This window comes from Pseudonocardia kunmingensis (assembly GCF_006716445.1).
In the GTDB taxonomy this organism is placed as follows: domain Bacteria; phylum Actinomycetota; class Actinomycetes; order Mycobacteriales; family Pseudonocardiaceae; genus Pseudonocardia; species Pseudonocardia kunmingensis.
Genome location: NZ_VFPA01000007.1, coordinates 111,578 through 167,724 on the forward strand (window position 1 = coordinate 111,578; position 56,147 = coordinate 167,724).

The window sequence follows — 56,147 nt, forward strand, 5'->3', positions numbered from 1 at the left end:
AGGTTGATGCCGGCGCCGACGGCCGCGCCGCGGACGGCGGCGATCGTCGGCACCGCGAGGGTCCCGACCCGCATGAAGGCCCCGTAGACCGCGCCCGCCTCCTGGTAGGTCGCGTCCTCGGCCTGGTCGGCGCCCGGGCGCCACCGCCGCCGGTCCGCCCCGGAGCAGAAGGTGCCACCGGCCCCGCGCACCACGGCCGCGCCGAGCGACGCGTCGGCGTCGACCTCGTCGCACAGCGCGGCGAGCTGCCGGCCCATCTCCGGCGTGAGACCGTTCTTGACCTCCACCGAGTCGACGGTGAGGACGGCGACGCCGTCGCGCCGCTCCAGGTGAACCTGTCCCATCCGGCCTGCCTCCCTTTCTCCGCTGCCTGCCTGTCCGCTCACTCGCCCACGGGATCGCCACCGCCGGTGACCCGGACGAGGACGTCGACCGCGGTCGCTCCCTCGCCCGGCAGCCCGACGACCAGCGGGTTGACCTCGAACTCCGCCAGCCGGGGGCCGGCCGCCGCGGCCGCGTGGCCGACCCGGACCACGGCGTCCACCACCGCGCGCACGTCCCGGGCCGGCGCCCCGCGGAAACCCGCCAGCAGCGGCCAGGCGCGCAGTCGGCGCAGCATCGCCCAGGCCTCCTCCGGCGACACGGGCGCGAGGCCGGAGGCGACGTCGGCGTAGAGCTCGGTGGTGATCCCGCCGAACCCGACGGTGACGACCGGCGGGAACCCGTCGCGGCCGCCGGTTGCCGCGACCACCAGCTCCGTCCCGGCCGGGACCATCGCCTGCACCAGTACGCCGTCGACGCGGTCGACGTGGTGGGCGCGCGCAGCGGCGAGGAGCTCGTCGAAGGCCTCCGCGGCGCCGGTCGCGTCGACGTCCAGCCGCACGCCCCCGACGTCCGACTTGTGCGCCAGCGCGCCGGAGTTCAGCTTCAGCGCCGCCGTGCTGCCCAGCCCGGCCACGGCGTCGACGGCCTCCTGCGGGGTGCGCACCACCACCGAGGCGGGCCGCGCGATGCCCATCGCGTCGAGCAGCCCGGGACCGTCGGGCGTGCCGATCAGGCCCCGGATCCGGCCCGGGTCCGGCGCCGGTACCCGGGGAAGCGTGACCCCCGGCGCGGCGGGCGGCCGCGGCGGGGCGACGAGCCCCGCGGCGCGGGCCAGGTCGCCGACGGCCGAGAAGACGGGGATGCCGGCGGCCCGGAAGACGGCCCGCCCCTCCGCCGTCTGGTCCTGCCCGGCGAGCCAGGCCACCATCAGCGGTTTCGCCAGCCTGGCCGAGGTGGCCACCAGGTCCTCGGCGAGAGCGGCGCCCGCCGGGCCGACCACCATGGTCAGCACCACCGCGACGGTGTCGACGCCCGGGTCGTCGGCCACGATCCGGCACACGTCGCCGAAGGCGTCGGCGCCGCGGGTGAACAGCTGCGCGGTGACGTCCACGGGGTTGGCGAGCGCGCCGAACGCCGGGATGAGCGGCCGGAGCCGGTCCTGCGTGCCGGTTCGCAGCTCGGGCAGGTCGAGGTCGGCGTCGCTGCAGCGGTCCGCGGCGAGGCTGCCGGCACCACCCGACGTCGTCACCACCGCCACCCGGCGCCCCTCGGGGCGCGGCATCGCGGAGAGCATGGCCGCGACGGCGAGCAGCTCGTCCACGTCGTCGACCAGCACCACGCCGTAGCGGGCCGAGGCCAGGACGAACGCGGTGTCGTCGCCGAGCATCGATCCCGTGTGGGACACCGCGGCGCGCCGCCCCGCGCTGGAGCGGCCGGACCGCAGCACCACCAGGTGCTTGCCCGCGTCCCGCGCCTGGCGGGCGAGCCGCAGGTAGCTGCCGCCGTCCCCGACGGACTCGACGTAGAGCAGGAGCACCCGCACGTCGGGGTCGTCCAGCAGCGCGGACGCGACCTCGACGAGGCCGAGGTCGGCCTGGTTGCCGGTGCTGGCCCACGCGGTGAGGCCGAGGCCCATCTCCGCGGACAGGTCGAGGATCGAGCCGCCGACCGCGCCGCTCTGCCCGACGTACGCGACGCCCCCCGCAGGGAGCAGCTGCCGGTCGGCGGCCGCGGTGAAAGTGGCGACCATCCCGGTCGGGGCGTGCAGCAGGCCCTGGCAGTTGGGGCCGAGCACGCGCACGCCCGCCTCCCGGCCGGCCGCGGCCAGCTCCTCCTGCAGCCGGGCGCCCGCGGGACCGGTCTCGGCGAAGCCGGAGGCGAAGACGACGACACCCGCGGCACCGACCGCGCCCGCCTCCCGCACCACGCCGGCGGCGGCGGCCGCGGGGACGAGCGCGAGGACGAGGTCGACCGGGCCCGGCACCTCGGCGAGCGAGGGGTGGCAGGGCAGCCCCTCCAGCTCGCGGTGGCCGGGGTTGACGGGGTGGATCCCCCCGGCGAACCCGTGTTCGCGCAGGTAGCGCAAGGGGCGCGCCATCGGGTTGCCCGGGCGGCCCGACACCCCGACCAGCGCCACCCCGCGCGGCCGCAGCATCCGCTCGAGCGCCGTGCGCCCCGCGCCGTCGACGACGCGGAGCGCGGGTCGGGTGAGGGCTTCGGTGCCCGGTGAGGGATGGCTCACCCGTCCGAGCTAAGTTGACACCGATGTCGAAGTCAATACTTGCTCGACGTCGATGTCGAATCGGTAGGCTCCGGCGCTCCGAGCGCGGGAACCCCGCGCACGAGACCGATGAGGGACGGGGATCGATGAGCGCGACTGCGACCGGCGAGGGCGGCACGGGGAGCCTCCGCCGCGCCTCCGTGGGGTCCCTCCCGAACTCCGAGCGCGGCCGCCGCACCCGCCGCCAGCTCCTGGTGGCGGCCCGCGAGGTCTTCGAGCGCGACGGCTTCCTGGACGCGCGGGTCACCGACATCTCGGCCGCCGCCGGGGCGTCGCACGGCAGCTTCTACACCTACTTCGAGTCCAAGACCGACATCTTCCGCACGCTCTGCGCCCAGGAGATGGACGCGCTCTACGTCGGCACCGGGGGCAGCGACCCCGACGGCGACGAGCCCGACCCGGTCGCCCGCATCGAGCGGTCGAACCGCCGCTTCGTGGACATCTACAAGCGCAACGCCGCCCTGCTGGGGCTCTTCGAGCAGGTCACGGCCTACGACGAGGAGGTGCGCAAGCTGCGGATGACGGTCCGGGACCGCGCCGTCTCCCGCGTCCAGCGCAGCATCGTCCAGCTCCAGGAGGCCGGCCTGGCCGACCGCGACCTCGACCCCTTCCACAGCGCGAGCGCACTGGTGACCATGGTCAACAGCACCGTGCACTTCTGGCTCGTGCTCGGTGAGCAGTTCGACGAGGAGACGCTCGTGCGCACCCTGACCCAGCTCTGGGCACGCGCGCTGGGCCTCGACCCCGCCCGGGCAGGCCGGCCTACCGCACCCTGACCTCCGTGGCGGTGATGCTGCCGTCGGGGTTCCGGCTCCCGAGCACCGCCACCGGCGTGCCCACGGCCAGGCCGTGCAGGCCCTTCGTCGTGACGGCGGCGCTGTCGGGCACCGTCACGGTGACGGGCGCGCCCGCGTCGTCGGCGAGCGTGAGAGACGTGCCCTCGACCGCGCGGACGGTCCCGGTTGCGGCGGGCGCGGCCGCCCCGGCGGACGGCCCGGCCGGACCGCCGCGTCGCACGCCGCCGCCAGGCACCCCCTGCCCGCCGGTCACCACGGCGGGCGCGTCCGGGGCGAGGGCCCGCTGGGTGAGCGCGCCACCCGCGAACCCGAGCACGACCAGCAGCGCCGCCACCAACAGCAGGGTGAGCCCGCTGGTCCGCCGTCGACGGCCCCACCCCGGGTCGAACAGGTCGTCGGCGAGGTCATCGGCGAGATCGTCGTCGTGCGCGTTCTCCATCAGCGGCTCCGGTCACTCGTAGCGCAGGGCGTGGATCGGGCGCAGCTTCGCCGCCTTGTTCGCCGGGTAGAAGCCGAAGAACAGGCCGATCGCGACGGACACCAGGAAGGCGAGCAGCACCGAGAACGGGGCCACGACGAGCTGGAACCCGCCGAACGACAGCGAGCCCACCCCGACCCCGACACCGACGCCGAGCACACCGCCCGCCATCGAGAGGATCGTCGCCTCGAGCAGGAACTGGCCGACGATGTCGGAGCGCTGGGCGCCGACCGCCTTGCGGATGCCGATCTCCCGGGTCCGCTCGGTGACCGTGACGAGCATGATGTTCATGACGCCGATCCCGCCGACCAGCAGCGAGATGCCCGCCACCGCGCCCAGCAGCAGGGTGAAGGTCTCGGTCACCGCCGACACCGCCTCCAGCAGGGACGTCGGGCTGGAGACCGAGAAGTCCTCGCTGCCGGTGCCCGTGCCGTGGCGGGCGTTCAGGATCGCCGTGACCTCCGCCGTCGCCGCGGGGACGGCCTCGGCCGACACGGCCTTCACCGAGATGCTGCTCAGCGCGCCGTAACCGGTGAGGGTGTCCTGCACCGCGGTCATCGGGGCGATGATGCGGTCGTCCTGGTCCTGCGGGCCGCTGCTGCCCTTGGCGGTGAGCACGCCCGCCACCTGGAACGTCACGCCGTTCAGCTGCACCGGCTGCCCGAGGAGCGCCAGACCGTCGCCGCCGACCAGCGCCGTGGCGACCGTGACGCCGACCAGTGCCACCCGGTTGCGCGCGACGTAGTCGGTGTCGGTGAGGGACGCACCGGCCTGCACGGTGTCGTCGGTGTTGGTGAGGTAGCTCGGGGTCGTCCCGGTCAGCGTGGCGACCTCGTGCGAGGCACCCGCGTAGGTCGCCGTCACCGACTGCGCGGTGACGACCGGGGCCACCGACGCCACGGACGGGGCGAGCTCGGGGTCCACGAGCGCCTCCGCGTCGTCGAGCGTCAGCTCCGCCTCGCGGACGTCGGTACCGCCGTCGGCCTCCGGGGCCCCGCCCGCGGCGCCCGGCGGGCCGGCGATGCGGGCCCCGCCGCCCATGAGCACCCCGCCGCCCCCGACGCGGACGCCGCCGCGGCCCGGGCCCTGCCCGGACTCCGGGCTGATCGTCAGCGTGTTGCTGCCCAGCGCGCTGATGGACGCCGTGGTGGCCGCGCCCGCCCCGGTACCGGCGGCGACGAGGATGATGACCGCGGCGACACCGATGACGATCCCGGACATCGTCAGCGCCGACCGCATCTTGTTCGCCAGCACCCCCGCCACGGCGAACTGGAGGCTCTGCCGCACGTTCACCGCCGCACCACCCCGCCGGCCCGCATCGGTGGTGGTCCCGCGACCGCGCTCACGCGCTCGTCGGAGACGATCCGGCCGTCCCGCATGTGCAGCACGCGCTTCGCGTGCCGGGCGACCTGCTCCTCGTGGGTGATCACCACGAGCGTCCGGCCCGCCGCGTTCAGCTCGTCGAACAGGGCCAGCACCTCCGCGGTGCTGTGGCTGTCCAGCGCCCCGGTCGGTTCGTCGGCCAGCAGCAGGACGGGGTCGGTCGCGATCGCGCGGGCGACGGCCACGCGCTGCTGCTGCCCGCCGGACAGCTCCGAGGGCCGGTGGTGCACCCGCTCGGCCAGCCCGACCTGCGCCAGCGCGTGCAGCGCGCGCCGTCGCCGCTCCGCGCCGGGGACGCGCGCGTAGGCCATCGGCAGCTCCACGTTGCGCACCGCGCTCGTGCGCGGGATGAGGTTGAACGACTGGAAGACGAACCCGATCTTCCGGTTGCGGATCAGCGCCTGCTGCCGCTCGTCGAGCCTGCGGGTGTCCACGCCGTCCAGGGCGTAGCGACCGCGGGTCGGGGTGTCGAGGCAGCCGATGATGTTCATCAACGTCGACTTGCCCGAACCGGACGCGCCCATCACCGCCACGTGGTCGCCGCGCTCGACGACGAGGTCGACGCCGTCGACCGCCCGCACGACGGTGTCCTCGCTGCCGTAGGTCTTCGTGACCGCGCGCAGCTCGATGACCGGGCGCATCAGCGGCCACCCGCCCCGGGGAAGCCCGCCCCCGACCCGCCGGTCGTGACGCCCGGCGACGGCAGCACCAGCACGTCGCCCTCGGCCACCCCGCCGGTGATCTCCGTCTCCGCGGGCCCCGCCACCCCGATCGTCACGGGCACGACGGCGTCGGTCCCGCCGCGGCGGACGGTGACGGTGTGCCGGTCGCCCGTCGTGGTGATCGCCTGCGTCGGGACCTTCAGCACGTCCTGCGCCGTGCCGGTGGTGACCGACAGGTTCGCGGTGGACCCGACGCCGACCCCGTCCGGGGCCGCGTCCAGCGAGATCGTGACGGGGTAGAGCACGACGTCGTTCGACACGGTGCTCTGCGGCGTGATGCGGGTGACCGACCCCGTCGCCGTCGCGTCGGTCCCGGGGAACGTGATCGCGGCGCGCTGGCCCAGCTCGAGCTCCGCCGCATCCGCCTCCGGGATGTCGGCGGTCACCGCGAGCTCGCTGAGGTTGGCGATGACGACGAACCCGTCGCCCGCGGAGGCCGCCGCCTCCGACCCGGCCGAGTCCCCGTTCTCGCCGTCCCCACCGGACGAGGCATCGCCGCTGCCCGCGTTCGGCCCCTCGGTGAACGCCCCCACCTCGCCGTTGACGGCCAGCACCACCCCGGCCTGCGGCGCCGTCAGCACCGTCTGCTCCACCCCGCGGCGCGCGGTGTCCACCTCCACCTGCGCGCCGTCCACCGTGGCCTGGACCTGCGCGATCTCCTCCGGCGTCCGCGGGTGTCGGTTCGCCTCGGCGGCGAGCCGGGCAGCCGTGAGCTCACCCTCGGCCCTGGTCACCGCCTGCGCGTTGGTCTCGACCGTCGTCTCCCCCGCCAGGAGCGTCTCCGCCCGCGCCTGCTCGGCCTCCGTCACGGCCTGCGCGGCCTCGTCGAGCGTCGCCTCCCGGGTCTGCTTCGCCACGGTGACCGCCTGCCGGTCGGCCTGCAGCACCGAGTCGCGCGTGTTCTCCGCGTTCTCGGTGGCGAGCTTCGCGGAGGCGCAGCTGGAGGAGCCGCTGTCGGAGTCGCCCTCCGCACCGGCGCTGTCGGAGTCGGGGCTGTCGGAGTCGGCATTCCCGCACGCCGCCCGCTCGCTCGCCGCGGCCTGCTCGACGAGGGTCTCCTGGGCGGCTGTGTCGGTCTCCAGCTTCTCCTCCGCGTTCTCGACCGCGGTGGCGGTCGACTCCTCCTCGTTCGCCAGGCGGGCCTTCGCGTTCTCGATCGCGGTCGCGGTCGCCACCCGGTCGAGCTCGCGCTGCTTCTCCGCCGCTGTGACGGCGGCACGCGCGTCCGCGACGGCCTGCTCGGCCTGGGTGATCGCGAGCTGGTCCTGCTGCGCCTGCACGTCGGTCGGCCCGGCCTGCGCCTGCGCGAGTTCGGCCCGGGCCCCGGCGAGCTTCGCCTCGGCGGTGCGCAGCTCCGCCTGCGCGGTGGCGTCGTCGATCGTGGCCAGGGGCTGCCCGAGGGTGACCGCGTCGCCGGGGGCGACGTCCACGGAGGTGACCGTGCCGCTCGACGGGAAGCTCACCGGCGTGCTCAGCGAGGACTCGGCGTTGCCGCTGCCCGTGACGAGCGCCGTGACGTCGCCGCGCGTCACGGTGGCGGTGCGGGCCACCGGCACCGGCGTGCCCGGATCGCCGATCACCAGGACCGTCGCCACGATCGCCGCGACCAGCAGCAGGAGCAGCCCGAGGTTCAGCCGGCGCGTGCGCGCCGGCATGGCGGTGAACCTCGTGCGCACCCGTGCCCACGCCGCCGCCAGGTGCCGGTTGCCCGCTGTCGCCATGGTGTCCTTCCCCGTCCCCCGCGCACACCCACCGAAATGCGGCCACATTCATGGGAATGCACTTGGAGAGACCTGTGAGATTGCTATGAATTGCGTTCTGCCACTATCGTGGAATGCGGACGATAGCGGTTCGGGAAACGGCTTATCGCAAGGGGTGGTTCGCTTCTCGGGAAAGCGGAACGTCGGGAACGGCGCCATCCCCCTGCGGGTTCGCCCTGCACGGCGACGCCCCTCGCGCGTCGCGGGCACGACCCGCGGGGTCACCGACGAGGCGGGGCCGTTCTCGCCGTCCACCGCTCGAGGACGTCGGCCCGGCCGGGACGGTCGAGGAGGCGGTAGGCGCGCAGCCACACCGCCGGGTCGCCCAGGGGAAGGCCCCGCCAGTGGCCCGTCACCCGGGCCGGGAACTGCTCGACCCCGTCGGGGCCCCGCAGCGCGAACCGCACCAGGAGGTCGACGTCGTGGTCACCGCCGTCGATGACGTAGCGCCACGCGGTCGCGTACACCCCGGACCGATCCGTCGCGTCGCGGTAGGCGAGCCCGGCCTCGTCCAGAGCCGCCCGAACCGCGTCGTCCGGCGCGTCGACAGCGACGTCCCAGTCGTTCGCGCGATCGGTGAGCCCGAGCGCGACCAGCAGCCCCGAGCCGCCGAGCGCGGGGACCATGCCGTGCCGCTGCAACACCTCGACCACCCGGGTGACCGTGGCGAGTGGCGGGGTGACCGGTGCCGGCCGGACCGCGGTCACGGCGAAGATGCACGCCGGAACCCGTCCGGGAAGGCGCGCGTGCACCGCCCGGACCCACGGTTCGACCGGATCGGTGACGAGGAGGTCGTACGCCGCGTAGAAGGGCCTGGTGGTGCTCACGTGCGCGGAACCCGCCGTCACCCCTGCGAGCCTCGCGCGCCGGTGGTCGAACGGCAACCGGCGCTCGCCGAGCGGGACGGGCTCCCTGACGGGAGGTCAGACGCTGCGCAGCACCGAGACGATGACGCCCAGCACGACGGCCTCGTCGCCGTCGATGACGTCGTAGGCGGGGTTGCGCGGCTCGAGCAGCACGTGGCCGTTGCGCCGGCGGTACACCTTCACCGTGGCCTCTCCGTCGATCATCGCGGCGACGATCTGGCCGGAGTGCGCCTCGGACTGCTGGCGCACCACCACGGTGTCGCCGTCGCAGATCGCGGCGTCGATCATCGAGTCGCCCCGCACCCGCAGGGCGAAGACGGTGCCGCGCCCGGCGAGCTCGCGGGGCAGCGTCAGGACGTCGTCGACGTGCTCCTCGGCCAGGATCGGCGTGCCCGCCGCGATGTCACCGACGACCGGCACGGACACCGCATCCTCGCTCGCCCCCTGCGCCTGCGGCTCCTGCAGGAAGACCCGCACGTCGATGGGCCGCGACATCGCCGTACCGCGCCGCAGGAACCCCTTCTCCTCCAGGCTCGCCAGGTGCTTCGACACCGACGACGGCGACCGCAGCCCGACGGCGTCACCGATCTCCCGCGTGCTCGGCGCGTACCCGCACCGGACCACCCAGTCCCGGATCGCGACCAGGATCCGCTGCTGGCGCGGCGGCAGCGTCGAGGTGTCCAGGTGGCCGAACGCATCCAGGTCATCGAAGACGGGCACCCGCGGATGCTAGAGCCCGCCACCGACACCCCGATCCGGTACACCGGCAAGATCGCCGGTTGAGTGCGCTCACGGCTGGCGAGACAGCAGTGAGCGCACTCAACCGGCGATCACACCGACGGTGCGCGGGTCTCCTCGACCACCCACCGCAGGTACTCGGGATGGCCGCCGGAGAGGGGCATCGCGATCACGCAGGGAACGTCGTCGGCGTGGTCCCGGTCCGCGCGGGCGACGATCTCCGGCACCAGCTCGGCACGGGTGTGCAGGGCGACTCGCGCCTGCGGGTCATCGTGGACCCGGCCGTCCCACCGGTAGATCGCCCGCATCGACGTGAGGTTGTGGCCGCACGCCACGAGCCGGTCCTCGACCAGCGAGCGCGTCCAGTCGGCCAGCCACTGGGCGTCCTCCGCGGTCACGACGACCTCGACGCAGTCCGTCACTCGTCTCCCCCTCGTAGCCCGTCGATCAGCGTGATTGCTTCGTCCTCGGTACGTGCGAGTGCCGCCCAACCGCTCACGATCGGGCCGTCGTAGCTCAGACCGACCCACCGCCCGGTGGCGTGCAGGCCGTGGGGGTGGAGCGAGAAGTAGAGCGAGCCCTTCGAGCGCACTGCGCTCTCGTCCGCGACGTACCAGCCGATCAAGGCTTCGTTGTCGACGATCTTCACCTCACCACGCCACAGGTATCCGCCGCCTTCGAGCGGAGCGCCTCGGGAGGCGGCGACGAGCTCCACCGTGTCGCCGCGCTGCGTCATCCGAACTTGCTGCGGACGGATCGACTCGACCCCGTCCTTCCACGACTGCCAGCAAGCCGACCAGTCGCCCGACAGGTCGATGCGATGAGTCTCGTCGCCGGCCAGCTCGTCCAGGGTGATGCCGAGCGCACTGGCGATGCTCTTCGCGGCAGGCAATGTCGGGTGGGTCTCGCCGGCCTCGTACCGGCGGATCTGACGGCGATCGACACCGACGCGCGCCGCCAGGTCCGCCTGGGACAACCCCAGCTCGCCGCGTCGCTGCCGGATGACCTCGTGCATCTCCATCGCATGGCCAATCGGTCTGACTGCAACTCCGAGCAGGACTCTATCGTCCCACAGAGAGGGCGTGGATGTCCTTGACGTAGGACTTATTAGTCGCAACAGTAGGACATACTTGTCCGCTTGCCCTCTCTCTGGAGACGCCGTCGTGTCCTCCGATCCTGCAGCCGCCCTCGCGCCGATGCCTGCCGTCTGGCGTGCACTGCTCGTGTCACACCTCGCAGACGACGCAGGCCGGTGTCGGGTCTGCCGCTGGCAGACCCGCTCCGCCGACCGCTGGCCGTGCAACGTCTACCTGCTCGCCGCCTCGGCCGCGCGACATGCGAGCCAGCACGACGCACCGCCGCGTCGCTCTCACCTCCCAGCCACGACCGCCTCGCCCCACACGTCGAGCAACCGCCCCGCGGAACCGCCGATCGGCCCGACGGCGGCGGTCAGCGCGTCCGGGGCCAGCGGGCGGGCCGAGTCGACGGCGGCCACCGCGGCGGCGGCGTCGTCGATCACCGCGGAGCAGACGGCGCGCAGGTAGTCCGGGACCTCCAGCGCCGGGTCGACGCACCCGACCAACGGGGTGCCGACCGCCGCGACCAGCGGGAACACCGTGCCGGGGATCCCGATCGCGACCTCGGCCGCCGCCGACGCCCGCACCGAGGGCACCGGGCTGATCTCGTACTCCGACCACAGCGCCCGGTCCTCGCGCGGGTGGAGGCCGACGACGACGCGCCTGCCGGCCGCGGCGAGGTGGCGCGCGGAGTCGAGCAGCAACTGCGCGCCGGGGGCCGCCGCACCCGTCGCGTCCTCCCGGGTGACGCTGGTCAGGACGAGCACGGTGCCCGGCTCGGCGGCCCGCGCCGGAAGCCCGTCGGTCTGGGCGGAGCCGACGACCCGCACCTCCCCGGTGAGCCCGAGGTGGGCCCGGAACGAGGCGGCCTCGGCGGACGAGGACGCCGTCGCCGTCCGCGTCCGGGAGCGCACCTCGCCCGCCCGCGGCGCCTCCTGCGGCAGCAGGTACGCCAGGGACGACGCGACGACGGGCAGGGCGGGCAGCTGCGCGAGGCAGTCGGCGGGCCAGTCCCCCGCCCCTGTCACGACGAGCAGGTCGGCCTCGGGGAACGCACCCGGCACGGCGACCGGCACCTGCTCGTCCGCGTCGATCTCGCTGAGGTCGGGCACGAGCTGCGTGAGCGTCCACCCCCTGCGCTGGGCCTCGGCCAGCAGCGGCTCCGCGTGGTAGGTGCCCCACGGTTCGTTGGTGGCGATCAGCACCCGCAACGCCTGCGGTGCGGCGGGCGGGGCGGGCGGAGCGGACGCGGCGGGCGCCGCGCACGCGCCGAGCGTCATCGCGCCACCCGCGACGAGCGCGGTCCGGAGCAGGCGGCGGCGCGACAGCCGCCCGCACGGGTCACCGGGTTCGATCACGGGCGAACGGTAGGCAGCGCGGTCGACCGGCGGGTGAACGCCGGCCGGCGCCGAGGAGACCACGTCGAGGGCATCGCACGCACCTCCCGAGCCCCGCACAGACCGTGCAACGTGTGTGCGGCGGCTCGCAGGTGTGTGCGGGCCGCGCCCCGGCCGGGACGCGTCGGCGAACTGGCACTCGCGCTCGCCGCGCCACTGCGCTAGGAACGACCTGCACCCCGGCTCTCATCGAGGAGGCTTGGACGTGAACGTCTCGTTCCTCGTCGGGAGTGCGATCGTCGTGATGGGGCTCGCGATGGCGTTCTACGGCGTCGTGGTCGGTGGGGGACGGGAGCGTGCCGCGCTGACGGCGGTGCGGACAGCGCTGGACCGGTGGAGCGCCGCGCACGGCCTCGGTTCCCCGTCCCCGCTCGCGGATCCGGCCGGCGCTGCGCCGGACGACCTGCCGCACCGGATGGAACGGGTGCTGCTGGCCCGTTCCGGCCGGTGGAGCGGTGGCGCACTGACCGTCGTGGCGTTCGTCGAGAGCGACGAGCAGGCCGAGCACCACTTCCTGCTGGTCATGTGGGAGATCCCGGGCGCCGCGGCGGGGCTGCCGGAGTGCTCCAACGGCTTCCGGCGGGGCCGGCGACGGTGGGCACGCGGCTGCGCCTCCGCCCTCGGCCTCGACGAGGCAGCCACGCTCGCCGTGGAGCAGGCCGCGGGGGAGGTGGACGGCTCGCTGCACGCGTCCGACGACCGGCTGGCCGTCCTGCACTACGGACTCCCGGGCTCGGCGCTCCGCCACGGCCGGCCGGACACCGGGCGGCTCACCGCCCTGCTCGACTCCGGCGAACGCCTGGCGCTCGAACTGGTCCGGCACGCGCGCGCCTGACGCGGCCACGACGACGGCGGGCCGTCGCGGAACGCGCTCACCCCGTCTGCAGCCGTCCGGCCCGCTTCAGCGTCGCGACGGCACCGACGGTCGCGTAACCGCGCCATTCCAGGGCCGCGGCGGGCGAGTAGCTGGCGAAGTCGACGGTCCAGCCGCCGTCGTCCTGCTGCTGCCCGGCCAACGCGTCCAGTTCCGCCTCCAGCACGCCGGGGCGCAGCAGCGAACCCGCCGGGCTGTCCGGACGTGACGCGAAGTGGAGCGCGCGCATCGTCTCGCCGACGCTGCCGCCCTCGACCGGGACCAGCCCGGTGTCCGGCACGAACCGGGCGAGCCGCGCCAGGAGCGGCGGAGCCTCCGGGAACCGCTCGTACGCGGCGTCCAGGAAGCGGACCGCGAACGACAGTGCGATCGCGTGCGGCGCCGAGCCCAGCGCGTCGATGGCGTCGAAGCAGTACCTGCTGGCGCGTTCGAGCCACGGGTGCGCCGCGACGTCGGGATCGTGGGTGGCCACCCGCAGTGCGGCGCCCGCGGCGAAGGCGGTGCTCTGCAACGTCGAGACGCCTGCGTCGGCCTGGGCCCAGAACGGCGCGCAGGCACTGGCGTCGGCCACCGGCAGGGCGAACGGCAGCCCGCCGTCGGGCAGCGTCTTCGACTCCAACCAGTCGCACAACCGGACCGCGCGCGGGCTGGTCGCCGGCGCGATGTCCTCGAACACCTCGAAGGCGTGCAGCGCGCCCGCCGGCTGGCTCTCCGGCGCGCGCAGGTCGGGTTCGAGGCCCCAGCCGTAGCCGCCGTCGCCGTTGCCGTAGCCCTCCAGCGCGGCGAGCACGGCGTCCGGTTCCGCCTCTCCCAGGAGCAGCTGGAAGCGTCGCCGGTCGAGCAGCCGGCCGTGACCGGCGAGGAACGATGCGGCACGCGCGAGGTCGACGCTCATGGGCGTCGAGGATGGCGGATCCCGTGAACGGTGTCGTGAACGGATCGGACGTGCGGTGACCTGCACCACGCGGACGTGGTCGCCGGCTTGACCGTGCCGCGACGGCACGGTGTCGACTGCGCAGCGCCGGAACCCGTCCGGAACCCGAACCGAGGTGTCGCACGTGGCCTGGAGTACCCGTGAGATCGCCGAGCTCGCCGGCACCAGCGTGCGTGCGGTACGGCACTACCACGATGTCGGGCTCCTCGAGGAGCCCGAACGGCGGGTCAACGGCTACAAGCAGTACGGCGTCACCCACCTGGTCCGCGTGCTGCGCATCAAGCGCCTGTCCGACCTCGGCTTCTCGCTGTCCCAGATCGCTGCCATGGGCGACGCCGACAACCACCCGGAGGAAGCCTTGCGCACCCTCGACGCCGAGCTCGCCGCCACCATCGAACGGCTGCAACGGGTCCGGATCGAGCTCGGCCTGATCCTGCGCCAGGCCGTTCCCACCGACCTGCCGCCCGAGTTCGCCCCGGCCACCGCCGACCCCGAGCTGTCCGACGCCGACCGGTCCCTCATCGTCGTCCTGACCCGGGTACTGGGCTCCCGGGCACTGCAGGCCTACGCGGACATGCTGCAGAACGCCCCGACCGACCCGGTGACGGCGGAGTTCGACGACCTCCCCGCGGACGCCGACGAACACACGCGTCAGGACCTGGCCGAGCGCTCCGCCCCCTACGTCCGCTCGCTGTACGCCGAGCACCCGGGGCTGGCCATCCCCTCCGACGCCCCGCACGGCGCGCACTTCGTCCGCAAGACGGTCGGCACGGCCGTGAACGACCTCTACAACCCCGCGCAGATCGACGTCATGCGGCGGATCGACGGCCTGCTCCGCGAGCACTGAGACCGCGGGCCCCCCGATCCGTGGACCCGTGGACGAAGATGGGCGTCGACGCCGAGGGGGGATCATGATCGCCGAACTGAAGACGGTGGCGTTCGACGCGCCGGACATCGCCGCGGAGGCCGACTTCTACGCCGCGCTCGCCGGCTGGTCGCGGGTGTGGACCGAGGACTACTGGATCACGATGTCGACGCCGGACGGCTGGCGCATCGCGTTCCAGCTCGCGCCCGACCACGTTCCGCCGCGCTGGCCGGACCCGGCGCACCCGCAGCAGGCGCACCTCGACCTGCGCGTACCCGACATCGACGCGGCCGCCGAGCAGGCGGTGGCGCTCGGCGCCACGCTGATGCGCCGCAACGAGCAGTGGCACACCCTCGCCGACCCGGCCGGACACCCGTTCGACCTGTGCGTCCACGAGGGCCCGGGCACCTCGGTGATGGGTGTGATGCTCGACTGCCCCGACGCGGAGGCGCTCAGCACCTTCTACGCCGAGCTGACCGGAAAGCCGGTCACCTACGAGGCCCCCGGCGTCGCGATGATCGGCGAGGACGGCCGGATGCCCATCCTGTTCCAGCAGGTCGAGGACTATCGCGCGCCGCGGTGGCCGGACCCCGCGCACCCCCAGCAGGTCCACCTCGACATGCTCGTCGCGCACGACGACCTGGAGTCGGCGGAGCGGGCGGTGCTCGCGATCGGTGCCACGAAGCTGCCCGGCAGCGGGGACGACTGGCAGGTGTACGCCGACCCCGCGGGCAAGCCGTTCTGCTTCACCTGGGAGGACGGCGGCTGAGGCGGCACGGCCGCCGACGCACCGGCGTCCTCCCGGCCGGGACGGCCGAGCGCCCGGAGTCGAACCGGAGGACGATCCCACCATGGACGAGGATGACGTCAGGCGCTGGTTCGACTCCTACCTCGCGGAGTTCTCCGCATTGGGTCGGGGCACCACCGACGACGTACGCCGAATCCTCGCCTACTACGCGGTGCCGCTGCTGTTCAGCACCGACGCCGGGAGCGTGGTCCTTCCCGACGACGTGCAGGTACTCGCGGCCACGCAGCAGCAGATCGACGGCATGCGGGCGGCCGGATACGACCGCAGCGACGAGCTCGCAGCGGGCATCGACGTCCTGAACGCGTCCGGCGCCGTGCAGCGTGGACGGTTCGCGCGACTCCGGGCCGACGGAACCGAGATCTCCCGGCTCGAGGTCACCTACCTCATCGCGGACCTACCGGTGGGACGCCGGATCTCGGCGATCATCGTGCACTCGGCGACGTGATCGGTCCGGAGCCGAGCCGCGAACTCGCCGACGGAACCCAGACTCCCGCCGCGGTGCCCCGCGCGACGTGCTCCGCGTAGGCCCCGACCTTGCCGGAGATCACCTCGAGCGCGCCCGCCAGCGCGGCCATCCGCGCCCGCACGCGCTCCTCGTGGCGGCGCAGGAGCTCCAGGCGCTCGGCCTCGTTGCCGGGGCCCTGCCGCACGAGCGCCGCGAACCGGCGGATCTCGGCGAGCGGCATGTCCGACTCGCGCAGGCGCCGGCAGATCTCCAACCATGCGACGTCGGCCTCGCCGTAGGCGCGGCGACCGCCGCGGCGCCGCACCGGCGAGACCATGAGGCCCTCGCGCTCGTAGAACCGCAGCGTGTCGATGCTCAGCCCGGTGAGCGCGGCCACGTCGCCGATCGTGAGGTCGTCGTCCACTCCCGCGAGGGTAGATCGCGGGTTGACCTGGACCGCTCTCCAGCTCCTAGCGTCGACCCCATGAAGTCGATCACGACGCCGCAACGGCCGATCCACTCCGGTTTCGGCCCGTCGAGCACCGCCACCGACGTGCTGGGCGGCATCGACCTGTCCGGGAAGCTCGCGCTCGTCACCGGCGGCTACTCCGGCATCGGCATGGAGACCACCCGCGCCCTGACGGCCGCGGGCGCGCACGTGGTGGTGCCGGCTCGCCGACCGGAAGCGGCAGAGGCTGCGCTCGCCGACCTCGCCGGCACCGAGATCGACGAGCTGGACCTCGCCGATCTCGAGAGCGTCGCCCGTTTCGCGGAACGGTTCCTCGCCTCGGGACGCGGCCTCGACATCGCGGTGCTCGGCGCCGGGGTCATGGCGAGCCCCGAGACCCGTGTCGGGCCGGGGTGGGAAGCGCAGTTCGCCGTCAACCACCTCGGCCACTTCGCCCTGGTCAACCGCCTGTGGCCGGCGCTGCGGCCGGGAGCACGGGTGGTCGGCGTCTCCTCGACGGGACACCACCTCTCCGGGATCCGCTGGGAGGACGTCCACTTCACGCGGGGCTACGACAAGTGGCTCGCCTACGCCCAGGCGAAGACGGCGGTGGCACTCACCGCAGTGCACCTGGACCGGCTGGCCGGCACCACCGGGGTGCGGGCGTTCGCCGTGCACCCGGGCGCGATCCTCACGCCGCTGCAACGGCACCTCGAGAGCCGGGAGATGGTCGAGGCCGGTTGGGTGGACGAGAACGGCGCCGTGGTCGCGACGCACTTCAAGACACCCGAGCAGGGCGCGGCCACCCAGGTCTGGGCGGCGACCTCGCCCGCGCTCGCCGATCGCGGTGGCGTGTTCTGCCAGGACTGCGACATCGCTGCGATGACCGACCGCATCGACATGGATGCCGGAGGCGTGATGGCCCACGCGGTCGACCCGGACGAGGCCGCGCGGCTGTGGGCCCTGTCCGCGGAGCTGACCGGGGTCACGTGGCCGGGCGCGGACCCGGCGCGGTAGGAGCTCGGGCCGATGGGAGTTCGGCCCTCGCAGATGAGTTGCCGAGCACCACGAGGTCTGCAGTCCATGCGCAAGCTCGTCTTCCATCTCCAGACCACGCTCGACAACCGCATCTCCCGCGCCGATGGGAACCTGTGGGAGCCCTTCCCGTGGGGACCTCCCGAGACGGAGTACCTGACCTCGCTGTTCCGCGAGTGCGACACGTGGGTGCTCGGGCGGAGGATGTACGAGGAGATCGTCCCCTGGTGGGACGCCGTCGCCGCCGACGGCAGGCCACCCGACGGCTCGGCCGTCACCGCAGCCGATCTCGAGTTCGCCGCGGTGCAGCACGGGCTGAGGAAGGTCGTCATCTCCCGCTCGCTGCCGGCCTCGGGCGATCGCGAGGTACTGGCCGGGGACGTCGCCGCCACGCTGTCCGCGATGAAACGAACAGCCGGTAAGGACATCCTCCTCTCGTGCGGCCCCGCGACGCTGGCTCGGCTGGCCGACACCGAGGGCCTGATCGACGAGTACCTGCTGTCCGTCAGCCCCGTCGTGCTGAGCGACGGGCCGCGGCTCTTCGACGCCCTGTCCGCCGACCTGGCGCTGGAGCTCGTGGCAGCCCGGGTCTTCGAGGCCGGCTGCATCCTGGCGCGCTACCGGGTCACGCCCGCACCGGTCGAGGTGTCGCGGCCGGGCGATGGGTGAGGTGCCACCGACCGGGCGATGCAGCCACGGCCGCGGTCAGAGGACCGGGCCCCGGCCGTCGACGACCGGGCGCCCGTCCAGCAGCACCTCCCCGCCGGCCCGCAGGTCCTTCACGATGTCCCAGTGGATGGCCGACCGGTTGTCGCCACCGCACTCCGGGTAGGCGCGGCCGAGTGCGACGTGGACCGTGCCGTTGATCTTCTCGTCGATCAGGATGTCGTCGCAGACGAGATCGATGAACGGGTTGGTGCCGATCCCGAACTCGCCGATGCGGGTGGCCCCTTCGTCGGTGGCGAGCACCGAGCGCAGGTAGTCCTCGTTGGTGGACGCGGTGGCCTCGACGAGCACCCCCTTCTCCCAGCGCAGCCGCAGGTCGTGCATCCGCCGGCCCCCGAGCACCGCGGGGTTCTCGAACGCGATCCAGCCGTCGACGGTGTCGGTGACCGGAGCGGTCATGAGCTCGCCGTCGGGCATGTTCGTCCGGCCGTCGGCCACGACCCAGGTACGGCCCTCGATCGAGAACCGCAGGTCCGCCCCCGGTCCCCGGATCTCGACCGTCCGGCCCCCTGCCGCGCGGTTCGCCCATTCGCGCCACCGCGTCGCCGCCTCGTCCCAGTCGAGCAGGCAGCCGGCGAAGAACATCTCGGTGACCCGCTCCAGCGACACGCCCGCCTGGTCGGCGAACGCCTGGTTCGGGACGCGGGCCAGCGCCCAGCGCGTGTGCTGCCACCGCAGGGTGGAGATCCGGCCCTGGGCGGCCTGGTTGACGGCGAGCCGCTCGGACGGGATGTCCGCGTGGACATCGAGGTCGAACCCCCCGCGCAGGGCGATGTGGACGTCCGCCCAACTCATGCCGTGCGCCTCGATCTCGGGCACCCACGCGAGCTGGTCGGCATCGCCGTGCCGGAGGATCGCGTGCCGCAGCTCCTCGGAGAGGAACTGCACCTGGGGGTAGCCACCGGCCTCGACGACCGCCTGGAACACCGCCCGCGCGAGCGGGTACGACCCCACCTCGCCCATCGCGATCATCACCCGCTCGCCGGGCCGGACCCGCGTGGAGTGCTCGACGAGGACCCGCCCGACGGCACCCCAACGCGGGTCCGTGTCGAGACGACTCACGGCTCGGCTCACGGCAGGGCCCCAGCCGGCTCCCCGAGCGTCCGCGCCGCCGTCATGAGCGCGGCGACCCTGGCCTCGTCCACCTCGTTCCAGATGTAGCCGTCGCGCTTGAACGCGGTGCCGACGATCGCGCCGTCGGCCACCTCCAGCTGGGCGGCAACGGTCTCGACGCGCACGCCGGTGTTCGCGAAGACTGGGGTGCCCGGCACCGCGGCCTTCACCGCGCGCAGCGTGTCGGCCGAGGTGTCCGCACCGGCGGTCAGGCCGGACACGCACAGGCCGTCCGGTTGGCAGTTGAAGACCGTGGATGTAGCGACGGATGCCACGTCCCGGTCGTTGAGGTAGACCGCGGCCTCGGGAACGATGTTGTAGAGCAGCCGCACGTCCCGGCCGTCCACGCTCCTGCGGTGCCGGACGGTCCGGCCCGCGTTCGTGTTCCACACGCCGAAGTCGCTGGCGTACGCGCCGCTGAACACCTCCCGCACGAACCGGGCTCCGGTGGCGACGGCGAGGTCGACGGTGGCCGTGGGGTCCCAGAGGACGTTCACGCCGAACGGCACGGTGATCTGCGAGTGCAGCTCCCCGATGACGCGGGCCATGGTGGCGGTCGTGATCGGCTCGACCTGCGTCAGGTACGGCAGGCTCGCCTCGTTCGAGAACATGACGCCGTCCACGCCGCCGTCCTGCAGCGCCCGCAGGTCGCGCCGCGCCGCGTCGAGAACGCCTTCCACCCCGGCGTCGGCGTCGTAGTCCGGATCGCCCGGGAGGGGCTTGAGGTGGCACATCGCCACGATCGGCTTCTCCGCCGTGAAGACGTCGCGCATCCAGTTCATCCGGGTTCTCTCATCTCCTCTTTCACGACCCCGCTCGGTGCGGGGTCCTCCGGGCGGGGCGGAGGGGCCGCCCGCCCTCGTCGTCGCCTGTGCACCGCGTCCAGCACCATGACCGCGACGAGGATCAGACCCTGCGCGATCGTGTACTCGAACGGGCTCAGACGCATGATGTTGAAACCGCTGGAGACCATCTCGAGGGTCACCGCGGCGAGCACGACGCCCAGCACCGTGCCGAACCCGCCGTACGGGTTCGTTCCGCCCAGCACCGCCACGACGATCGCGAGCAGCAGGTAGGACGCGCCGTAGTCGGGGCTCGCGCTGGCCGCGCGCGAGGCGATGAGCACGCCGGCGATCCCGGCGAGCAGGCCGGTCACCACGTAGGTGGTGAGCAGCACGCGGCGGTTGCGGATTCCGGAGAACCGGGCGGCGGTCGGGTTGGCCCCGACCAGCCGCAGCTTCGTGCCGAGGGGCGAGCGGTCGAGCAGCACGGCGAGGGCCACGGCGACGAGCACGAACGTGACGAACGAGATCGGGATCAGCGCCACCGTGTTGATGCCGATCGCGAGGAACGCGTCCGGCATCCCGTACAGCGCCTCCCCGCCCGTCCAGGCGACCGCGATGCCGTTGTAGAGCTGCATGGTGCCGAGCGTCGCGAGGATGGGCGTCACCCCGACGACCGCGACGAGGAACCCGTTGAACAGGCCCGCGAGCAGGGCCACCAGGAGTCCCGCCGCGACGAACAGCACGGTCAGCAGCACCGCGTGCCCGCCGGTGGCCTCGGCGCCGCCCGCGGCCACGAAGAGCGTGGCGGTGGTGAGCGCCGTCAGGTTCGCGATCGAGACGATCGACAGGTCGATGCCGCCGGTCAGCATCGCCACCATGATCGCCAGGCTGAGCAGCCCGATCTCCGGGACGGTGAACGCGATCGTCTGGAAATTGATCACCGAGGAGAAGACGCCGGGGCTCAGCACCGAGAAGCCGATGAGCACCGCGAGCGCGAGCGCCAACAGCCGGGACAGGCTGCGCCGCTCCTGGAGGACGCCCACGACCCGCCTGGTCGTGGCGTCGAGACCGGTCATCGTCATCAGGCCCGCGCCTCCTCGAGCTCGACGGCCCGCCGCCCGGCCGCCTTGCGGCGGGCTCCGAGCGCCTGGATCGACACCCCGGCCACGAGCAGGACGCCGACGGCGGCCCGCTGCCAGGTTCCCGGCACCCCCATCAGGATGAGGCTGTTCTTGATCACGGCGATCAGGACGACGCCGAGCACGGTGCCCAGCACCGACCCGCGCCCGCCGAGGATGGACGCCCCGCCCAGCACGACCGCGGCGATGATGTCGAGCTCGGTGCCGGCGAGCTCGTAGGGGTTGGCGTTGCGGGACAGCGTGACGTGCATGATGCCCGCGATCCCGGCCAGCAGCCCGACCAGCGCGTAGATCGCGAGCTGGAGGCGGACGACGGGGAACCCGGCCCGCCGCGCGGACTCGGCGTCGCCGCCGAGCGCGTACACGCCCCGCCCGAACACCGTCCGCTGCAGGAGCCAGTGCACGGCCAGGCACAGCAGCACGACGGGCACGACGAACACGTGCAGCCGGGCCGCGACCTGGCCCTGCTGGACGACGAAGAGGTCGGTCGTGGACAGCTGTGCGATGCCGGCGGGCAGCTCCGCGATGTACCGGGAGCCGATGTAGGCGAGCAGGACACCCCGGAAGATCCCCTGCGTGCCGAGTGTGACGATGAGGGTCGGCAGCCCGAAGCGCGCGATCAGACCGCCGTTCACCAGGCCGAGCAGCGAGCCGATCACGACGGCGATCAGCAGGGCGCCCAGCACACCGGGGTCGAAGCCGCCGCTCTGCGCGATGACGATCGTCGTGTAGCCGGCGAAGATGCCGATCACCGGGAACGACACGTCGATCCCACCCGAGACGATCACGATGAGCACGCCCAGCGCGAAGACCGTCTCGACCAGCGAGTTGCGCAGGATCGAGAACAGGGTCGACACGGTGAAGAAGTCGGGATTGACCACCGTCATCAGGGCGACGACCACGAGGATCGTCAGCGCGAGCACACCCTCGTTGTTCCGGCCGCGCAACCGGTTCACCCACGCGGCGTTCTTGCGCCCGGTGTTCACGAGCTCAGCCCCTCGAGGATCGAGTCCTCCGTCACGCGCTCCCCGTCGATCACCTCGTGGATCCGGCCCCGCCGGACGACGAGGACGCGATGGCAGACCGAGACCAGCTCCGGGATGTCGTCGGAGACGACGATCACGCCCGTACCCGTGCCCGCCTCCCGGCGCAGGATGTCGAGGATCTCCTCCTTCGACCCCACGTCCACGCCGACGGTCGGGCTGTTGAGGACGAGCACCCGAGGTGCCCGCGCCAGCCACTTCGCCAGCACCACGCGCTGCTGGTTGCCGCCCGACAGGCTGCGGATCGGCGCGGCGACCGAGGGGGCCTTGATCCGCAGCGCGGCGAAGAAGGTGTCGATCGTCCTCGCCAGGCGGGCTCGGTCCAGCAGCCCGGACCGGGACCGGTGCAGGTCGAGGCTGCCGGCCACGACGTTGTCGGCGATCGACTGTTCGAGGAAGAGCCCCTCGGTGAGCCGGTCGCTCGGCACGTACCCGATCCCCGCCGCGACGGCGTCGTCGATCCCGCGGATCGCGACCTGCGCGCCGCCGACCTCGACCCGCCCGCGCTGTGCGGGTGTGACGCCGAAGAGGGCCTCGGCGATCTCCGAGCGCCCCGAGCCGAGCAGCCCCGTGATGCCCAGGATCTCCCCCGGCGCCACGTCGAACGAGACGTCCTCGAACGCGCCGTCCAGACCCAGCCCCTCGACCCTCAGCACCGGCCGGGCGGTCTCGTCGAAGGGTGGCGCGTCCCGCTGGTCGCGCACGTCCCGCCCGGTCATCGCCCGTCCCAGGGAGTTCCGGTCGAACTCCTCGACGCGCCCCGACGCGACGACCGCGCCGTTGCGCATGACGGTGACGTGCCGGGAGATCTCCAGCACCTCGTCCAGCTTGTGGCTCACGAAGACCGTGGCCACGCCGCGCTCGCGCAGGGTCTCGACCACCCGGAAGAGCGCCCGGACCTCGCGCTGGGTCAGCGCCGTCGTCGGCTCGTCCATGAAGAGCACCCGCGCCTCCTCGGCGAGGGCGCGGCAGATCGCGGTGAGCTGCCGGTCGGCGACGGTCAGCTCCTCGACGGTCGCGTCGAGGTCGAGCCGGACGCCGAGCTCGGCGACCACCGCGGCCGCGCGGGCGCGGAGCCGGCGCGGGTCGACCAGCTTGCGGCGGTTCGCGATGAGCGGCGCCAGTGCGATGTTCTCCGCGACGGTGAGGTTCGGGAACAGCGAGAAGTCCTGGTAGATGACCTGGATCCCGGCGCGGAGCGCATCGGCCGGGTTCATGCGGGACCGCGTCGTCCCCCCGATCTCGATCTCGCCGGCGTCGGGCACCTCCACGCCGGAGAGGATCTTGATCAGGGTCGACTTGCCGCACCCGTTCTCCCCGGCGAGGCAGCGCACGTCCCCGGCCCGGATGTCCAGGCTGACGCCATCGAGGGCCTGCACTCCGCCGAACCGCCGCGAGATGCCGCGGGCGGCGAGCACGGTGCCGCTCGTCGTCGTCGCCACGATCAGAACGGGTAGGCGTCGATGTTGGACCGGTCGACCTCGATGGCCGCGTCCCCGTAGAAGGCCTTCGGGTTGGTCGGGGAGACGGTGAGCGACTCGTAGCCGGGGATCCCCAGGTTCGTGCCCTGCTCCACCGGCTCACCGCTGGCCAGCCGCTGCGCGATCGTCATCATCGCCTTGCCGGCCTGGGCCGGGTCCCAGAAGAAGATCTTGTCGATCGAGCCGTCCTCCAGGTACTTGCGCGCCACCGACGGGATCGACGTGCCCATCACGCACACCTGGTCGGTCAGGCCGGCCTCCTGCACGGCACGGGCGATGCCGGCCACGTCGGTGCCGGCCGAGCCCTGGAAGCCCTTGAGGTCGGGGTAGGTCGCCAGGAGCTCCTTCGCCCGCTCGTAGGCGACCGACTCGTCCTCCTTCGACTCGATCGGGTCCACCACGCGCTGCATGCCGGGGTGGTTGGCCCGCGCGTGCTCGAGCCCGCCCTCGACCCACTCCATGTGCGTCTCCGCGGTGAGGTTGCCGACGAACGCCGCGTACTGCCCCGACCCGCCCATGCAGGAGGCGAGGCCCTCGACGATCTGGGCCCCGTAGGCCCTGTTGTCGAACGCCTCCACGTCGGCGTCCACGTTCTCCTGGTTGCTCGCCTCGTGGGTGACCACCAGGATCCCCTGGTCCCGGGCCCGCTCGAGCGTCGCTTCGAGGGCCTCCGGCGAGTTGGGCACCACCCCGATGGCGGTGGGCCGCTGCGCGATCAGGTCCTGGATGACCTTGACCTGCTTCTCCGGGCTCGCGTCGTCGGCGCCGGTCTGCGTCGCGTCGATGCCGGTGCCGGCGGCGAACTCCTGGACGCCCTGCTCCATGCGGTCGAACCAGCCGACCCCGACGAGCTTCACGACGTTCACGAAACGCATGTCCTCGGGCGCGAGGTTGCGGTCCCCGCCCGGCGGGCCGCTCTGGCCGACCGTGCCGCTGCCGCACGCGGCGAGCACGAGGGCGGCTCCCATGGCGCCCGCGGTCATGACCATTTTGCGCATCGACACTCCTCGTCCTCCGGACCCCTGTCCGATCAATGCACGACTTCGTGCATTGATCGGAGAGATTGCACGCTATCGTGCACTCGGTCAAGTAGGGCCGGGATGCGCGCGGACCGGGGTGCCGTACGGTCGGGCCCGACGAAGGAGGAGTGGTGGGCAAGCAGCGCCGCGAGGAGATCCTCCGCCGCGTGCAGAGGCACGGCTATGTGAGCGTGAGCCAGCTGGCACAGGACTACCAGGTCGACGGGTCGACGATCCGGCGCGACCTCGCCACGATGGCCGAGCTCGGCGTGATCGCCCGCAGCCACGGGGGGGCCACGCTGCCCGGCGAGCCCGCCGAGATCCCGTACGAGGTCAAGGTCGGGAAGAACGTGGCACAGAAACGTGCGATCGCCCGTGCCGTCGCCGAGATCGTGCCGCACGGGAGCTCGCTGCTGATCGACAGCGGGTCCACCACGCTGGAGGTGGCGCAGGCGCTGCGCGGCCACCGGGAGATGACGGTGATCACCAACGACCTGCGCGTCGCGGCCGAGGTGGCCAACCAGGGCGACGTCCGCCTGATCGTCCCCGGCGGCGAGGTCCTGCCCGCGGTCTACACGCTCGCGAGCGAGCGCTCCGTCGACCTGATCAGGGAGTTCCACGTCGACTACGCGGTGCTGGCCGCGGACGCCGTCGATACGCAGGGGATCACGAACACGAACAGCAACGAGGTCTCGATGAAGCGGGCGATGGTGCGCGCGGCGGACGAGGTGCTCGTCGTCGCCGACAGCTCGAAGTTCGGCCACACCGCGCTCGTGCGGATCACGGGCTTCGACGACGTCGACCTGGTCGTGACCGACGACGGCCTCGACGCGGACCGCGCCGCGGCCTATCCGGTGCAGATCCGGCGGGTGCACCCCGAACCCGCCCTCCAGCCACCGCAGACCGTCCCCCAGGAGCAGGCACCCCGCACGGTCATGGAACCCGCCGTCGTCCCGACCGGCGCCCGGGTGCCCACGAACCCGCAATCGGCCGCCGAGTGAGGTTCATCGGCGTCGACATCGGGACCAGCAGCAGCAAGGGCGTGGTCGTGGACGCGGCCGGATCCGTCCTCGCCACCCACACCCGCCCCCACGTCACGTCCTCGCCCCACCCGGGATGGTTCGAGCACGACGCGGACGAGGTGTGGTGGGCTGCTGTCACCACCATCCTGCGCGCGCTCCTGCGCGAGTCACCGGGCCCGGTCGACGGCGTCGCCGTCAGCGGCATCGGGCCCGCCGTGCTGCTCACCGACGCCGAGGACCGGCCGCTGCGCCCGGCGATCCTCTACGGCATCGACACGCGGGCCGAGCGCGAGATCGCGGCGCAGAACGAGCGCTTCGGGTCCGACGTGCTGCTGACCTCGGTGGGAAACCTGCTGACCAGCCAGGCGGTGGGCCCGAAGCTGGCCTGGGTGGCGGCGCACGAACCGGAGTCGTTCGCGCGCACCCGGCGCATCTACTCCGCACCGGGCTGGATCGTCCGGCGGCTGACCGGCGCTTACGTCCTCGACCACTACTCGGCCAGCGGCTCTGACCCGCTCTACGAACTGCGAGCGCGTGGCTGGTGGGAGCCGGGCTGGGCGGGGCTCGACCGGCTGGAACGCCCGCAGCTCGCGTGGCCCGGCGAGGTGGTCGGGACGATCACCCGGGAGGCCGCCGACGCCACCGGTCTGCCCAGCGGCACCCCGGTGCTCGCCGGCACCGTCGACGCCCTCGCCGAGGCCTACAGCGTCGGGTGCCGCGCTCCGGGCGACACCATGCTGATGTACGGCTCCACGATGTTCGTCATCCAGACCGTCTCGGAGCCGGTGGCCCACCCCGGGCTCTGGGCCGCCGTGGGGCGCACGGCCGGGACCTTCTCCTCCGCGGCGGGCATGTCCACGTCCGGACTGATCACGAGTTGGCTGGCGGCGGCCACCGGCAACGGCTTCGCCGACCTGCTGGCGGAGGCACGGCAGGTGCCGGCGGGCAGCGACGGGCTGCTGCTCCTGCCCTACTTCGCGGGTGAGCGCACCCCGATCTTCGACCCGCGCGCGCGGGGCGCGTGGGTGGGCCTGACCCTGCGTCACGGACGGGGTCACCTCTACCGGTCGGTCCTCGAGGCCGTGGGGTTCGGGGTGCGGCACAACCTCGCCGCGATGGCGGCCGCGGGGGCCACGCCGCAGCGGCTCGTGGCAGTCGGCGGGGGCACCCGGGACGACCTGTGGGCGCAGATCGTCTCGGATGTCCTCGGCCTCCCCCAGGACATCCCGTCGGTGACCGTCGGGGCGGCCTACGGGGACGCCCGGATGGCAGCCGACGCCGCAGGCGTCGACACCACCGGCTGGAACCCCGTCGCCCGCCACGCGCGCCCCGACCCGGCCGTCCGCGACGTCTACGACGTCCTGTACGGCGAGTACCTGCGGACGTACCCGGCCCTCGCCGACACGATGCACGTGCTGGCAGAGCTCGAGGCCCGCGGACGGGGGACGACCGCGTCGCGCTGACCGGACACCCCGGCGCCGTCACCGTGCCTTACCCCCCGTCCAGGGGCTCACCGCAGCGTGAGCGGGATCTCGGACCCGACGCGGGTCAGCTTCTCCGGGTTGCGGACGTAGTAGGCGCCGGTGATGTGGGAGCCCTCGACACAGACCGCCAGTACGCCGTCGAGCTCGCCGTCCAGGCGGAGAACCAGTCCCGGCCTGCCGTTGACCGTGGTCGGGCGAACGGTGAGCGTGGGTTGGTTCCTACCGAGGCCGACGATGTAGCGGGCCGCCTTCTCGGCGCCGGTGATCGGCCTCGGCGCGGCCTGCTTGACGCCACCGCCGTCGCTGATGACCACGACCTCGGGGGCGAGCACGGTGAGCAGGCCCTCCAGGTCGTGGGTTTCGAGGGCGTGCTGGAACGCCGCCAGGACCGCCCGCATCTGACGCGAGGTGACCACCGCCCGGGGGCGGCGGGCATCGACGTGCCGGCGGGCGCGGTGGGCGATCTGCCGGACGGCCGCGGGGCTCTTGTCGACGGCGGCGGCGATGTCGTCGTAGCCGATGGCGAAGGCTTCGCGAAGCACGAAGACCGCGCGCTCGATCGGCGAGAGCGTCTCCAGGACGAGCAGGAGCGCCATCGACATGCTCTCGGCGAGGTCGGCGTCCTCGTCGACCCCCGGCGCGGTGAGCAGCGGTTCGGGCAGCCAGGGGCCGACGTACGCCTCCTTGCGCCGCCTCATCGTGCGCAGCCGGTTGAGCGCCTGCCTGGTTGTGATCCGGACCAGGTAGGCGCGCCGGTCGTGCACCTGGCCGAGGTCGACCTTGACCCATCGCAGCCAGGTTTCCTGGAGGACGTCCTCGGCGTCGCTCGCAGATCCGAGCATCTCGTAGGCCACGGTGAACAGCAGGTTGCGGTGAGCGACGAATGCGTCGGTCGCCAGCTCGGTGGCGTGTCCGTTCATCTCCCGCTCCCCCTTCTCCCTGCCCGGCTGCCCTCCTGGCGTCGCCCCGGTGGTGGTCACACCGCGGGCCCGAGGCGGAGCGGGAGCGCCTCGAGCCCGCGGATGATGTTGAGGAGGTTGACGCCGGGCCCGCCGCGCCAGCACAGCTCCTCCGGCCGGCAGGCGAGCGCGAGGTCGGGGAAGCGCCGGAGCAGGGTGCCGATCGCGACCTCGCCCTCGAGCCGGGCGAGCGGGGCGCCGAGGCAGTAGTGGATGCCGTGGCCGAAGGCGAGGTGGCCGTGGTCGGCGCGGGTGATGTCCAGCTGGTCGGCGCCGGGTGCATGGGCGGGATCGCGGTCGGCGGCGGCCAGCACGACCGAGACCACACTGCCCGCCGGTATCCGCACACCGCCGATCTCGACGTCCTCGGTGGCGAACCGCATGGTGGACCGCTCGACCGGACCGTCGTACCGCAGCAGCTCCTCGACCGCGGAGGGCAGCAGCTCCGGTTGCGCGCGCAACAGCTTCATCTGGTCGGGATGGCGCAGCAGCGCGAGCATGCCGTTGCCGATCAGGTTGACCGTGGTCTCGTGGCCCGCGATGAGCAACAGCATGATCATGCCCAGCAGCTCCGGATCGGTCAGCTGGTCGCGCTCGTCGGCGGCGACGACCAGCGCACTGACCAGGTCCGGCTGGTCGTCGGCACCGGTACCGCGATCGATCTCGGACCGCTTGCGCGTCACCAGGTCGTCGAGGTACCGGTGCAGGCTCTGCTGGGCCTGCCCCCGCAGTGCGAGCTTGTCATCGGCGAGCGGGATCTCGATCATCGCCCGGCTCCATGCCTGGAAGTCGTCACGATCGGCGACCGGAACCCCGAGCAGTTCGCAGATCACGGTGATCGGCAGCGGAAAGGCAAGGGCCGCGATCAGGTCGACCTCCGCCCCGTCCTCCTGCTGGTTCCGGTGGGTCATCGCGTCCGCGAGCGCGTCGGTGATCTCCTGGACGCGGGGGCGCAGCGCCTCGATGCGACGCCGCGTGAACGCCTTGCTCACCAGCCGCCGCAAGCGGGTGTGGTCCGGCGCGTCGGCGGAGAGCATGTTGACCCCGGCCGGGCCCGCCTCGGCGGTGAAGATCCCCATATCGCGCAACCGCTGGGGCGCGTGCCGGGGGTGACTGGCCAGGCGCGGGTCGGTGAGCGCGGCACGGGCGGCATCTTGGCGAGTGATCAGCCAGAGGTCGAAGCCCATCCCCCCGGCGGCCCGGTACACCGGCGTTTCCTCGCGCAGCCGTGCGTAGGCGGGGTACGGGTCGGCCCGAAACTGTTCGTTCCAGAGGTCGACGTCGGTCATCCTGCAGCCCCCTCGACGATCGGTGATCGTTTGTCCTGCTCGATGAACCTGCTGCCGCAGCTTCTCGGGTCAGGCACGAGACACCGCCCGACCGATCGCCTGTGACCGTATGTGCCGTGGATCACACCGGCGCGCTCGGCTCGACGGTTCTGTCACAGGACGCCGGGGCCTGGTGTCTGGTGGGTGATCGAGCGGCGCACTCATGACCACCGGCGCGACAGGCACGCACCCCACCTCCCAGCGGACGGAGCCCAGCCGATGACGACCACTGCCCTCCAGGATGCGTCCGACCCGTCGTCCGCCGTCGCGCGAAGCGGCTGGGACCGGAACCGGGTCCGCGCCGTCGCCTACTGGGTGACCACGCTCGTCATCGTCGTCGAGCTGGCATCGGGAGCGGTCTGGAACCTGGTCCCGATCGACTGGATCACCGCCCAGCTGGACCACCTGGGCTACCCGGCCTACTTCGCCGTCATCCTCGGGGTGTGGCAGGCCGCTGCCGCCGTCGCGATCATCGTGCCCGGTTTCGCGCTGATCAAGGAATGGGCGTACGTGGGCTCCTTCTTCCTGTGGTCGGGCGCCGCGTGGTCGCACCTGATCGTCGGCGACAGCGGCCCCGATCTCTGGGGCGTGCCGCTGGTGTTCGGGGTGTGCGCGATCGCCTCCTGGGTGCTGCGGCCGAGCGACCGGCGGCTCCCGGTGACGCAGCTCCGTCGGCACCGCGACGACGCGACCGCGGGCAGCTCGACCGCGGCTCGCGCGCTCCGGAACGGCCGTCGCGCCTGGGCCGTGTCGAGCGGTCTGCTGGTCCTCGCGTACGCGTTCTCGTTCCTGACGCTGCCGGTGATCGAACCGGTGATGCACGACCGCGCCGTCGAGCTCGGCTGGATCGACCCGTAGGTGACCGGACGCCACGTACTCCACCAGCGCTCGTGACGCCGTTCCTCGTGGGTCACCACGCCCGCCGGTGGTCGGCGATCGTCTGCGACAACGCGTATCGCCCGACGGCCCCTTGCGGGTGGCCACCCACGCCGTACCTGCGTACCGCGCCGAGCCCGGCCTTCAGCGCCCATCCGCGGCCGCGGATCCAGGTGTCGTCGTCGACGCCGGATGCTTGACGGAACAACGGTCGCGTCTCCGCGGTCAGCAACGTCCACGCGGGCACCATGTCGACCGCCGAGTCGCCCGCCCCCATCAGGTCGAAGTCGATCACTGCGGACAACGCACCCCGGTCGGCCAGGAGGTTCATCGGAAACAGGTCCCCGTGGATCCATGCGGGGAGCCGGCACGACGGCGCCGTGAGCGCGCTTTCCCACACGGCAGTTGCCGGCTGTTCGTCCACGATGCCCGCGGCGCCGAGCGCCCGGATGTCGGAGTGGACCTCGCTGCCGTCGCCCGCGAGGGGGTGCGGGCGCAACGACACCGGGGCACCTGTGACCTGGACGTTCCGCAGTGCGCCGACGAACAGACCGAGGCGGACCGCGACATCGACGAGATCGACGTCCTGACGACCGTCCAGGCCCACCCCGCGAAGCCACCGGAACACGGCCCACGGCCGGGGGAACACGTCGTCCGGGGCGCCCGCGGCGACCGGAACCGGGACGGCCAGCGGCAGCTGCGGGGCCAGCCGCGGCAGCCACGTCAGTTCCACGTCGACCGCCGCCGCCGACCCTGCGTGGAGCGGAAGACGCACCACTAGGTCAGCACCCAGGCGGAACAGCGCATTTCCGGCGCCGGCGGAAGGTCCAGGTGTGAGGGGCAGGTCGGCCCAACACGGGAACTGCCGATCCACCAACTCGCGCACCGTGGCGACCGACACGCTCGGCTGGTGGACATTCATGTTCGTTCCCCCAGCAACCTGACCGCCTCGAGGTGGTTCGCCACTCCCCTGGTCGCTCACGACACTTCTCACGTTGTCGGATCCACCGCTCAGCGATCCAGACGCGGGAGCGTGGGCCACCTGTCAGAAGCCCACGCGGGCCAGCTCTCGAACGGTGTCGGAGGCGGAGGGAGCGAGCAGCCCTGGAGCTCCTCGGCCGTGGGGGGTGAGAACAGGCCGTGGAACCGCGCGTGATCCTCGTCGGTCATCTCGAAGATCTCCTCCGGAGCCCGACGCCAGCGCGCCGTCGCCCGCTCGACGCGCTCATCCTCGGGAAGGGTCAGGTAGTGCAGCTCGAAGTCGGCGCCGGCGAGGTCGGCGATCGCGCGGAGGGCGTACCGCTCGTCCGGGGACCAGCAGCCGAAGTCGAGGATCACGGACACACCCGCTCGGAGCACTTGGTGGCCGACCCAGACGAGCCGGCCCTCCAGAACGTCCCGCTTCCCACCGAAGTCGGCCCATCGCAGCCCGAACAGCGGGGCCATCCACTCGTCGGGTGTCAGCCGCAATGCACCGCAGGCCCGCTCCAGCTCCCGGGCACGGGTCGTCTTGCCCACCCCGGGCAAGCCGACCGTGAGATGCAGTGTCGGCCGTGAGCTCACGGGCATCACCTTGCCCGCCGTACCGAGCGGCCGCCATCGGGTTGCAGAGCCGGCGGTGCACCGAGAGACCTCAGGCGTACATACATTTGCGCGTATATATACGTAGGTGTACGTTCTGGGACGTGGCCGACAGCGTGCAACAGAGACTCACGACGATCTCGGAGCCGAACCGGTTCCGCATCGTCGAGTTGCTCCGGGACGGCCCGCGGTCGGTGGGCGAGATCGTCGACGCGCTGAGCCTGGGCCAGCCGCAGGTGTCCCGGCACCTGCGGCTGCTCGCCGAGGCGCAGGTCGTGGAGTCGACCAAACGAGCTCAGCAGCGCATCTACCGGCTGCGCCCCGAGTCCATGCGCGAGGTGAGCGACTGGGTGCGGAGCTTCGCCGTCCTGTGGTCGGAGCGGATGGACCGCCTCGGCTCCTTCCTCGACGACGACCACGCATCCGACGAAGCGAACGAGCGAGGAGTGTGACCGTGTCCGGAGACGACACCGATGGCATCGTGATCGACGAGCCGAACAAGACCATCCACATCCGCCGCTCCTACCGCGCGGGGGTCGGCCGGGCATGGTGGGCGTGGACCGACGCCGAGGCGATCAGCCGCTGGTGGGGCCCCCAGGGCTGGATGGCGACCGTGCACGAGATGGACGTGCGCGCCGGCGGACGCTGGCGGTTCCAGATCGCGCCTGCGGACGGCTCAGCGGCCCCCGTCCGCAGCATCGCCACCTACACGAACGTGGCCGCTCACGCCGAGCTGGCCTACGACGACGAGTTCGCCGACGAGGCCTGGCAGCCCGACGGCACCGGCACCTTCCCGACAACGGTCGGGTTCACCTCGACCGGCACCGGCTGCACCGTCGACATCGCCGCGACCTTCCCCGACCAACGAGCGCTGCGGCGAGCGGTCGAGCTCCGGATGGCCGAGGGATACGCCGAAGCCCTCGGCCGGCTCGCCGGCCTGCTGGACGACATGCAGACCGATCACACCGTCGAACCCGCGACCGAAGGAGCGACCACCATGCCCGCACTGCCCACCGTCACCTCCGCCGACGGCACCACGATCACCTACGAGAAGACCGGATCCGGACCCGCGATCATCGTGATCAGCAACGTCGCCGAGGACCACACCGGCGTCGCCGGTATCGCCACCGCCCTCTCCGAGGACTTCACCGTGATCAACTTCGACCGTCGGGGGCGCGGGGCGAGCGGTGACCCGCAGCCCTACGATCCGGCGCGCGAGATCGACGACATCGCCGCGCTGATCGACGTCGCGGGCGGCTCCGCGGCCCTGACCAGCGGATCCGGCGGCTGCGGGCTCGCGCTCGACGCCGCCGCCGCGCTGGGCGGCAAGGTGACGGGCCTGTACCTCTACGAGCCGCCGTTCATCGTCAGCGACTCTCGGTCCCCGGCGCCCGCCGACTACGTCGAGCACCAGGAAGCGCTGGTCGCCGCAGGCAAGCGCAGCGAGGCCGTCGAGTACTTCATGACCACGATGATCGGCGTCCCGGCCGAGTACATCCCCATGATGAAGCAGGACCCGTCGTGGGACGAGATGGCGAAGTACGCCCACACCTACGCCTACGACGGCCGGATCCTCCGCGGACTCCAGGACGGCACGCCGCTACCCACCGACCGGTGGTCCATCGACGCGCCGATCGCGGTGGCCGTCGGCGGCAACGGGGAGCCCTTCATCCGCGAGGCCGCGGACGCGCTCGCCACGATCCTCCCCTCCGCCACCGTGATCACCCTCCCGGATCACGACCACTCCGCGTTCTGGATGGCACCGGACGCGGTCGCCCGGCAGGCACGCGCCTTCCTGCTCGGCTGAGCCGCGCACGTCCCGCCGCGGCCGAGCCACCGCACACACCTTCGCAAGGCCGCACACAAGCCCGGACATGTGTGCGGCCTCCGGGCGGTGTGTGCGGCGGGCGCGTGAGGCGTCAGCCCGGCGGCCGCTCCCAGCGGCCCCGCGGGCCCACGTACCGGTCCCCGCGGTACGGACGGTGCAGCGCTTCCCGCACGAACCACCACGCCTCGTCCCGGGTGTCGGCCCACCCGTGCGAGGTCTTCCCCTGGTCCGGCACGGCCGTCCAGCGATACCGGCCGCTGCGCTCATGGAACGTCACCGAGCCCCGCTGCTGGGACTCGATCATCGCCCGCGCTGCCGCTTCGTCCGGGGCCTCCCCCATCGCAAACCCGCCTCCCGGTAGCTCCGTCATCCAGAACGCCATCAGCGAAGCCTATCGAACATCCATGGACATCCGTAGACATGCGTGTAACTGTGAGCACATCTGAGGACTGTCAAGTACCTCCGGGTTCGTCTGCGACTTAGCGTCGCGGCGTGGCGGACGGCCTGATCACGACGAGAGACCTCGCGCAGGCGTTGAACGTCTCCACCAAGACGATCCACCGGTGGGTGACCGCCGGGAAGATCCGGCCGACCGTGATCACGCCGGGGAACCAGTACCGGTTCAACCTCGATGACGTCCTTCACCAGCTGAACCAGCCCCGCCGACGCTCCGATTAGTGAGCGACGCTCGCGCGATGGTCTCGCGGCATCGAGGAGGCGGCCGATGGCCGGACTCGTGAGGACCTCGCGTCAACGAGTGTTCTTCAACGTCGCGACCTTGGTAGGAAGGTGTGCTCGATAGAGACTCGGGCCACGTCGACCGATCCGAAGGGCCTCATGAGCGGCACAGTTGTTCTGCGTATGGCGGTCACCGCCGATGCTGCCGCCCTCGCCTCCACCATCGCTGCTGCGTTTGAGGAGTACCGAGGCAAGCTGACCCCCGAGTCGGCCGCGTTCAGTGAGACTGCCGAGGCGATCTCTCGCGAGCTTGCGGCGGGTTCCGGCGCGATTGTTGCCGAGCAGGACGGCGAGCTGCTGGGCTGTGTCATGATCAAACAGGTCGACGGCGATCTCTACTTCGGGCGTCTGGCGGTAGCCCCGCGGGCGCGCGGGCGCGGTATCGCCCGGCAGTTGGTCGAGGCCGTCGAGCATGAGGCGCATCGGCGCGGGCTTGCCGGTGTCCGGCTGGGTGTACGCATCATGCTGACCGACAACCAGCGGTTGTTCACCTCGATGGGCTATGTCGAGACATCGCGCGAGGCGCATGCCGGCTTCAGCCACCCGACCTCGATCAGCATGCGGAAAGCTTTGCCAACTGGTTGCGTCGATCAGCCCCGCTGAGCGACCAGCTAGCAGCACACGGACCGCAGCGGTGGATCCAGGCTGAGCGCGGCTGCTCGTCCTGCTCCGGACCGGGCTCAGATCTCACCGAGGTCGGAGTCCGGTTCCGTGATCGCCGGCTCGTCGATCAGGTCATCGGGGCGAACCCGGTATACCTGCAGGACGCGGTCGTAGTACTTGTCCGTCTCACCCACCCACGTCATCCCGAGTCGCCTGGTGGTCTCGATCGCCCGCGTGTTGTGCGGGATCGCGACCGCGAACAGCTCGTCGACGTCCTGGGTGAACGCCCACTCGATCAGCGCCCGGGCCGCCTCTGCGGCGTAGCCGTTTCCCCAGGCATCGGGCCGGAGCTGGAAACTGATCTCCAGGTCCTCTTCGTACGGCGGCAGCAACCGGATCGCCAAACCACCCACGACCGACGCATCCGCACGCCGCTCGATCGCCCACCGGCCGCACGGAGGCTGCAGGTTCGGCTGCGCCTCCACCCACGCGTGCAGCACCGCCCGCATCGCCGCCCGATCGGCGATGTGATCCACTGCCGGGGTGAGCCACCCGGTCACATCAACGGTGCCGTAGGTCGCGAGCGCACCCTCGGCATCGTCGACCGTCCACGGCCGGACCTGCAGCCGGACCGTGGTCAGCGGGTAATCCATCCAGCAACGCTAACTCTTGCGCCACACAGCTGATGACATCCGACTGGACGATGGCGCCGAACCTGTTCGGCTTGCTCCTCCTCCGCCGCCACCCAGATGTCCGGGTCCAGCCGGCCCGCATCCGCACCCGGCCGCGCGCGGTGGCGGTGTCGCTATACCGGCTGAACCGGATCGGCGCTGAGTTCTTGGCGGCGGCCGGCCCACCTGGGCAGCCACCAGTTCCAGCGGCCCAGCAGCGCCACCGTCGCGGGCACCAGCACGGCACGGACGAGGGTGGCGTCGATGAGGATGCCCAGCGCGACCCCGGAGGCGAAGATCGCGACGTCGAGTTCCCCTCCGCCTGCCATCGAGGCGAACGCGAAGAAGAGGATGAGCGCCGCGGAGGTGACGAGCGTGCCGGTGCGGCCGATGCCCTCGACCACGGCATCGACGGTCGACCCGGTGCGGTCGTACGCCTCTCGGATCCGGGAGAGGATGAATACCTCGTAGTCCATGGTCAGGCCGTAGAGGAACGCGAAGATCGTGGCTGGGACGAACGTGCCGATCGCGCCGTCCGGCTGGATCCCGAGCAGAGCCTCGGTGCCCCAGCCCCATTGCCAGAGCACGACCATCGCGCCGAGCACCGCGCCGAGCGAGAGCAGGTTGAGCACTATCGCCTTCACCGCGAGCAGGAGCGAACCGAACGCCCTGGCCAGCACCACCAGCGTGACGAGCGCGACCAGCGCGAGCAGGACCGGGAACGACCGGTGGACCGCGTCGACGTAGTCGATCTGCTGGGTGACGTTGCCGCCGACCAGCACACCGTCGGGCGCCGCGGCCACGACGCGGTGCACGGTGTCGCGACCGGCCGCAGTCCCACCCTCGTCGATGGGCACGACGGTGACCACCGAGCCCTCGGGCGTCCGCCAGGCAGGCCCGTCGGGAGCGAGCACGGTCGCGACGCCGGGGACCCGTGCGAGCTCGCGGGCGACCTGGTCGGGGGCCGGGCCCGGTGGGACGTAGACGTCGAACGCGGTGACCGTCCCGGTGGCGACGCCGGTCTCCTGCAGCGTCGTCAGGCCGTCCCGACCGGGCCCGGAGTCGGCGAGGTTCGCGGTGACCGGCACGTTGAGGTTGATCCCGGTCCCGATCAAGGAGAGGCAGGCCAGCGCACCGCAGGCGAGGGTCGTCGCGAGGATGCGATGCCGCACGACCCGACGAGCCCAGGACGTCCATGCACGGCTCGCGCGCTGCTCGCGGCGATCGGTCCCCGCGTGGCGGCCGAGCCGAGCGAGCACCAGCGGCAGCACCGTGAGCGCGACGAGCGCGCTGGCTGCTGTCACAGCCATCCCGCCGACGCCCAGGCTGCGCAGCAGCGGGATCGGCAGCACCAGCATCGTTGCGAGCCCGATCGCCACCGCGACGGCGCTGAACACCACGGCGTGGCCCGCGGTCGCCATCGCCCGGTGCACCGCCTCCTCTGCCGGCTCGCCCGGGAGTCCACGGCCGCGCTCCTCCCGCCAGCGCGTCACGAGGATCAGCGCGTAGTCGATCGCGATACCCACGCCGAGGAGCGGCAGCATCATCACGGTCGTCTCGTGGATCGTCACGAAGGGGCTGACCGCGAGCAGACCGACGAAGGCGACGGGGATCGCGACCACCGCCATGCCCAGCGGTACGAGCGCCAGTCGCGAGCGGAACACCCAGATCAACACGGCCAGTGCCGCGAGGACGGTCACGACCAGCTTGACCGGCATGTTCAGCCCGCCCGCGTCGCCGCCGGTGGCCAGCGCGTCGAGGCCGGTGACCTGCACCGTGGACCCCGGTGGCAGGTACGGGCGCATCGCGTCGGCGGCGACGGTCTCCAGACCGGCCCCCTCACCGAGCGCGCTTCCCGGGATGCCGCCCTGCTCGACCGGCGGCCCGAACAGCAGCCCGGTGCTGACGCGCCCGTCGGTGGAGCGCAGCGCGGGGTCGCTGGTGTCGGCGTAGGAGACGGCACGCGAGCCGGTGGTCGCCGCGGCGGCGGCGAACGCTGCGCCCACGGCGTCCCGGCCGGCGGGGTCGTCGACCGTCGTCCCGGCGGGAAGCGTCACCACCGGGACGACCGGTCGCTCGTAGCCGCCGGTGCCCACGAGCTCGCGGATCTTCTGGTTGGCCTGGTAGCCGGGCAGATCCGGGTACTCGTTGCGCTCCGACAGCCGGGGCAGCAGCAGAGCGATCGCGGCACCGCCCAGGACGAACAGCACCGCGATGATCGTCAGGGTGTACCCGCGCCGAGCGAGGACGAGCCGGGAGAGACGTTCCATGCGATCCAGTGGATCGGCGCGGTCTTCACGAGCGGTGCAGGAGTTCTGGGAGTTCTCTGTGGATCGCGCGCCGGTGTACCCATGCGTTCGGGCGTGCGGGGAGACTCTCCGACCATGTCCGTGCGACCGGCCGCCCGCATCCTCGTGGTCGACGACGAGCGCTACCTGGCCGATCTCGTCGCGACCGCACTGCGCTACGAGGGATTCGACACGGCCGTCGCCGGCACCGGACGCACCGCACTCGAGATGGTCGACTCCTACGATCCGCACCTGGTCGTGCTCGACGTCGTCCTGCCGGACCTGCTCGGCACGCAGGTGTGCGAGCGGCTCCGCGAGCGAGGCGACAACCTGCCCGTGCTGTTCCTGACCGCTCGCGACGCCGCCGAGGACAAGGTCGCGGGCCTGCGCCTGGGCGGCGACGACTACGTCACCAAGCCGTTCAGCCTCGAGGAGCTGATCGCGCGGGTGCAGGCGCTGCTACGCCGGGCCGGAAGCGCGCGGATCGATCACACGATCGGCATCGCCGACCTGGAGATCGACACCGACGCGTACGAGGTGCGCCGCGGCGGCGTCCCGGTGGCGCTGACCCCCACGGAGTTCACGCTCCTGCGCTACCTCGTCGCCAACGCCGGGCGGGTGCTGACGAAGCGCCAGATCCTCGACCACGTCTGGGAGTACGACTTCGGCGGGAATGACGGCGTCGTCCAGACCTACGTCTCCTACCTGCGCCGCAAGCTCGACCCGCTCGGCCCGCCGCTGATCCACACGGTGCCCCGGATCGGCTACGTCGTGCGGGTTCAGCAGCGGGGCACGGGCTGATGTCGTTGCGGACCCGCCTCGTCGGCACGGTCGTCGGGCTGCTGCTCGCCGGTCTGGTGCTCACCGGTGGCGCCACGTTCGGCGCGCTCGTGGATTGGCGCGAGTCGCACAGCGACAACCTGCTCAGGCTCGCCGCCGGGCAGATCACCACGGTGCTTTCCACCGGCACCGCAGCGCCGGGATCGCGACAACCCGCCCTGGAGCAGGCTGTGGCGGAGACGTCGGCGATGTGGCGGCTGCTCGCCGAGCACGGCGACGTTCCGGCGTTCTTCCAGGTCCGGGACGGTGCCGGGCGGGTTCGCGAGACGGTCGCATTCGGGCCTGGGCCCGCCCTTCCCGACGAGCTCCCGCCGGACTCGCGACCCGACGGGGAACTGTTCCGCACCGTGACCGGCCCACCGGCACCGTGGCAGCAACAGCCGGTCACGTGGCGGATCCGACTGGCCCCGCTCGCGGCCGGTTCGTCCGACCTCGTGCTCGTCGGACAGCGTGCGACGGTCTCCGACGAGCTCGTCGCCCGCATCCGCAACGTCCTGCTCGGCACGGGCATCGCGGTGCTCGCCGGACTCGTCGCGCTGTCCGCAGTCCTCGTCCGGCGCGAGTTGCGCCCGCTCGACGACATCGGCGCTACCGCGGCCGCGATCGGCGCGGGCGATCTCACCCGCCGGGTCGGCAGCCCGGGCGGCGACACCGAGATCGGCCGCCTCGGCCGGGCGCTCAACGCGATGCTCGGCCAGCTGGAACAGGCCTTCGACCAGCGCAGACGGTCCGAGGAGCGGCTGCGCCGGTTCGTCGCAGACGCCTCGCACGAGCTGCGGACCCCGGTCGCCACGATCCGGGGGTACGCCGAGCTGTTCCGGCGCGGCGCCGCGCAGCGACCCGACGATCTCGCCGACGCGATGCACCGCATCGAGGCGGAGGCGACCCGCATGGGCGAGATGGTCGACGAGCTGCTCCTGCTCGCCCGCCTCGACCAGGGCCGTCCGCTGGAGCGCGAACCCGTCGACATCGGGGCGATCGCGGACGAAGCCGTGCGGGCCGCCGCCGCGGTCGAACCGGACCGGGCCATCGACCTACGGATCGACGGCGACACCGTCGTCCTCGGCGACGCCGCACGGCTGCGGCAGGTGCTCGGCAACCTGCTCGGCAACGTCCGCGCCCACACCCCCGCAGGCGCTCCGGCCCAGGTGCTGGTCACCGGCACCGCGGACTCGGTGCGCATCGCCGTGGTCGACAACGGCCCTGGCCTGCCCCCGGACGAACGCGGGCGGGTCTTCGAGCGCTTCTACCAGGCCCCCCGCGCCGAGACGGCGAACGAGCACGACGGACACGGCGGAACCGGTCTCGGCCTCGCGATCGTCGCGGCGGTGGCCAAGGCCCACGACGGCACCGTGGAGGCCTCCGCCGCCGACGGGGGCGGCTGCCGGTTCACGATCCACCTCCCGCGGCCTGCAGTTGCGCCGCCTTGATCAGGCAGAGGCCCTCCTCATCGCGGCTCACCGCCGCCGCCCCACGCGCTGGTGTTCACCACCGCGACCGGCACTGCGCTCGACGCGCACAACGTCCGCCGCCTGCGCGCGCGCAGGAGTGGACACGACGGGAGCAGCGGCACTCGTTCGTGCCCCTGCTGTCAGCTTCGGGGGTCCGGACCGAGGACATCTCCCGGCTCGTGGGGCACAGCGCCACCGGCGTGACAGAGCGCCTCTACTGTCATGCTGGACGAGGGAGCGACAGCCGATGGACGACGTCTTCCCGCTCGGCGATCCGGCAGACGTCGTGATCGTCCGCTGAGTCTCTGACCTGGGTGGAGCTGAGGGGATTCGAACCCCTGACCCCTTGACTGCCAGTCAAGTGCGCTACCAGCTGCGCCACAGCCCCTTGCCCCGATGAAGTTACACGACGCCCCGACGGCCCCGTGAACCGGGTCGCCCGTCCCCCGCCGCTGTCCTACGGTCGGCCCGGTGCAGCCTGCTGACATCGGACGCCTCGTCACCGTCGCCGACCCGAAGGTCTCCCCGGACGGCCGCCGGGTCGCCTTCGTGGTCACCCGCGTGGACCTGGAGGGCAACCGCTACCGCAGCGCCGTCTGCCTCGCGGCGGTGGACGGGTCGTCGCCGCCGTTCCCGTTGACGGCGGGCGAGCACGGGGACGGGCAGCCGGCCTGGTCGCCGGACGGGCGCAGGCTGGCGTTCACCCGGCGGCACGAGGACGGCGGGGGCTCGCTGCACGTGCTGCCGGTCGAGGGGCCGGGCGAGACGGTCACGGTGTGCGCGCGGCCCGAGGCGATCGGCGTGCCGGCGTGGTCGCCGGACGGCACGCGGCTCGCGTTCGCGTCCCGGGAGCGGGCGAGCCGCTACACCGAGGGCGACGACGACCGCGCCCGCCCGCCGCGGCGGATCGACCGGCTGTTCTCCCGGCTCGACGGGGAGGGCTGGATCATCGACCGGCCGCGCGGGGTCTTCGTGGTGCCGGCGGACGGTTCCGCGCAACCGCGCCAGGTCGCGGGTGGGCCGTTCGAGCACGGCGACCCGGCCTGGTCGCCCGACGGGCGCACGCTGGCCGTCACCGGTGCCCGGCGCAAGGACTGGGACCTGGAGCTGGTCGACGACGTCCACCTGGTCGACGTCGACGCACCGGACGTCGAGCCGCGGCCGCTCACGGACCGGGGCCTGTCACACCGCCTGCCCGCCTTCGGGCCGGACGGCACGCTGCTCGCCGCGCTCGCCGAGGACAACCGGGTCATCCACTCCCACGCGCAGGTCGTGGTGCTCGACGTGCGGACCGGCGAGGAGCGCGTGCTCACCGCCGCGCTCGACCGGCAGTGCGCGCCCGTGCCCGGCGCCCGAGCGCCGCTGTGGGACGGCGAGCACCTGCTGTTCCCGATCGAGGACCACGGCGACGTGGCGGTGTGGCGGGTGTCCACCGACGGGTCCGGCGCCCCGGAGCCGGTGCTCGAGGGCACCCGCGTCGTCACCGGTTTCGACGCCGCGGCCGGCACCCTCGCGTTCGTCGCGACGACGCCCACCGCGCTCCCCGAGCTCTTCGTGCGCGACGCCGACGGCACCGAGCGGCAGCTGACCTCGCTCGGCGCGGCCTTCCACGCCGCGGTGCCCGCCGCCGCGCCGGAACGCTTCGCGGTGCCCTCCCGCGCCGGCGACGGCGACATCGACGCGTGGCTGGTGCGCCCGGCCGACGTCCCCGACGGCGCCCGGATGCCGGTGCTGCTGTCGATCCACGGCGGGCCGATGTCCCAGTACGGCAACTCGTGGTTCGACGAGTTCCAGCTCTGGACGGGAGCGGGGTACGCCGTCGTCTACTGCAACCCGCACGGGTCGACGGGCGGCACCCAGGCGTGGGCGCGGGCGATCCGGCCGCCCGAGGCCGCGGAGGACCCGGGCACCGGGTGGGGCGGGATCGACGCCGACGACGTGCTCGCCGTGCTCGACGCCGCGCTCGCCCGCGACCCTGCCCTGGACGCCGAACGGGTCGGCGTGCTCGGCGGCTCCTACGGCGGCTACCTGACCAGCTGGCTGGTGGGGCGCACCGACCGGTTCGCGGCGGCGTGCAGCGAGCGCGCCTGCAACAACCTGGAGTCGGAGGAGTGGAGCTCGGACTCGGCGGGCTACTTCCGCTACGAGTTCGGCGTGACGCACCTCGACGCGCCGCAGGCCTACCGGCGGATGTCGCCGATGAGCCACGTGCGCGACATCGACACCCCGTTGCTGATCCTGCACTCCGAGGACGACCTGCGCTGCCACGTGGAGCAGGCCGACCAGCTGTTCCTCGCGCTGCGCATGCTCGGCAAGCCCGTCGAGTACTGGCGCTTCCCCGCGGAGGGCCACGAGCTGTCGCGCAGCGGGTCGCCGCGCCACCGCGTGCAGCGCGCCGAGATCATCCTCGACTGGTTCGGCCGGCACCTGGGCGGCCTGCGGCCGGCGATCAGCTGGGACCACCCGTCCCGCTGACCGCCGGCTCACGGCGGGGTCAGCCGATGGCCTTCTGCAGCCACTCGGTGTCGTTCAGGTCCACCCGCTGCCCGTCGAGGAGGACGGTCGGGGTGCCGAAGCTGCCGTTCGCGTTCTGCAGGGCCGGGTTCTCGATGGCCTGCGCGGTGGCCGCCTCGACCGCGCTCGTGTTCGCGCCGGACCGGACGCACTCGGCGAACTCACCCTGCGCGCCGAGGTCCGTGCCGAACGACACGAGCTGGTCGTCGGTCAGGCCCGCGCCGCCCTCGGCGGGCTGCTCGTCGAAGAGCGTGCCGTGGTACTGCGGGAAGATGCCCGCCGGCACCGAGCAGAGCGCGGCGTTCGCGGCGCGCGTCGAGTAGCCGGGCGGGGTGGTGAGCTCGTCCAGGATCGCGATGCTGTGGTAGCGCACGGTGATCTGGCCCTCGTTGAGGGCGGTGGTCATCTCGTCGCCGTAGCGCTCCTCGAACCGCTCGCAGGCCGGGCAGAGGTAGTCCTCGTACACGTCGACGACGACGGGGCCCTCGCCCGCGGTGACCACGGCCCCGTCCGCGGTCGTGGTGTAGGTGGCCTCCACGCCGCCACCGGTGCCCCGGCTCACCAGCAGGACGATCCCGACGACCACGGCGACGGCGAGCACGCCGCCCACCACGTACAGCGGCGTGCGGTTCGGCTTCTGCGGCCGCTGGATGCCCGCGGCCGCGAGGCGCTGGTCCGCCTCCTCCTGCTTGCGCCGCTTCTCGTTGCGCGAGGCACCACCCATGACAGCTCCTTGTCCTATGTTCCGAGCCGGCCGTCCAGCGCGAACAGCGTGCGCGGGCGGACGATCAACCACCCTGCCATCAGCAGGAATCCCGCATCGCGCAGCAGTTCCTGGACGTAGGCGGTCTCGCCCGGTTCCACCGCGCCGCCGCCGCCGAAGCACCCGCAGTCGATCGACAGCCCCCGCGCCCACGCCTGCGTGACGCCGGCGACGAACGCGAGGAGCAGCACCGCAGAGAGTACGGCGACCAGGCGGGTGCCGATCCCGGCGACCAGCAGCAGCCCGAGCGCCAGCTCCAGCCACGGCAGCAGCGCGGCGACGACCTCCACGCCCGCGGTGGGCAGCACGTCGTAGGCGCGGACCGCGACGTAGGTCTGGTCGGGGTCGGCGGCCTTGAGCCCGCCCGAGATCAACCACACCGCGGCGAGGCCGAGCCGGGCGAGCGTCCCGACGAGGTCGAGCAGCCGGCCGCGATTCACACGTTCAGCCTAGCGAGAGGGAGTGCACCCCTTCGTAGCGACCCGTGCACGGATCGTGGGACCGCGCAGGTCGTCCGACCCCGGTCGTACGCTCGGGTGATGACGGACGATCTCCCCGGCCCGGCGGAGCTCGCCGCCCACGAGCACCACCACGCCGACGTCTCCGGAGGCTGGTTGCGGGCCGCCGTGTTCGGCGCGATGGACGGGCTGGTCACCAACATCGCGCTGGTCGCGGGCGTCGGCGGCGGAGGCGGCGACCGCCACGCCCTCATCCTCACCGGCATGGCCGGGCTGGTGGCGGGAGCGTTCTCGATGGCGCTGGGCGAGTTCGCCTCGGTCGACACGCAGAACGACGCGGTCGCCGGCGAGGTGGCCGTGGAGCGCGAGGAGATCCGGACGCACCCGCTCGCCGAGCAGGCCGAGCTCGCGATGATGTACGAGCAGATGGGGCTCACCCGCCCCACCGCCGAGGCGATGGCACGGGAGGTGCACGCCAACCCGGAGCTCGCCGTGAAGGTCCACGTGGCGCAGGAGCTCGGCGTCGACCTCGACGAGCAGCCCTCGCCGTGGGTCGCGGCGATCTCGTCGTTCCTCTGCTTCGCCGTCGGCGGGCTCATCCCGATCATCACGTTCCTGCTGGGCTCGTCGTCGCTGGCGCTCGCGCTCGGGGTCGGCGCGGTCGGGCTGTTCGCCGTCGGGGCGCTCACCTCCCGGTTCACCAGGCGGGGTTGGCTGCTCAGCGGGCTGCGCCAGCTCGGGTTCGGCGCGCTCGCGGCGGGCGCCACCTACCTCGTCGGCACGCTGATCGGCGTGGGCGTCAGCGGGTAGCCGCGCTGCCCGGAGGGCACTCCGTGGCGGAGCACCGGGCCAGCGACTCCCCGGCGGCGTTGCCCGACGGGGCCGCGGGCAGGGTCTCGGGCGCACGCACCCAGAAGCCGAGCGCGACGAGCGCCACCGCTCCCGTCACGGCGAAGGCGGCGGGGTAGCCCGCGGTCTCGGCCAGCACCCCGGCCAGCACCGGCCCGATGATGGCGCCCAGGTCCGCGCTCATCTGGAACCCGGCGAGCACGGTGCCGCCGCGGGCCCGCGATCCGATGACGTCGGCCACGGCCGCGTTCATGGGCGGGTTGACCAGGCCGCTCCCCATCCCCGCCACCAGGCTGGCCGCCAGGAACAGCAGCGGGTCGGTCAGGAACCCGAGCACGCCGGTGGCGACCGCCGACACGGCCAGCCCCACCAGCGTGGGCGGGCGGCGGCCCCGGCGATCCGCCAACGGCCCGGCGATCATGAGCGTGGCGGCGTTGCCCGCGGCGAACACCGCGAGCGCGATGCCGGCCCAGGAGTCCGGCTGCCCCATCGCCTCGACGACGAACAGCGGCACCAACGCCACGCGCACCCCGAAGACGGCCCAGCCGTTCGCGAAGCTCGCCACGAGTGCGGCGCGGTAGGTCGGGTGACCCAGCGCGCCGCGGAACCGGGCGGGCGGCTCCGCCGCGGCATCCGCCTCCGCCGTCCCGCCGGTGCGGCCGCGCAGCAGCGGCCCGGCCACGGCGACGACGACCACGAGCGCCGCGGCGTAGACGAGGAACGGCGCCCGCAGGCTCACCGCGGTGAGACCACCGCCGACGAGGGGGCCGACGATGTTGCCGAGCAGGAAACCGGTGGCCCACAGCCCCGTCGCCCGTCCGCGCATCCGCACCGGCGCGAGCCGGATGAGCAGCGACAACGCCGACACGGTGAACATCGTGGAACCGACGCCGCCCAGCCCGCGCAGCACGAGGAGCTGCCAGTACTCCGCGGCGAACGCGCACGCGCCGGTGGACACCGCCACCACCGACAGGCCCACCACGAAGGCGGGCACCTCCCCGAAGCGCGCGACGATCCGCCCGCTCATCGGCGCGAACAGCAACCGGACCAGCGCGAAGATGCTGACGACGAGCGATGCCGCCGTGATGCCGACGTCGAAGGACCGCACGAACACCGGAAGCGTGGGCGCGACGAGCCCGTAACCGATCGCGATCAGGAACGCGGAGCCGACGAGCACCCAGATCTCGCGGGGGATGCGCTCGGTGACCGTCGAGCCGGAACCGGACGCACCGACCTCCACCACGCCGTCGACCCTACGCCTGCACGGGAGTGGGCCCGGAGGATGGCGGCGGCCCTCCCCGGGTACGTGCCCGGCATGGCGGAGTTCGAGGCAGAACGCAGGATGACAGCCGACGCGGAGCGGGTCTTCGGGGTCGTGTCCGACCTGGACCAGCTCCCGGGGTGGTTGCCGGCACCCGTGGACGTGCGCCCCACCGGCGACGGCGAGGTGCACGCCGACGTCCCGGAGCGCGGCGTCGACGCCGAGGGCACCGTGCGGGTGCAGGCCGACCAGCTGCGCGTGGAGTGGGGTCACGCCCCCGACTACGCCGGCTGGCTGCAGGTCGAGCACGCCGAGCCCGGCCGCTCCTCCGTGGTGCTGCACCTGTCGTTCCTGGGCGACCAGCCCGAGACGCACGGTGGCGCCCCCGCCGACGAGGTGCAGCGCTGGCTCGACGACGCCCTGACGCGCCTGGAACGCCTCGTGTCGCAAGGCTGAGGCTGACCGTTCGGCGGTGGTCGCGCGCATGATCCGCGGTATCGGTTGTCCATGGTCGTGGCGGCAGCGATGGGCAACCGAAAGTCCGGATCATGCCTGCCATGGCCGGTGCTGTGGCCGGGTCCGGCATGCCGCGAGCACGGGATCACTGCTGCTGGGCCGTGATGTTGAACATCCAGCTGATCCCGAACCGGTCCACGAGCGAACCGGCCTCGTCGCCCCACACCTGCTCTTCCAGGGGCAACGTGACGGTGCCGCCGACGGACAGCTTCTCGAAGTACTCGCGGAGGTCGCCGTCGTCGCCGCCGAGGAAGACCGCAACGTTGTTGCCCGGCCGGTAGGGCGGGTGGCCGGGCCTGTCATCCGGGAAGTCCCATGCCATCAGCGTGTACCCGGCGGGGGTGTCGAGCCGGGCATGCATGACCTTGCCGGCGTGGGGTGAGTCCGGCGAGCCGAAGTCCCCGACCGTTCCCACCGCCAGTTCGCCACCGAAGACCTCTCGGTAGAACTCCAGCGCCTGCCGCGCGTTGCCGTTGAACGTGATGCACGGGTTGACCTGAGACCCCACTCGAGCGCTCCTCCGTCAGTGACCGATCGGCGTGTCCGATGGTCGCCGGCGGCCATACTCCCGGCAAATCACGTCACCCTCTGTCGTGCTTACCGGTCGAACTTCGCGAACGCGCGCCGACCGGACGCCCCGACACAAGAAGCCGACGAGCGCAACCCGACCCACCAACTGGACACCCACCGACGGGGGTCCGGGGGCCCGTCCCCGGCCGGGGGTGTGGCGCCTGGGCCCCCACAGGACGCCCCGACACAAGAAATCGGCGAGCGCAACCCGACCCACCAACTGGACACCCACCGACGGGGGTCCGGGGGCGCGCCCCCGGCCGGGGGTGTGGGGGCTGGGCCCCCACAGGACGCCCCGACACAAGAAATCGGCGAGCGCGCTCCGTGAGCACGCTCGCCGATCTTGTGGAGGTGCCGGGAATCGAACCCGGGTCCTCCGTCGCTTCACAAGGGCTTCTCCGTGCGCAGTCCGCTGTGCCTCTACTCGGATCCACCGGTCACGCGGACGAGCCGGTGTGACGATCCCAGTCGCTGTCTGATGTCCCTGCCCGCCCCGCGACCGGGCGGACAGGTGAGTCCCCTAGCTGATGCCGGGATCCGGGTCGGGAACGCACCCGGGCCGACAGCTCCTCAGTGGATCAGGCAGCGAGCGCGAAGTCAGACTTCACGCCGGTGGCCTGAGCCGGAGCAGTGCGCGTATTAGCGGCACTTGTTGTTTTGCGACGTATGGTTAACGAGATCATCGTCGCCTTCCTCGGCACGCTTCCCCTTGATCAACATCCGGAGTCGAGACCGTTCACCCCCTTCGACGCCCGGCTGCCCGGGCGTCCGCACAGTTTAACGCGTGGGCCCCTCGAGTTCATCCCGGTTACCCGGCCGGGGTCCGACGCGGTCAGCCGTTGCGGTGCAGGAAGCGGTCGGCGAGGGCCCGCACCGGTCCGACGTGCTCGTTCTCACGATCGTGCTCGCCCGTGCGCTGCGACGGCATCGGCGACTGCGGGGCGCCGTCGCCGGTGGCGCCGGGCTCGCCCTGCCCCGGCGCGCCGGACGTGCCCTGCTCCGTCGCGGGCGGCGCGGAGCCCGCGTGTCCACGGCCGTCACCGCTGCCCGGGCCGGCAGCCGCCGCACCGGTACCGACGGCTCCGCTGCCCCGGGGCGGGGTGGCGGCGTCGGCGTCCACCGGCGCGCCCCCTGGCGTCCCGACGCCCGCGGGCCGGTCGTGCCCGGGGCCGGCAGTCATCGGACCGGCGGCCGCGGCCGGGCCGGTGTGGCGCGGACCGTGCTCCGCGGGGGCTTCGCCGCCCGACGCCGTCGGACCGTGCCACCCGGAGCCCGCCGCGGCGGCAGTGTGGTGATCGGTCCTGGGGGTGCCGTCGCCTGCCTGGTGGCGGCCCTGCGGGGAGTCGGTCCGGCCACCGGCGATCCGGAGGTCGTCGGTGCGGCCTGCCGGGTCGTCTCCGGAGCTCGCAGCGTGCGCTTCCTGGTGGCGACCGGCGCCGGGGGCGGTACCGACGTCGTGGCGGCCGCGCTGGTCGTGGCCCGCGCCGTCGCGGCCGTCGCCGGAGCGCTGGTCCCCCACCCGCATCCGGTCGGTGCGCGCGGCGGGGTCGGTGTCGTGGCGGGCGTCCTGGCGGTTGTCGTGCTGGCCGTCGTGGTCGGCGTCGCGCCTGCTGCGGGAGTCCGGGTCGACGCGGTCGGCGGCCGCGGCACGGGCCTCGGCGACCTCCCGGTCCTGCTGGGCCCGCGCGGCCTGTTCACGCGCCTGCGCCTGCTCGTGCTCGGCCCGGGCGGCGCGCTCGGCGGACTCCGCCTCCCGGCGCTGGGCGCTGGCGTTGCGGATCTCCGCCTCGTGCCGGTGCTCGGCGGCCTCGAGGCGGTGCTGCTCCTGTCGGCGCTGCCTGGCGCGCACGGCGAGGAACCCGGCCGCGGCGATCACGGCGAGCACGACCAGCACGATGACGACTGTCAGCCCGATGTCCATCCCCGGGCGTACCCAGCACGCAAGGTCGACAATCGGGCTGGTCAGAGCCGCAGGAGCCGTGTGGGGGCGGTGTGCAGGGCCGATCGGAGGAACTCCGGCCCGAGCCGCGGCTCGTCGGCCGCCCACTCCGCAACCGCGCGCACCTGCTCCGCGTAGGGGTAGGGGATGTTCGGGAAGTCGGACCCGAAGACCACGCGCTCGGCCACCTCGACCAGCCGCGTGGGCCAGTCGGGAGGCAGGGGCGCGAACTTCTGGCTGAACGCGGGGCCGACCATCGTGGTGTCCAGGTGCACGCCCTCGAAGCGGTGCACGAGGTCGAGGGCGTCTCCGTAGTCGGGCATGCCCGCGTGGGCGAGCACCACGCGCAGCCGGGGGTGTTCGGCGAGGACGGCTCCGAACACGTCGAGCCCGGTGTGCGCGCCGGGGATCGGCCCGTGCCCGCAGTGCACGACGACGGGCACACCGGCGTCGGCCAGCAGGCCCCACGCCGGGCGCAGCAGCGGGTCCCGCGGGTCGAACCGCCCCACCTGGACGTGCACCTTCACCACCCGGGCCCCGGCCTCGACCGCGGCGCCGAGGTACTCGGCGACGTCGGGTTCGGGGTAGAGCGTGGCGGTCGGTACGGCCTCCGGGGTGATCGCGGCGAAGCCGGTGACCCACTCGGTGAGCCAGCGCGCCATGCCCGGCTTGTGCGGGTAGACCAGCGGCGCGAACGCCCGCACGCCGAGCCGCCGCAGCGTGGCGACCCGCTCCGGCTCGGGCGTGCGGTACTGGATGGGCCACTCCATGCCGTAGTGCGTGCGCGCCTGGTCGAAGTAGGCCCACACCTTGCGCAGCACCGGCTCGGGCAGGAAGTGCACGTGCACGTCGACGATGCCGGGCACGCCGAGCTCGGCGAGGAAGCGCGGGAGGTCGTCGTCGGACTCCGGAGGCGCGGGCACCGTCACCGCAGCTCCCGGGCCCGGCCCTTCGCGGCGCGCCCGTACGCCCGCTGGATCTCCCGGTCCGCGTCGCGCTTGGCGAGGTCGGAGCGCTTGTCGTAGTCGCGCTTGCCGCGGGCGAGCGCGAGCTCGAGCTTGACCTTGCCGTCGTTGAAGTACAGCGAGAGCGGCACCAGCGTGAGCCCGCCCTCGCGGGTCTTGCCGATCAACCGCTCGATCTCCTCGCGGTGCAGCAGCAGCTTGCGGGTGCGCCGGGGCTCGTGGTTGGTCCAGCTGCCCCGCACGTACTCCGGGATGTGCAGGCCGCGCAGGAACACCTCGCCGTCGTCGATCGTGGCGAAGGAGTCGACGAGGGACGCGCGGCCCAGCCGCAGGCTCTTCACCTCGGTGCCCATCAACGCGACACCCGCCTCGTAGGTGTCGAGGATGCTGTAGTCGTGTCGCGCCCTGCGGTTCTGCGCGATCACTTTGCGGCCGCTCTCCTTCACCGGTCCAGCCTACGCGGACCGGCGACGCCGAGCCCTCCGGTTACAGGCGCACGTACAGCCGCAGCGTCACGTACCCGGTGACCGCCGCGATCCCGCCGCCGATCATCACCAGGATCGGCGAGACCCACACGATGTCGGCCACCTCCACGGGCGGCACCACGCCGTTGGCCACGATCCCCGACAGCAGCTGGTCGATGAACAGGAACTTCCCGGCCACCAGCCCGGCCACCGCGATCAGGGCCCCGACCACGCCGGTGACCACCGCCTCGATGAGGAAGGGCAGCTGCGTGTACCAGCGGGTGGCGCCGACGAGGCGCATGACGCCCACCTCGGTGCGGCGGGTGAACGCCGAGACCTGCACGGTGTTGGAGATCAGCAGGACGGCCGCGATGGCCTGCACGACGGCCAGCGCGAACGTCACGTTCCGGATGCTGCCGATCATGTCGAACAGCTTGGCCACGACCTCGCGCTGGTCGAGCACGTTGCGCACGCCGACCTGGTCGGTCATCGCGGCGCGCACGGCGTCGGCGCCGCTGGTCTGGTCGGCGAGCCGCACGCGCAGCGTGGCCGGCAGCGACTGCGGGCGCGCCACGTCGGCGAGCGCCTGCCCCGCGAAGAGCTCCTGGAAGTGCTCGTAGGCCTCCTGCTGGCTCTGGAACCGCACCGACTCCACCAGCGGCGAGTTCTCCAGCGTCTCCCGCAGGTCGCTGCAGATCGGCTGGCTGCAGTCGGTGTCGGCGGCCGAGACGTCGGCCGTCAGCGTCACCTGCACCTCGAAGCGGTCGCTGTAGAGCTGCTCGGTGCGGTCGATCGTGCGGACGGCCAGCAGCCCGGTGCCGACGAGCCCGAGCGAGATCGCGGTGGTCAGGACCATCGCGATCGTCATGGTGACGTTGCGGCGGAGGCCGGTGACGACCTCCCGGGCGACGAAGTCGGTGCGCATGCGCCTACCGCCCCACGCCGTAGACGCCGCGCGCGTCGTCGCGGACGACGGCGCCGAGGTCGAGCTCGACGACCCGGCGGCGCATCGAGTCGACGATCGAGTGGTCGTGCGTGGCCATCAGCACCGTGGTACCCGTCCGGTTGATCCGCTCCAGGAGCAGCATGATGTCCTGGCTGGTGTCGGGGTCCAGGTTCCCGGTGGGCTCGTCGGCCAGCAGCACCTGCGGCCGGTTCACGAACGCCCGCGCGATCGCGACGCGCTGCTGCTCACCGCCGGACAGCTCGTGCGGCATCCGGTCGGCCTTGCCGGTGAGGCCCACCAGGTCCAGGACCTCCGGCACGACCTTGCGCACCGTCGACTGCGACTTGCCGATCACCTCGAGGGCGAACGCGACGTTGCCGCCGACCGTCTTGTTGGACAGCAGCCGGAAGTCCTGGAACACGCACCCGATGCGCTGGCGCAGCTTCGGCACCCGCCGTCGCGGCAGCTTCGCGACGTTCATGTCCGAGACGTAGATGTTGCCCTTGGTGGGCACGTCCTCGCGCAGCAGGAGCCGCAGGAACGTCGACTTCCCCGAGCCGGAGGGGCCGATGAGGAAGACGAACTCGCCCTTCTCGACCGACATCGAGACCCGGTCGAGCGCCGGGCGCGTCGAGGTCTTGTAGAGCTTGGTGACGCGTTCCAGGCGGATCACGACGCGTGAGGTTACCGGCGGGTGCGGTCGACCCCGGCACCCGACCCGCCCCGAGCGGCTACGACTCGGTGTTCTGGCTGCGCCGCCAGCGGATGCCGGCCTCGATGAACCCGTCGATGTCGCCGTCGAGCACGGCGGAGGGGTTGCCGACCTCGTGCTCGGTGCGCAGGTCCTTCACCATCTGGTACGGGTGCAGCACGTAGGAGCGCATCTGGTTGCCCCACGAGGAGCCGGTGTCCTTGAGCGCGTCCATCTTCGCGCGCTCCTCCTGGCGCTGGCGCTCCAGCAGCTTGGCCTGCAGCACCAGCATCGCCGTGGCCTTGTTCTGGATCTGCGAGCGCTCGTTCTGGCAGCTCACGACGATGCCGGTGGGGATGTGCGTGAGCCGCACCGCCGAGTCGGTGGTGTTGACGCCCTGGCCGCCCGGGCCCGACGAGCGGTAGACGTCGACGCGCAGGTCCTTCTCGTCGATCTCCACGTGGTCGCTGGACTCGACGACCGGGGCCACCTCGACGCCCGCGAACGAGGTCTGGCGGCGGCCCTGGTTGTCGAACGGCGAGATCCGCACCAGCCGGTGGGTGCCCTGTTCGACCGACAGAGTGCCGTAGGCGAAGGGCGTGTGGACCTGGAAGGTGGCCGACTTGATGCCGGCCTCCTCCGCGTAGGAGGTGTCGTAGACGTCGGTGGGGTACCCGTGCCGCTCGGCCCAGCGCAGGTACATGCGCATGAGCATCTCGGCGAAGTCGGCGGCGTCGACACCGCCCGCCTCGGCGCGGATGGTCACGAGCGCCTCGCGGGGGTCGTACTCGCCCGACAGCAGGGTGCGCACCTCGAGCGAGGCGATCTCCTCGCGGAGCTTCGCGCGCTCCGCGTCGGCGTCGGCGATTGCCGACTCGTCGCCCTCGTCCTCGGCCAGCTCGTAGAGCACCGGCAGGTCCTCGAGCCTGCGCCGGAGGTCCTCGAGGCGGCGCAGGTCGCCCTGGGCGTGGGCGAGCCGGCTCGTGACCTTCTGCGCGGCCTCGGTGTCGTTCCACAGATCGGGCTGACCCGCCTGGTCGGAGAGGTCGGCGATCTCGGCGCGCAGCGCGGGCAGGTCGGTGACCGCCTCGATGCTCTCCAGGGTGGCGGACAGGTCCTTCAGGTCGGCCGCGGCGTCGGGGTTCACAACGCTCCAGGCTACGCGTTGGTGCGGTGGCCGCGGACGTTGCCGGGGTGATCGCGGGATCCAGGCGGCGGCTGGCAAGGCGCGGCCCGACGTCACTACCGGGCGTAATGCCGAGGGCCGCAACGCCGCCAGGCGTCGCCTGGGCCCGCGAGGACCCGGTCAACGTCCGTGGCCACCGCACTACTACTCCGGGATGGCGTCGAGGAGCTTGAGCACGGCCCGTACGTGCGCGACCGCGAAGTCCGCCACGGCCTTGCGGTACGGGTCCCGCTCGCCGCGCGCGGCGGCCCGGGTGGCGGCGAGCCGGGCGGTGTAGGCCTCGCGGCCGGCCGCCACCAGCTCGGCGCGCTGCGCGGCGCTCAACCGCCCGGCGTGCAGCAGCCGCAGCACCAGTGGGCTGCGCAGCGGATCGGCCGCGGGGCCCGAGCGGAGCCACCGGCTGAACGCCCGCCGCCCCGCCGACGTGAGGACGTAGGTCCGGGCAGCGCGCGGGCCCGGTCGGCCCGGCTCCAGCAACCCGGCGGACAGGAGCGCGGGCAGCTCCCGGTAGACCTGGCTGCGCGTCACGGAGAAGAAGGCCCCGAACCGGTCCCCGGCCGCCGTCACGAGCTGGCTGCCCGACATCGGCCCCTCGTGGAGCAGGCCCAGCAGCGCGGCCGCGGTGGCGTTCACGGCAGGTGTTCGCGGCGCCGGCATCCGCCCACGGTGCCATCCGGCGCACGAGCGCGCAGAGCACGGGCCGGACGCGGCACCCGGTGACCATCCCGGCCTCGCGGAGCGGGTGAGACCGCCACGAGCCGTGACGAACCCGGCGACGATCGCGTGGAGCCGTGACACGAGTGGCGTCCACGGCCTCTGACTTCACACGCATCACACAGATCGGCGCCCAAGGTACCGCGCAACAGCCCGGCGGGCCCACCGGTTTTCGCCCGGCTGGAACGGAGACCCGGCGAGACCTGCCGGTGCAGGCGAGGAGATCACGTGGCCCGCTTCCTGGTGCGCCGGCTCGTCAACTACGTGGTCCTCCTCCTCGTCGCCACGTTCCTGACCTTCAGCCTCGCCTCGCTGACCTTCAACCCGCTCGCCCCGCTCACCGAGCGCAACCCGCCGGTCCCGGCCGAGGTCATCGAGGCCAAGCGCGCCGAACTGCGGCTGGACGAGCCGATCCCGCAGCGGTTCGCCCTCTGGATGGCCGACGCGGTGCGAGGCGACTTCGGCACCACCGTCACCGGCACCCCGATCGCCGACCAGCTCGTCAGCCGGGCCGGGGTGAGCCTGCGGCTCTTCCTGGTCGGCACGGTGCTCGGCGTCGTGATCGGCGTGGTCGTCGGGGTCGCGGGAGCCGTACGGCAGTACCGGCTCGGCGACTACGCGGCCACCATCTTCTCCTTCGTCATCCTGTCGATACCGGTGTTCGTGCTGGCGCAGCTGCTCAAGTTCGGCGGCCTGCAGCTGAACGAGGCGGCCGGCACCACGGTCCTCTACTTCCAGGGCGAGGTCACGCCGAGCTTCCAGGGCAGCGCGATGGCAGAACTGGTCGACCGCCTGCAGCACCTCGTGCTGCCCACGCTCGCCATCGCGCTGTCGCAGATCGCGCTGTACAGCCGCTACCAGCGCAACGCCATGCTCGACGTGCTGGGAAGCGACTTCCTCCGCACCGCCCAGGCCAAGGGGCTGACGCGGCGCCGGGCGTTGTTCAAGCACGGGCTGCGCACGGCCCTCATCCCGATGGCCACGCTCTTCGCCTTCGGGTTCGGGCTGCTCATCACCGGTGGTGTCTTCACCGAAAGGATCTTCGGCTGGTTCGGGATGGGTGACTGGTTCGTCTACGGGGTCCAGCAGAACGACACCAACATCGTCGCGACCGTGACGCTGTTCGTCGCGGTGCTGATCCTCGTGTCCGGCTGGCTGTCCGACCTGCTCTACGCCGCGCTCGATCCTCGCGTCAGGATCGGGTGAGCATGGCCACCTCCTCGATCGGCACGGGCGCCTCGCCCGTCGGCGCTCCGGTCACGGCCGGACCCGGGGGCTCCGGGAACACCGCTTCCCGGCGCCGGTTGGTGGCCCGCCGGTTCGCGCGGAACGGGTTCGCGGTCGCCGGGCTGGCCACGATCGTCCTGCTGTTCGCGATGGCGTACCTCGGCCCGCTGCTGACGCCGTGGGACTACGACGAGATCGACTACGCCGCGTTCCTGCAACCGCCGTCGCCCGAGCACTGGTTCGGCACGACGCAGATCGGCAACGACGTCTTCGCGCAGACCATGCGCGGGCTGCAGAAGTCGCTCGTCATCGGGCTGCTGGTCGGCCTGATCTCCACGGCCGTCGCCGCGGTGGTCGGTGCCGCGGCCGGGTACTTCGGGGGGTGGGTCGACCGCTCGCTGATGTGGGTCGTCGACCTCCTGCTCGCCCTCCCCGCGTTCCTCGTGATCGCGATCCTCTCGCCGTCGTTCCACGGGGAGACCTGGCTCGTCTTCGTGGTGCTGCTGGCCGCGTTCGCCTGGATGATCACGGCTCGGATCGTGCGGGGCATGACGCTGTCGCTGCGGGAGCGCGAGTTCGTCAAGGCCGCCCGCTTCATGGGCGTCCCGCCGTGGCGGATCATCTTCCGGCACATCGTGCCGAACATGTCGTCCCTGCTGATCATCGACGCCACGATCACCGTTGGGACGGCGATCCTGTCCGAGACCGGCCTGTCGTTCTTCGGCTTCGGGGTGCAGCCGCCCGACGTGTCCCTCGGCACGCTCATCGCGGCCGGCACCGACTCCGCCCTCACCTACCCGTGGCTCTTCCTCTTCTCCGCGGGCTTCCTCGTGATCGCCGTCCTCGCCGTCAACCTCGTCGGGGACGGGCTGCGCGAC

Annotated in this window: 58 protein-coding genes, 1 tRNA gene and 1 other RNA gene (2 of these 60 running past the window's edge); 21 read left to right on the forward strand and 39 right to left on the reverse strand. The window is 72.6% G+C overall.

The features are described 5' to 3' along the window. Window positions 1–344, reverse strand: the start of a protein-coding gene (locus FB558_RS39470) for an enoyl-CoA hydratase/isomerase family protein (RefSeq protein ID WP_142063716.1). 394 nt of this gene lie to the left of the window's left edge; 344 of the gene's 738 nt are visible here — the first part of the coding sequence; its start codon is at window positions 342–344; the stop codon falls past the left edge of the window. A 38-nt stretch (window positions 345–382) separates the two neighbouring features. Then, complete coding sequence (locus tag FB558_RS39475) at window positions 383–2,566, reverse strand: acetate--CoA ligase family protein (RefSeq protein ID WP_211367179.1); 2,184 nt, start codon at window positions 2,564–2,566, stop codon at window positions 383–385. A gap of 125 nt (window positions 2,567–2,691) precedes the next feature. Between FB558_RS39475 and FB558_RS39480 the strand changes: the two genes are divergently transcribed. Then, window positions 2,692–3,381 carry a TetR/AcrR family transcriptional regulator gene (locus tag FB558_RS39480; RefSeq protein WP_142063719.1) on the forward strand — a complete coding sequence of 230 codons (690 nt, stop codon included), beginning with the start codon at window positions 2,692–2,694 and terminating at the stop codon, window positions 3,379–3,381. Here FB558_RS39480 and FB558_RS39485 read toward each other — a convergent pair. The 9 genes from FB558_RS39485 to FB558_RS39525 form a co-directional block, all read right to left on the reverse strand. Further along, entirely contained in the window at window positions 3,368–3,841 is a 474-nt protein-coding gene (locus tag FB558_RS39485) for a DUF5666 domain-containing protein (protein ID WP_142063722.1), read from the reverse strand. The two genes, FB558_RS39480 and FB558_RS39485, sit on opposite strands and share 14 nt — an antisense overlap. Before the next feature lie 12 nt (window positions 3,842–3,853). Then, window positions 3,854–5,173, reverse strand: a complete 1,320-nt coding sequence (locus FB558_RS39490) for an ABC transporter permease (RefSeq protein WP_142063724.1) — start codon at window positions 5,171–5,173, stop codon at window positions 3,854–3,856. Continuing rightward, complete coding sequence (locus FB558_RS39495) at window positions 5,170–5,904, reverse strand: ABC transporter ATP-binding protein (RefSeq protein ID WP_142063727.1); 735 nt, start codon at window positions 5,902–5,904, stop codon at window positions 5,170–5,172. Before FB558_RS39495 ends, FB558_RS39490 begins: the two co-directional genes overlap by 4 nt. Further along, window positions 5,904–7,706, reverse strand: a complete 1,803-nt coding sequence (locus FB558_RS39500) for an HlyD family efflux transporter periplasmic adaptor subunit (protein WP_170231770.1) — start codon at window positions 7,704–7,706, stop codon at window positions 5,904–5,906. Before FB558_RS39500 ends, FB558_RS39495 begins: the two co-directional genes overlap by 1 nt. A 260-nt stretch (window positions 7,707–7,966) precedes the next feature. Next, entirely contained in the window at window positions 7,967–8,572 is a 606-nt protein-coding gene (locus FB558_RS39505) for a YbjN domain-containing protein (RefSeq protein WP_142063733.1), read from the reverse strand. Window positions 8,573–8,668: 96 nt separating this feature from the next. After that, window positions 8,669–9,331, reverse strand: a complete 663-nt coding sequence (lexA, locus tag FB558_RS39510; RefSeq protein ID WP_142063736.1) for a transcriptional repressor LexA — start codon at window positions 9,329–9,331, stop codon at window positions 8,669–8,671. Window positions 9,332–9,441: 110 nt separating this feature from the next. Next, window positions 9,442–9,771, reverse strand: coding sequence for a divalent-cation tolerance protein CutA (gene cutA, locus FB558_RS39515; RefSeq protein WP_142063739.1), 330 nt, complete (start codon window positions 9,769–9,771; stop codon window positions 9,442–9,444). Continuing rightward, complete coding sequence (locus FB558_RS39520) at window positions 9,768–10,370, reverse strand: helix-turn-helix transcriptional regulator (RefSeq protein WP_211367180.1); 603 nt, start codon at window positions 10,368–10,370, stop codon at window positions 9,768–9,770. The genes cutA and FB558_RS39520 overlap by 4 nt, the downstream gene beginning before the upstream one ends. Before the next feature lie 348 nt (window positions 10,371–10,718). Continuing rightward, entirely contained in the window at window positions 10,719–11,783 is a 1,065-nt protein-coding gene (locus tag FB558_RS39525; protein ID WP_246107100.1) for a hypothetical protein, read from the reverse strand. Between the two features lie 244 nt (window positions 11,784–12,027). Here FB558_RS39525 and FB558_RS39530 point away from each other — a divergent pair, with 244 nt between their 5' ends. Next, window positions 12,028–12,657 carry a hypothetical protein gene (locus FB558_RS39530; protein WP_142063745.1) on the forward strand — a complete coding sequence of 210 codons (630 nt, stop codon included), beginning with the start codon at window positions 12,028–12,030 and terminating at the stop codon, window positions 12,655–12,657. A 37-nt stretch (window positions 12,658–12,694) separates the two neighbouring features. Here FB558_RS39530 and FB558_RS39535 read toward each other — a convergent pair whose 3' ends face one another. After that, entirely contained in the window at window positions 12,695–13,591 is an 897-nt protein-coding gene (locus tag FB558_RS39535) for a hypothetical protein (protein WP_142063747.1), read from the reverse strand. 163 nt (window positions 13,592–13,754) lie between these two features. On the opposite strand from FB558_RS39535, the gene FB558_RS39540 reads away from it, so the two are divergent. The 3 genes from FB558_RS39540 (at window position 13,755) to FB558_RS39550 (ending at window position 15,748) form a co-directional block, all read left to right on the forward strand. Continuing rightward, window positions 13,755–14,477 carry a helix-turn-helix domain-containing protein gene (locus FB558_RS39540; protein ID WP_142063750.1) on the forward strand — a complete coding sequence of 241 codons (723 nt, stop codon included), beginning with the start codon at window positions 13,755–13,757 and terminating at the stop codon, window positions 14,475–14,477. Window positions 14,478–14,541: 64 nt separating this feature from the next. Next, entirely contained in the window at window positions 14,542–15,264 is a 723-nt protein-coding gene (locus tag FB558_RS39545) for a VOC family protein (protein ID WP_142063753.1), read from the forward strand. 82 nt (window positions 15,265–15,346) lie between these two features. Continuing rightward, window positions 15,347–15,748 (forward strand): DUF6841 family protein, encoded by a 402-nt coding sequence (locus FB558_RS39550; RefSeq protein ID WP_142063756.1) that lies wholly within the window; start codon window positions 15,347–15,349, stop codon window positions 15,746–15,748. Here the strand turns inward: FB558_RS39550 and FB558_RS39555 are convergent. Then, window positions 15,726–16,172 carry a MerR family transcriptional regulator gene (locus FB558_RS39555; RefSeq protein WP_142063759.1) on the reverse strand — a complete coding sequence of 149 codons (447 nt, stop codon included), beginning with the start codon at window positions 16,170–16,172 and terminating at the stop codon, window positions 15,726–15,728. The two genes, FB558_RS39550 and FB558_RS39555, sit on opposite strands and share 23 nt — an antisense overlap. A 69-nt stretch (window positions 16,173–16,241) precedes the next feature. On the opposite strand from FB558_RS39555, the gene FB558_RS39560 reads away from it, so the two are divergent. Beyond that, on the forward strand, window positions 16,242–17,213 hold the full coding sequence (locus FB558_RS39560; protein ID WP_211367197.1) for an oxidoreductase: 972 nt from the start codon (window positions 16,242–16,244) through the stop codon (window positions 17,211–17,213). A 66-nt stretch (window positions 17,214–17,279) separates the two neighbouring features. Then, entirely contained in the window at window positions 17,280–17,900 is a 621-nt protein-coding gene (locus tag FB558_RS39565) for a dihydrofolate reductase family protein (RefSeq protein WP_170231771.1), read from the forward strand. Window positions 17,901–17,936: 36 nt separating this feature from the next. Here FB558_RS39565 and FB558_RS39570 read toward each other — a convergent pair whose 3' ends face one another. From FB558_RS39570 to FB558_RS39595, 6 genes are read right to left on the reverse strand one after another with little or no spacing between them, the layout of a single operon-like run. Next, the gene (locus FB558_RS39570; RefSeq protein WP_142063768.1) at window positions 17,937–19,019 is read right to left on the reverse strand and encodes an aminopeptidase; all 1,083 of its coding nucleotides are present in this window, start codon (window positions 19,017–19,019) and stop codon (window positions 17,937–17,939) included. An 8-nt stretch (window positions 19,020–19,027) separates the two neighbouring features. Beyond that, on the reverse strand, window positions 19,028–19,852 hold the full coding sequence (locus FB558_RS39575; RefSeq protein WP_142063771.1) for a BtpA/SgcQ family protein: 825 nt from the start codon (window positions 19,850–19,852) through the stop codon (window positions 19,028–19,030). Beyond that, a complete protein-coding gene (locus FB558_RS39580; RefSeq protein WP_142063775.1) occupies window positions 19,849–20,937 on the reverse strand; it encodes an ABC transporter permease in 1,089 nt (362 codons plus the stop codon). The genes FB558_RS39575 and FB558_RS39580 overlap by 4 nt, the downstream gene beginning before the upstream one ends. Continuing rightward, the gene (locus tag FB558_RS39585) at window positions 20,937–21,980 is read right to left on the reverse strand and encodes an ABC transporter permease (RefSeq protein WP_211367181.1); all 1,044 of its coding nucleotides are present in this window, start codon (window positions 21,978–21,980) and stop codon (window positions 20,937–20,939) included. The genes FB558_RS39580 and FB558_RS39585 overlap by 1 nt, the downstream gene beginning before the upstream one ends. After that, window positions 21,977–23,479, reverse strand: coding sequence for a sugar ABC transporter ATP-binding protein (locus FB558_RS39590; RefSeq protein WP_142063778.1), 1,503 nt, complete (start codon window positions 23,477–23,479; stop codon window positions 21,977–21,979). Before FB558_RS39590 ends, FB558_RS39585 begins: the two co-directional genes overlap by 4 nt. A gap of 2 nt (window positions 23,480–23,481) precedes the next feature. After that, window positions 23,482–24,516: an autoinducer 2 ABC transporter substrate-binding protein gene (locus FB558_RS39595; RefSeq protein WP_142063780.1), complete on the reverse strand. Its 1,035-nt coding sequence runs from the start codon at window positions 24,514–24,516 to the stop codon at window positions 23,482–23,484. Between the two features lie 152 nt (window positions 24,517–24,668). Between FB558_RS39595 and FB558_RS39600 the strand changes: the two genes are divergently transcribed. Both FB558_RS39600 and FB558_RS39605 read left to right on the forward strand, forming a co-directional pair. Continuing rightward, a complete protein-coding gene (locus FB558_RS39600) occupies window positions 24,669–25,538 on the forward strand; it encodes a DeoR/GlpR family DNA-binding transcription regulator (protein ID WP_170231772.1) in 870 nt (289 codons plus the stop codon). Then, window positions 25,535–27,022 (forward strand): FGGY-family carbohydrate kinase, encoded by a 1,488-nt coding sequence (locus tag FB558_RS39605; RefSeq protein WP_211367182.1) that lies wholly within the window; start codon window positions 25,535–25,537, stop codon window positions 27,020–27,022. Before FB558_RS39600 ends, FB558_RS39605 begins: the two co-directional genes overlap by 4 nt. 47 nt (window positions 27,023–27,069) lie before the next feature. On the opposite strand, the gene FB558_RS39610 is transcribed toward FB558_RS39605, so the two are convergent. Continuing rightward, window positions 27,070–27,963, reverse strand: coding sequence for an RNA polymerase sigma-70 factor (locus FB558_RS39610; RefSeq protein ID WP_142063787.1), 894 nt, complete (start codon window positions 27,961–27,963; stop codon window positions 27,070–27,072). A gap of 56 nt (window positions 27,964–28,019) precedes the next feature. Then, window positions 28,020–29,291 (reverse strand): cytochrome P450 family protein, encoded by a 1,272-nt coding sequence (locus tag FB558_RS39615; RefSeq protein ID WP_142063790.1) that lies wholly within the window; start codon window positions 29,289–29,291, stop codon window positions 28,020–28,022. A gap of 258 nt (window positions 29,292–29,549) precedes the next feature. Here FB558_RS39615 and FB558_RS39620 point away from each other — a divergent pair, with 258 nt between their 5' ends. After that, on the forward strand, window positions 29,550–30,188 hold the full coding sequence (locus tag FB558_RS39620) for a DoxX family protein (RefSeq protein ID WP_142063793.1): 639 nt from the start codon (window positions 29,550–29,552) through the stop codon (window positions 30,186–30,188). Window positions 30,189–30,240: 52 nt separating this feature from the next. Here the strand turns inward: FB558_RS39620 and FB558_RS39625 are convergent, their stop codons facing one another. After that, window positions 30,241–31,128: an aminoglycoside phosphotransferase family protein gene (locus FB558_RS39625; protein WP_142063796.1), complete on the reverse strand. Its 888-nt coding sequence runs from the start codon at window positions 31,126–31,128 to the stop codon at window positions 30,241–30,243. 89 nt (window positions 31,129–31,217) lie between these two features. Then, window positions 31,218–31,769, reverse strand: coding sequence for a P-loop nucleotide/nucleoside kinase family protein (locus FB558_RS39630; RefSeq protein WP_246107101.1), 552 nt, complete (start codon window positions 31,767–31,769; stop codon window positions 31,218–31,220). A 134-nt stretch (window positions 31,770–31,903) separates the two neighbouring features. On the opposite strand from FB558_RS39630, the gene FB558_RS39635 reads away from it, so the two are divergent. Together FB558_RS39635 and FB558_RS43645 are read left to right on the forward strand one after the other, a co-directional pair. Then, complete coding sequence (locus FB558_RS39635; RefSeq protein ID WP_142064375.1) at window positions 31,904–32,239, forward strand: ArsR/SmtB family transcription factor; 336 nt, start codon at window positions 31,904–31,906, stop codon at window positions 32,237–32,239. Window positions 32,240–32,241: 2 nt separating this feature from the next. Beyond that, the gene (locus FB558_RS43645) at window positions 32,242–33,594 is read left to right on the forward strand and encodes an alpha/beta fold hydrolase (RefSeq protein ID WP_170231773.1); all 1,353 of its coding nucleotides are present in this window, start codon (window positions 32,242–32,244) and stop codon (window positions 33,592–33,594) included. A 112-nt stretch (window positions 33,595–33,706) separates the two neighbouring features. Here FB558_RS43645 and FB558_RS39650 read toward each other — a convergent pair whose 3' ends face one another. Continuing rightward, window positions 33,707–33,997, reverse strand: a complete 291-nt coding sequence (locus FB558_RS39650) for a hypothetical protein (protein ID WP_142063802.1) — start codon at window positions 33,995–33,997, stop codon at window positions 33,707–33,709. 110 nt (window positions 33,998–34,107) lie between these two features. On the opposite strand from FB558_RS39650, the gene FB558_RS39655 reads away from it, so the two are divergent. Together FB558_RS39655 and FB558_RS39660 are read left to right on the forward strand one after the other, a co-directional pair. Beyond that, window positions 34,108–34,293, forward strand: a complete 186-nt coding sequence (locus tag FB558_RS39655) for a helix-turn-helix domain-containing protein (RefSeq protein WP_142063805.1) — start codon at window positions 34,108–34,110, stop codon at window positions 34,291–34,293. Between the two features lie 183 nt (window positions 34,294–34,476). Continuing rightward, the gene (locus tag FB558_RS39660; protein WP_170231774.1) at window positions 34,477–34,956 is read left to right on the forward strand and encodes a GNAT family N-acetyltransferase; all 480 of its coding nucleotides are present in this window, start codon (window positions 34,477–34,479) and stop codon (window positions 34,954–34,956) included. A gap of 77 nt (window positions 34,957–35,033) precedes the next feature. Here the strand turns inward: FB558_RS39660 and FB558_RS39665 are convergent, their stop codons facing one another. Next, a complete protein-coding gene (locus FB558_RS39665; RefSeq protein ID WP_142063811.1) occupies window positions 35,034–35,609 on the reverse strand; it encodes a GNAT family N-acetyltransferase in 576 nt (191 codons plus the stop codon). A 152-nt stretch (window positions 35,610–35,761) separates the two neighbouring features. After that, window positions 35,762–37,897 (reverse strand): MMPL family transporter, encoded by a 2,136-nt coding sequence (locus FB558_RS39670; protein WP_142063814.1) that lies wholly within the window; start codon window positions 37,895–37,897, stop codon window positions 35,762–35,764. Between the two features lie 114 nt (window positions 37,898–38,011). Between FB558_RS39670 and FB558_RS39675 the strand changes: the two genes are divergently transcribed. Beyond that, window positions 38,012–38,716 carry a response regulator transcription factor gene (locus tag FB558_RS39675; RefSeq protein ID WP_211367183.1) on the forward strand — a complete coding sequence of 235 codons (705 nt, stop codon included), beginning with the start codon at window positions 38,012–38,014 and terminating at the stop codon, window positions 38,714–38,716. Continuing rightward, window positions 38,716–40,185 carry a sensor histidine kinase gene (locus tag FB558_RS39680; RefSeq protein ID WP_142063820.1) on the forward strand — a complete coding sequence of 490 codons (1,470 nt, stop codon included), beginning with the start codon at window positions 38,716–38,718 and terminating at the stop codon, window positions 40,183–40,185. The genes FB558_RS39675 and FB558_RS39680 overlap by 1 nt, the downstream gene beginning before the upstream one ends. A gap of 336 nt (window positions 40,186–40,521) precedes the next feature. Here the strand turns inward: FB558_RS39680 and FB558_RS39685 are convergent. Beyond that, window positions 40,522–40,594: transfer RNA gene (locus tag FB558_RS39685), tRNA-Ala, on the reverse strand. A gap of 83 nt (window positions 40,595–40,677) precedes the next feature. Here FB558_RS39685 and FB558_RS39690 point away from each other — a divergent pair. Continuing rightward, the gene (locus tag FB558_RS39690) at window positions 40,678–42,681 is read left to right on the forward strand and encodes a S9 family peptidase (RefSeq protein WP_142063823.1); all 2,004 of its coding nucleotides are present in this window, start codon (window positions 40,678–40,680) and stop codon (window positions 42,679–42,681) included. A 19-nt stretch (window positions 42,682–42,700) separates the two neighbouring features. Here FB558_RS39690 and FB558_RS39695 read toward each other — a convergent pair whose 3' ends face one another. Both FB558_RS39695 and FB558_RS39700 read right to left on the reverse strand, forming a co-directional pair. Further along, the gene (locus tag FB558_RS39695; RefSeq protein ID WP_142063826.1) at window positions 42,701–43,444 is read right to left on the reverse strand and encodes a DsbA family protein; all 744 of its coding nucleotides are present in this window, start codon (window positions 43,442–43,444) and stop codon (window positions 42,701–42,703) included. A 14-nt stretch (window positions 43,445–43,458) separates the two neighbouring features. After that, the gene (locus FB558_RS39700; RefSeq protein WP_142063829.1) at window positions 43,459–43,923 is read right to left on the reverse strand and encodes a MauE/DoxX family redox-associated membrane protein; all 465 of its coding nucleotides are present in this window, start codon (window positions 43,921–43,923) and stop codon (window positions 43,459–43,461) included. A gap of 99 nt (window positions 43,924–44,022) precedes the next feature. Between FB558_RS39700 and FB558_RS39705 the strand changes: the two genes are divergently transcribed. Then, window positions 44,023–44,751: a VIT1/CCC1 transporter family protein gene (locus tag FB558_RS39705; protein WP_142063832.1), complete on the forward strand. Its 729-nt coding sequence runs from the start codon at window positions 44,023–44,025 to the stop codon at window positions 44,749–44,751. On the opposite strand, the gene FB558_RS39710 is transcribed toward FB558_RS39705, so the two are convergent. Beyond that, entirely contained in the window at window positions 44,741–46,033 is a 1,293-nt protein-coding gene (locus FB558_RS39710) for an MFS transporter (protein ID WP_246107102.1), read from the reverse strand. The genes FB558_RS39705 and FB558_RS39710 overlap by 11 nt on opposite strands. Window positions 46,034–46,105: 72 nt before the next feature. Here FB558_RS39710 and FB558_RS39715 point away from each other — a divergent pair, with 72 nt between their 5' ends. Next, entirely contained in the window at window positions 46,106–46,507 is a 402-nt protein-coding gene (locus FB558_RS39715) for an SRPBCC family protein (protein WP_142064384.1), read from the forward strand. Between the two features lie 145 nt (window positions 46,508–46,652). On the opposite strand, the gene FB558_RS39720 is transcribed toward FB558_RS39715, so the two are convergent. The 9 genes from FB558_RS39720 to FB558_RS39760 form a co-directional block, all read right to left on the reverse strand. Next, the gene (locus FB558_RS39720; protein WP_142063835.1) at window positions 46,653–47,075 is read right to left on the reverse strand and encodes a VOC family protein; all 423 of its coding nucleotides are present in this window, start codon (window positions 47,073–47,075) and stop codon (window positions 46,653–46,655) included. Between the two features lie 405 nt (window positions 47,076–47,480). Further along, window positions 47,481–47,881: a transfer-messenger RNA gene (ssrA, locus tag FB558_RS39725) on the reverse strand. Window positions 47,882–47,969: 88 nt separating this feature from the next. Further along, window positions 47,970–49,058, reverse strand: coding sequence for a hypothetical protein (locus FB558_RS39730; protein WP_142063838.1), 1,089 nt, complete (start codon window positions 49,056–49,058; stop codon window positions 47,970–47,972). A gap of 41 nt (window positions 49,059–49,099) precedes the next feature. Then, window positions 49,100–50,005, reverse strand: coding sequence for an amidohydrolase family protein (locus FB558_RS39735; protein WP_142063841.1), 906 nt, complete (start codon window positions 50,003–50,005; stop codon window positions 49,100–49,102). Then, entirely contained in the window at window positions 50,002–50,487 is a 486-nt protein-coding gene (gene smpB, locus FB558_RS39740) for an SsrA-binding protein SmpB (RefSeq protein WP_142063844.1), read from the reverse strand. Before smpB ends, FB558_RS39735 begins: the two co-directional genes overlap by 4 nt. 40 nt (window positions 50,488–50,527) lie before the next feature. Next, complete coding sequence (ftsX, locus tag FB558_RS39745; RefSeq protein ID WP_142063846.1) at window positions 50,528–51,430, reverse strand: permease-like cell division protein FtsX; 903 nt, start codon at window positions 51,428–51,430, stop codon at window positions 50,528–50,530. 4 nt (window positions 51,431–51,434) lie between these two features. Continuing rightward, a complete protein-coding gene (gene ftsE, locus FB558_RS39750; RefSeq protein ID WP_142063849.1) occupies window positions 51,435–52,124 on the reverse strand; it encodes a cell division ATP-binding protein FtsE in 690 nt (229 codons plus the stop codon). 58 nt (window positions 52,125–52,182) lie between these two features. Beyond that, window positions 52,183–53,289, reverse strand: a complete 1,107-nt coding sequence (gene prfB, locus FB558_RS39755; RefSeq protein ID WP_142063851.1) for a peptide chain release factor 2 — start codon at window positions 53,287–53,289, stop codon at window positions 52,183–52,185. 183 nt (window positions 53,290–53,472) lie between these two features. Continuing rightward, window positions 53,473–53,985 carry a PadR family transcriptional regulator gene (locus FB558_RS39760; RefSeq protein WP_142063854.1) on the reverse strand — a complete coding sequence of 171 codons (513 nt, stop codon included), beginning with the start codon at window positions 53,983–53,985 and terminating at the stop codon, window positions 53,473–53,475. A gap of 285 nt (window positions 53,986–54,270) precedes the next feature. Between FB558_RS39760 and FB558_RS39765 the strand changes: the two genes are divergently transcribed. Together FB558_RS39765 and FB558_RS39770 are read left to right on the forward strand one after the other, a co-directional pair. Continuing rightward, complete coding sequence (locus FB558_RS39765; RefSeq protein WP_142063857.1) at window positions 54,271–55,248, forward strand: ABC transporter permease; 978 nt, start codon at window positions 54,271–54,273, stop codon at window positions 55,246–55,248. A gap of 2 nt (window positions 55,249–55,250) precedes the next feature. Further along, window positions 55,251–56,147, forward strand: the 5' portion of a protein-coding gene (locus tag FB558_RS39770) for an ABC transporter permease (RefSeq protein ID WP_142063860.1). Its footprint extends 87 nt past the window's final position; the window shows 897 of its 984 coding nt (coding positions 1–897); the start codon lies at window positions 55,251–55,253; its stop codon lies off the right edge, out of view.

Excerpts from the sequence above, each read along its gene's own strand:
- FB558_RS39760 (WP_142063854.1), bottom strand. The coding sequence starts at position 53,985 with ATGCCGGCGCCGCGAACACCTGCCGTGAACGCCACCGCGGCCGCGCTG.
- FB558_RS39485 (WP_142063722.1), bottom strand. The coding sequence starts at position 3,841 with ATGGAGAACGCGCACGACGACGATCTCGCCGATGACCTCGCCGACGAC.
- FB558_RS39670 (WP_142063814.1), bottom strand. The coding sequence starts at position 37,897 with ATGGAACGTCTCTCCCGGCTCGTCCTCGCTCGGCGCGGGTACACCCTG.
- FB558_RS39675 (WP_211367183.1), top strand. The coding sequence starts at position 38,012 with ATGTCCGTGCGACCGGCCGCCCGCATCCTCGTGGTCGACGACGAGCGC.
- FB558_RS39695 (WP_142063826.1), bottom strand. The coding sequence starts at position 43,444 with ATGGGTGGTGCCTCGCGCAACGAGAAGCGGCGCAAGCAGGAGGAGGCG.
- FB558_RS39480 (WP_142063719.1), top strand. The coding sequence starts at position 2,692 with ATGAGCGCGACTGCGACCGGCGAGGGCGGCACGGGGAGCCTCCGCCGC.
- ftsX (WP_142063846.1), bottom strand. The coding sequence starts at position 51,430 with ATGCGCACCGACTTCGTCGCCCGGGAGGTCGTCACCGGCCTCCGCCGC.
- FB558_RS39610 (WP_142063787.1), bottom strand. The coding sequence starts at position 27,963 with ATGAACGGACACGCCACCGAGCTGGCGACCGACGCATTCGTCGCTCAC.
- FB558_RS39595 (WP_142063780.1), bottom strand. The coding sequence starts at position 24,516 with ATGCGCAAAATGGTCATGACCGCGGGCGCCATGGGAGCCGCCCTCGTG.
- FB558_RS39730 (WP_142063838.1), bottom strand. The coding sequence starts at position 49,058 with ATGGACATCGGGCTGACAGTCGTCATCGTGCTGGTCGTGCTCGCCGTG.
- FB558_RS39580 (WP_142063775.1), bottom strand. The coding sequence starts at position 20,937 with ATGACGATGACCGGTCTCGACGCCACGACCAGGCGGGTCGTGGGCGTC.
- FB558_RS39660 (WP_170231774.1), top strand. The coding sequence starts at position 34,477 with ATGGCGGTCACCGCCGATGCTGCCGCCCTCGCCTCCACCATCGCTGCT.
- FB558_RS39615 (WP_142063790.1), bottom strand. The coding sequence starts at position 29,291 with ATGACCGACGTCGACCTCTGGAACGAACAGTTTCGGGCCGACCCGTAC.
- FB558_RS39705 (WP_142063832.1), top strand. The coding sequence starts at position 44,023 with ATGACGGACGATCTCCCCGGCCCGGCGGAGCTCGCCGCCCACGAGCAC.
- FB558_RS39495 (WP_142063727.1), bottom strand. The coding sequence starts at position 5,904 with ATGCGCCCGGTCATCGAGCTGCGCGCGGTCACGAAGACCTACGGCAGC.
- FB558_RS39535 (WP_142063747.1), bottom strand. The coding sequence starts at position 13,591 with ATGAGCGTCGACCTCGCGCGTGCCGCATCGTTCCTCGCCGGTCACGGC.
- FB558_RS39545 (WP_142063753.1), top strand. The coding sequence starts at position 14,542 with ATGATCGCCGAACTGAAGACGGTGGCGTTCGACGCGCCGGACATCGCC.
- FB558_RS39550 (WP_142063756.1), top strand. The coding sequence starts at position 15,347 with ATGGACGAGGATGACGTCAGGCGCTGGTTCGACTCCTACCTCGCGGAG.
- FB558_RS39665 (WP_142063811.1), bottom strand. The coding sequence starts at position 35,609 with ATGGATTACCCGCTGACCACGGTCCGGCTGCAGGTCCGGCCGTGGACG.
- FB558_RS39520 (WP_211367180.1), bottom strand. The coding sequence starts at position 10,370 with ATGGAGATGCACGAGGTCATCCGGCAGCGACGCGGCGAGCTGGGGTTG.
- FB558_RS39625 (WP_142063796.1), bottom strand. The coding sequence starts at position 31,128 with ATGAATGTCCACCAGCCGAGCGTGTCGGTCGCCACGGTGCGCGAGTTG.
- FB558_RS39715 (WP_142064384.1), top strand. The coding sequence starts at position 46,106 with ATGGCGGAGTTCGAGGCAGAACGCAGGATGACAGCCGACGCGGAGCGG.
- FB558_RS39620 (WP_142063793.1), top strand. The coding sequence starts at position 29,550 with ATGACGACCACTGCCCTCCAGGATGCGTCCGACCCGTCGTCCGCCGTC.
- FB558_RS39650 (WP_142063802.1), bottom strand. The coding sequence starts at position 33,997 with ATGGCGTTCTGGATGACGGAGCTACCGGGAGGCGGGTTTGCGATGGGG.
- FB558_RS39565 (WP_170231771.1), top strand. The coding sequence starts at position 17,280 with ATGCGCAAGCTCGTCTTCCATCTCCAGACCACGCTCGACAACCGCATC.
- FB558_RS39680 (WP_142063820.1), top strand. The coding sequence starts at position 38,716 with ATGTCGTTGCGGACCCGCCTCGTCGGCACGGTCGTCGGGCTGCTGCTC.
- FB558_RS39500 (WP_170231770.1), bottom strand. The coding sequence starts at position 7,706 with ATGGCGACAGCGGGCAACCGGCACCTGGCGGCGGCGTGGGCACGGGTG.
- FB558_RS39575 (WP_142063771.1), bottom strand. The coding sequence starts at position 19,852 with ATGAACTGGATGCGCGACGTCTTCACGGCGGAGAAGCCGATCGTGGCG.